Origin of the sequence: Chthoniobacter flavus Ellin428, from assembly GCF_000173075.1 — a bacterium.
In the GTDB taxonomy this organism is placed as follows: Bacteria; Verrucomicrobiota; Verrucomicrobiia; order Chthoniobacterales; family Chthoniobacteraceae; genus Chthoniobacter; species Chthoniobacter flavus.
This window is the reverse complement of record NZ_ABVL01000001.1, coordinates 457,919-515,589: the sequence shown is the minus strand read 5'-3', so window position 1 is coordinate 515,589 and position 57,671 is coordinate 457,919. Positions and strand designations below refer to the sequence as shown.

45 protein-coding genes, 1 tRNA gene and 1 other RNA gene (2 of these 47 running past the window's edge) are annotated in these 57,671 nt (G+C 60.8%); 24 read left to right on the top strand and 23 right to left on the bottom strand.

The annotated features are described in order from the left end of the window. From CFE428DRAFT_RS02095 to CFE428DRAFT_RS02080, 4 genes are all read right to left on the bottom strand, one after another. On the bottom strand, nt 1-652 hold the 5' portion of the coding sequence (locus CFE428DRAFT_RS02095; protein ID WP_006977772.1) for a hypothetical protein. 308 nt of this gene lie to the left of the window's left edge; only the first 652 of its 960 coding nucleotides appear in the window; it begins with the start codon at nt 650-652; its stop codon lies beyond the left edge, outside the window. Further along, nucleotides 649-1,209, bottom strand: a complete 561-nt coding sequence (locus CFE428DRAFT_RS02090) for a sigma-70 family RNA polymerase sigma factor (protein WP_006977771.1) — start codon at nt 1,207-1,209, stop codon at nt 649-651. Before CFE428DRAFT_RS02090 ends, CFE428DRAFT_RS02095 begins: the two co-directional genes overlap by 4 nt. Before the next feature lie 47 nt (nt 1,210-1,256). Next, nucleotides 1,257-3,050: an LTA synthase family protein gene (locus CFE428DRAFT_RS02085; RefSeq protein WP_006977770.1), complete on the bottom strand. Its 1,794-nt coding sequence runs from the start codon at nt 3,048-3,050 to the stop codon at nt 1,257-1,259. A 331-nt stretch (nt 3,051-3,381) separates the two neighbouring features. Further along, entirely contained in the window at nt 3,382-4,314 is a 933-nt protein-coding gene (locus CFE428DRAFT_RS02080) for a hypothetical protein (protein ID WP_157447405.1), read from the bottom strand. 232 nt (nt 4,315-4,546) lie between these two features. Here CFE428DRAFT_RS02080 and CFE428DRAFT_RS02075 point away from each other — a divergent pair, with 232 nt between their 5' ends. Next, on the top strand, nt 4,547-5,098 hold the full coding sequence (locus tag CFE428DRAFT_RS02075; RefSeq protein WP_006977768.1) for a hypothetical protein: 552 nt from the start codon (nt 4,547-4,549) through the stop codon (nt 5,096-5,098). Nucleotides 5,099-5,184: 86 nt separating this feature from the next. Here the strand turns inward: CFE428DRAFT_RS02075 and CFE428DRAFT_RS32805 are convergent, their stop codons facing one another. The 4 genes from CFE428DRAFT_RS32805 to CFE428DRAFT_RS02055 all read right to left on the bottom strand — a co-directional run bounded on the left by CFE428DRAFT_RS32805 (nt 5,185) and on the right by CFE428DRAFT_RS02055 (nt 21,136). Next, a complete protein-coding gene (locus tag CFE428DRAFT_RS32805; RefSeq protein WP_237705417.1) occupies nt 5,185-10,833 on the bottom strand; it encodes a Kelch repeat-containing protein in 5,649 nt (1,882 codons plus the stop codon). Further along, on the bottom strand, nt 10,802-11,350 hold the full coding sequence (locus tag CFE428DRAFT_RS02065; protein ID WP_042724214.1) for a hypothetical protein: 549 nt from the start codon (nt 11,348-11,350) through the stop codon (nt 10,802-10,804). Before CFE428DRAFT_RS02065 ends, CFE428DRAFT_RS32805 begins: the two co-directional genes overlap by 32 nt. Then, on the bottom strand, nt 11,265-19,418 hold the full coding sequence (locus CFE428DRAFT_RS02060; protein ID WP_042724213.1) for a M36 family metallopeptidase: 8,154 nt from the start codon (nt 19,416-19,418) through the stop codon (nt 11,265-11,267). Before CFE428DRAFT_RS02060 ends, CFE428DRAFT_RS02065 begins: the two co-directional genes overlap by 86 nt. Before the next feature lie 533 nt (nt 19,419-19,951). Next, the gene (locus CFE428DRAFT_RS02055; protein WP_006977764.1) at nt 19,952-21,136 is read right to left on the bottom strand and encodes an FAD-binding domain; all 1,185 of its coding nucleotides are present in this window, start codon (nt 21,134-21,136) and stop codon (nt 19,952-19,954) included. Nucleotides 21,137-21,340: 204 nt separating this feature from the next. On the opposite strand from CFE428DRAFT_RS02055, the gene CFE428DRAFT_RS02050 reads away from it, so the two are divergent. From CFE428DRAFT_RS02050 to CFE428DRAFT_RS02040, 3 genes are read left to right on the top strand one after another with little or no spacing between them, the layout of a single operon-like run. After that, a complete protein-coding gene (locus CFE428DRAFT_RS02050) occupies nt 21,341-21,727 on the top strand; it encodes a hypothetical protein (protein WP_006977763.1) in 387 nt (128 codons plus the stop codon). Beyond that, nucleotides 21,724-21,984, top strand: coding sequence for a DUF5985 family protein (locus CFE428DRAFT_RS02045; protein WP_006977762.1), 261 nt, complete (start codon nt 21,724-21,726; stop codon nt 21,982-21,984). The genes CFE428DRAFT_RS02050 and CFE428DRAFT_RS02045 overlap by 4 nt, the downstream gene beginning before the upstream one ends. Before the next feature lie 2 nt (nt 21,985-21,986). Then, complete coding sequence (locus CFE428DRAFT_RS02040; protein ID WP_006977761.1) at nt 21,987-22,244, top strand: DUF5985 family protein; 258 nt, start codon at nt 21,987-21,989, stop codon at nt 22,242-22,244. 97 nt (nt 22,245-22,341) lie between these two features. Here the strand turns inward: CFE428DRAFT_RS02040 and CFE428DRAFT_RS02035 are convergent, their stop codons facing one another. Then, complete coding sequence (locus CFE428DRAFT_RS02035; protein ID WP_006977760.1) at nt 22,342-23,013, bottom strand: YkgJ family cysteine cluster protein; 672 nt, start codon at nt 23,011-23,013, stop codon at nt 22,342-22,344. Between the two features lie 96 nt (nt 23,014-23,109). On the opposite strand from CFE428DRAFT_RS02035, the gene CFE428DRAFT_RS02030 reads away from it, so the two are divergent. The 6 genes from CFE428DRAFT_RS02030 (at nt 23,110) to CFE428DRAFT_RS02005 (ending at nt 27,037) form a co-directional block, all read left to right on the top strand. Next, on the top strand, nt 23,110-23,613 hold the full coding sequence (locus CFE428DRAFT_RS02030; RefSeq protein WP_131989168.1) for a hypothetical protein: 504 nt from the start codon (nt 23,110-23,112) through the stop codon (nt 23,611-23,613). 165 nt (nt 23,614-23,778) lie between these two features. After that, nucleotides 23,779-24,087: an ankyrin repeat domain-containing protein gene (locus CFE428DRAFT_RS02025; RefSeq protein ID WP_042724212.1), complete on the top strand. Its 309-nt coding sequence runs from the start codon at nt 23,779-23,781 to the stop codon at nt 24,085-24,087. 272 nt (nt 24,088-24,359) lie between these two features. After that, nucleotides 24,360-24,451: transfer RNA gene (locus tag CFE428DRAFT_RS02020), tRNA-Ser, on the top strand. A gap of 346 nt (nt 24,452-24,797) precedes the next feature. Next, complete coding sequence (locus tag CFE428DRAFT_RS02015) at nt 24,798-25,382, top strand: DUF4303 domain-containing protein (protein WP_006977757.1); 585 nt, start codon at nt 24,798-24,800, stop codon at nt 25,380-25,382. A gap of 371 nt (nt 25,383-25,753) precedes the next feature. Further along, complete coding sequence (locus CFE428DRAFT_RS02010) at nt 25,754-26,221, top strand: hypothetical protein (protein ID WP_006977756.1); 468 nt, start codon at nt 25,754-25,756, stop codon at nt 26,219-26,221. Between the two features lie 309 nt (nt 26,222-26,530). Further along, entirely contained in the window at nt 26,531-27,037 is a 507-nt protein-coding gene (locus tag CFE428DRAFT_RS02005) for a (2Fe-2S) ferredoxin domain-containing protein (protein ID WP_006977755.1), read from the top strand. A gap of 27 nt (nt 27,038-27,064) precedes the next feature. Here the strand turns inward: CFE428DRAFT_RS02005 and CFE428DRAFT_RS02000 are convergent, their stop codons facing one another. From CFE428DRAFT_RS02000 to CFE428DRAFT_RS01975, 6 genes are all read right to left on the bottom strand, one after another. Further along, nucleotides 27,065-29,032 (bottom strand): CehA/McbA family metallohydrolase, encoded by a 1,968-nt coding sequence (locus CFE428DRAFT_RS02000; RefSeq protein ID WP_006977754.1) that lies wholly within the window; start codon nt 29,030-29,032, stop codon nt 27,065-27,067. Continuing rightward, on the bottom strand, nt 29,029-30,393 hold the full coding sequence (locus tag CFE428DRAFT_RS01995) for a carboxypeptidase regulatory-like domain-containing protein (RefSeq protein ID WP_006977753.1): 1,365 nt from the start codon (nt 30,391-30,393) through the stop codon (nt 29,029-29,031). Before CFE428DRAFT_RS01995 ends, CFE428DRAFT_RS02000 begins: the two co-directional genes overlap by 4 nt. 38 nt (nt 30,394-30,431) lie before the next feature. Beyond that, nucleotides 30,432-31,415 carry a gas vesicle protein GvpC gene (gene gvpC, locus CFE428DRAFT_RS01990; protein ID WP_006977752.1) on the bottom strand — a complete coding sequence of 328 codons (984 nt, stop codon included), beginning with the start codon at nt 31,413-31,415 and terminating at the stop codon, nt 30,432-30,434. Between the two features lie 55 nt (nt 31,416-31,470). Beyond that, on the bottom strand, nt 31,471-32,055 hold the full coding sequence (locus tag CFE428DRAFT_RS01985) for a tetratricopeptide repeat protein (protein ID WP_006977751.1): 585 nt from the start codon (nt 32,053-32,055) through the stop codon (nt 31,471-31,473). Beyond that, nucleotides 32,055-33,398, bottom strand: coding sequence for an O-antigen ligase family protein (locus CFE428DRAFT_RS01980; RefSeq protein ID WP_006977750.1), 1,344 nt, complete (start codon nt 33,396-33,398; stop codon nt 32,055-32,057). Before CFE428DRAFT_RS01980 ends, CFE428DRAFT_RS01985 begins: the two co-directional genes overlap by 1 nt. Before the next feature lie 83 nt (nt 33,399-33,481). Further along, nucleotides 33,482-33,697: a hypothetical protein gene (locus CFE428DRAFT_RS01975; protein WP_006977749.1), complete on the bottom strand. Its 216-nt coding sequence runs from the start codon at nt 33,695-33,697 to the stop codon at nt 33,482-33,484. An 859-nt stretch (nt 33,698-34,556) separates the two neighbouring features. On the opposite strand from CFE428DRAFT_RS01975, the gene fusA reads away from it, so the two are divergent. From fusA to CFE428DRAFT_RS01955, 3 genes are all read left to right on the top strand, one after another. Next, on the top strand, nt 34,557-36,701 hold the full coding sequence (fusA, locus tag CFE428DRAFT_RS01965) for an elongation factor G (protein ID WP_006977748.1): 2,145 nt from the start codon (nt 34,557-34,559) through the stop codon (nt 36,699-36,701). Between the two features lie 185 nt (nt 36,702-36,886). After that, complete coding sequence (locus CFE428DRAFT_RS01960; protein ID WP_006977747.1) at nt 36,887-37,219, top strand: hypothetical protein; 333 nt, start codon at nt 36,887-36,889, stop codon at nt 37,217-37,219. Between the two features lie 188 nt (nt 37,220-37,407). Continuing rightward, nucleotides 37,408-38,445 (top strand): phytoene/squalene synthase family protein, encoded by a 1,038-nt coding sequence (locus CFE428DRAFT_RS01955; protein ID WP_006977746.1) that lies wholly within the window; start codon nt 37,408-37,410, stop codon nt 38,443-38,445. Here the strand turns inward: CFE428DRAFT_RS01955 and CFE428DRAFT_RS01950 are convergent. The 4 genes from CFE428DRAFT_RS01950 to CFE428DRAFT_RS01935 form a co-directional block, all read right to left on the bottom strand. Further along, nucleotides 38,434-39,342 (bottom strand): uracil-DNA glycosylase, encoded by a 909-nt coding sequence (locus tag CFE428DRAFT_RS01950; protein WP_006977745.1) that lies wholly within the window; start codon nt 39,340-39,342, stop codon nt 38,434-38,436. The genes CFE428DRAFT_RS01955 and CFE428DRAFT_RS01950 overlap by 12 nt on opposite strands. Next, a complete protein-coding gene (locus CFE428DRAFT_RS01945) occupies nt 39,339-40,247 on the bottom strand; it encodes an RluA family pseudouridine synthase (RefSeq protein WP_006977744.1) in 909 nt (302 codons plus the stop codon). Before CFE428DRAFT_RS01945 ends, CFE428DRAFT_RS01950 begins: the two co-directional genes overlap by 4 nt. 121 nt (nt 40,248-40,368) lie before the next feature. Beyond that, complete coding sequence (locus CFE428DRAFT_RS01940) at nt 40,369-41,328, bottom strand: 3-keto-disaccharide hydrolase (protein ID WP_006977743.1); 960 nt, start codon at nt 41,326-41,328, stop codon at nt 40,369-40,371. Nucleotides 41,329-41,689: 361 nt separating this feature from the next. After that, entirely contained in the window at nt 41,690-43,042 is a 1,353-nt protein-coding gene (locus CFE428DRAFT_RS01935; protein WP_042724208.1) for a replication-associated recombination protein A, read from the bottom strand. Nucleotides 43,043-43,157: 115 nt separating this feature from the next. Here CFE428DRAFT_RS01935 and CFE428DRAFT_RS01930 point away from each other — a divergent pair, with 115 nt between their 5' ends. Continuing rightward, nucleotides 43,158-43,601 carry a universal stress protein gene (locus CFE428DRAFT_RS01930; protein ID WP_006977741.1) on the top strand — a complete coding sequence of 148 codons (444 nt, stop codon included), beginning with the start codon at nt 43,158-43,160 and terminating at the stop codon, nt 43,599-43,601. On the opposite strand, the gene CFE428DRAFT_RS36875 is transcribed toward CFE428DRAFT_RS01930, so the two are convergent. Continuing rightward, nucleotides 43,588-43,764: a hypothetical protein gene (locus CFE428DRAFT_RS36875; RefSeq protein WP_006977740.1), complete on the bottom strand. Its 177-nt coding sequence runs from the start codon at nt 43,762-43,764 to the stop codon at nt 43,588-43,590. The genes CFE428DRAFT_RS01930 and CFE428DRAFT_RS36875 overlap by 14 nt on opposite strands. Before the next feature lie 236 nt (nt 43,765-44,000). Here CFE428DRAFT_RS36875 and ssrA point away from each other — a divergent pair. From ssrA to CFE428DRAFT_RS01900, 5 genes are all read left to right on the top strand, one after another. After that, nucleotides 44,001-44,381, top strand: a transfer-messenger RNA (tmRNA) gene (gene ssrA, locus CFE428DRAFT_RS34930). Nucleotides 44,382-44,473: 92 nt separating this feature from the next. Then, nucleotides 44,474-44,722, top strand: coding sequence for a GIY-YIG nuclease family protein (locus CFE428DRAFT_RS01920; RefSeq protein WP_006977739.1), 249 nt, complete (start codon nt 44,474-44,476; stop codon nt 44,720-44,722). 1,012 nt (nt 44,723-45,734) lie between these two features. Next, complete coding sequence (locus CFE428DRAFT_RS01910; protein ID WP_042724206.1) at nt 45,735-46,010, top strand: hypothetical protein; 276 nt, start codon at nt 45,735-45,737, stop codon at nt 46,008-46,010. A 224-nt stretch (nt 46,011-46,234) separates the two neighbouring features. Further along, nucleotides 46,235-46,390: a hypothetical protein gene (locus tag CFE428DRAFT_RS38375; protein ID WP_006977735.1), complete on the top strand. Its 156-nt coding sequence runs from the start codon at nt 46,235-46,237 to the stop codon at nt 46,388-46,390. A 242-nt stretch (nt 46,391-46,632) separates the two neighbouring features. Beyond that, complete coding sequence (locus tag CFE428DRAFT_RS01900) at nt 46,633-47,004, top strand: hypothetical protein (protein WP_131989170.1); 372 nt, start codon at nt 46,633-46,635, stop codon at nt 47,002-47,004. Between the two features lie 195 nt (nt 47,005-47,199). Here the strand turns inward: CFE428DRAFT_RS01900 and CFE428DRAFT_RS01895 are convergent, their stop codons facing one another. Both CFE428DRAFT_RS01895 and CFE428DRAFT_RS01890 read right to left on the bottom strand, forming a co-directional pair. Further along, nucleotides 47,200-47,760, bottom strand: a complete 561-nt coding sequence (locus CFE428DRAFT_RS01895) for a lipid-binding SYLF domain-containing protein (protein ID WP_006977732.1) — start codon at nt 47,758-47,760, stop codon at nt 47,200-47,202. 104 nt (nt 47,761-47,864) lie between these two features. Further along, nucleotides 47,865-48,059: a hypothetical protein gene (locus CFE428DRAFT_RS01890; protein WP_006977731.1), complete on the bottom strand. Its 195-nt coding sequence runs from the start codon at nt 48,057-48,059 to the stop codon at nt 47,865-47,867. Between the two features lie 158 nt (nt 48,060-48,217). Between CFE428DRAFT_RS01890 and CFE428DRAFT_RS32800 the strand changes: the two genes are divergently transcribed. From CFE428DRAFT_RS32800 to CFE428DRAFT_RS01865, 5 genes are all read left to right on the top strand, one after another. Continuing rightward, a complete protein-coding gene (locus CFE428DRAFT_RS32800; RefSeq protein ID WP_006977729.1) occupies nt 48,218-48,553 on the top strand; it encodes a hypothetical protein in 336 nt (111 codons plus the stop codon). A gap of 329 nt (nt 48,554-48,882) precedes the next feature. Further along, on the top strand, nt 48,883-49,176 hold the full coding sequence (locus CFE428DRAFT_RS01880) for a hypothetical protein (protein WP_006977728.1): 294 nt from the start codon (nt 48,883-48,885) through the stop codon (nt 49,174-49,176). A gap of 297 nt (nt 49,177-49,473) precedes the next feature. Beyond that, the gene (locus CFE428DRAFT_RS01875; protein WP_006977727.1) at nt 49,474-50,346 is read left to right on the top strand and encodes an alpha/beta hydrolase; all 873 of its coding nucleotides are present in this window, start codon (nt 49,474-49,476) and stop codon (nt 50,344-50,346) included. A gap of 189 nt (nt 50,347-50,535) precedes the next feature. Next, nucleotides 50,536-50,808, top strand: coding sequence for a hypothetical protein (locus CFE428DRAFT_RS01870; RefSeq protein ID WP_006977726.1), 273 nt, complete (start codon nt 50,536-50,538; stop codon nt 50,806-50,808). 44 nt (nt 50,809-50,852) lie between these two features. Then, nucleotides 50,853-51,413 carry a DUF488 domain-containing protein gene (locus CFE428DRAFT_RS01865; RefSeq protein WP_006977725.1) on the top strand — a complete coding sequence of 187 codons (561 nt, stop codon included), beginning with the start codon at nt 50,853-50,855 and terminating at the stop codon, nt 51,411-51,413. 390 nt (nt 51,414-51,803) lie between these two features. On the opposite strand, the gene CFE428DRAFT_RS01860 is transcribed toward CFE428DRAFT_RS01865, so the two are convergent. Further along, a protein-coding gene (locus CFE428DRAFT_RS01860; protein ID WP_049975514.1) for a PA14 domain-containing protein crosses the window boundary here: on the bottom strand, nt 51,804-57,671 show its 3' portion. The gene runs 246 nt beyond the window's last position; only the last 5,868 of its 6,114 coding nucleotides appear in the window; its start codon lies off the right edge, out of view — the gene reads right to left on this strand; its stop codon occupies nt 51,804-51,806.

Genomic DNA, 57,671 nt, shown 5'->3' with positions numbered 1-57,671 from the left:
CGCTCTCAGGAAAATGAAACGCGTTGAACGAACCGGAAAGCTGCACCACCGCGCCGCCATCGCCATAGGTCGCACGATAAGGGCGGAGATCGATGAGCCGGTAGACATCGCTGAAGTAGCTGCCTTCCGGTTGCGCTTTGCCCTCATAGTCGGCGCGCAGAAAATGCAACATCCGCCGGCCGCTGGCCGGCTTCACGCCCTGCGGCGTTTGCTCACCGACGACGGCGGTATAGTCGCCACTTCTAGACGCTCTGCTTGCAGGGGCACGCCGGTGACCAAAGGCGCGGGTCCGGATTCGAAATCCTCCTCGCAGCAAGGTCACCGTCTTTTCCTGCGAAGACATCGCGTAACTGGCGAGGACCGTCGCGCTGAAGAGTCCGATGACCAATCCCGCCGCCGCCGCGGCCAGCGGACGCCATTGAAACCAGCGGCTCGACGCCTTGGCCTCCGCGGTTCCCTGCGGGATCAACTCTGCCGGCGAGGGCAGCTCGGCCAGGCCCGCTTCATTGTCGTGATAGAGAAACCAAAGTTGCCGGGCTTCGCTGCTCGATTGCAAAAGCGCGGCGAGCCGTTCGCTGTCCACTTCGGTGAGTTCTCCATTGAGCGCGGCATTGAAGAGCGCGTGCCATCCGCGGGGATACTCCGTTTTCATAAGTGGGTTTCCGTCAGGCTGCGCTGGACACATTCGGCCAGCGCGCGGCGGATGAAGTTGAGTTTGTTGTAAATGGTTTGTACGGCCCGCCCTTCCTGCCGGGCCAGTTCCGCCGCCTCCACGCCTCGCGTGTAAATCTCCTCGACCAGATTGCGCTGCATGGGCTCCAGCTTCTCCACGCAGGCCTGCAGGGCGGTCACGCGCGCCGGCCACTGCCGCACGTGTTGCGCGCGCTCGGCGGCGAGCGTCTTCATTAAGTCATCATCGAACTTCAGGCGACAATGCCCGGCCACACGCTGGAAATTGCGCGCCTCGTAAAACACGACCGTCGTCGCCCACGCCACGAAATCCGTCCCCGGTTCGAATTCTCCGAACCGCCGCCACATGATCACACTGGCTCGCTGCAAAACGTCCTCTCCATCATGGCGATTGCCCACGAGCGACATCGCATAGCGCAGGAGCAGAGCATGCGCCGCATTCAACTCCCGGACGAAAAGCTCCTGCTGGGCAGGCGAAAGAGCCGGCGGAGGCGTGTCGGGGGAAAAAGCGTTGGGCATCGCTTCGGTATGTAACCGGACTCGCCCGGTTTACCGAAGATTTTGCATCAATCGGCGGCCTCGCGTCCTTCTTTGATGGGATGGCGCTGATCGTACTCGACCCACGCCGCCAGGCGCTGGCGCAAGGCCTGGGCAAGTTCCGGACGGGAGGCGGAGAGATTGGTGTGCTCGTCGGGATCGTGGATGACATCGAAAAGCTCCCCGCGCCCCTGCGAGGCATTGAAGATGTATTTAAACGCGCCCTCGCGAACACCGTAGATGTAGTCGTTCCGCATGCCGAAGAAATAGGCGTGCCGTCCCTGCGGATTACCCAATGGGCTGTGGCCCTGCCATCCCGCCGGTGCGGGAATTCCCAGCAGATCCAGGACCATCGGTGAGAGGTCGATCTGCGAACCGACAACATCCGACTCCGCGGCCTGCGAAAAGAGGGCCGGACTCCACAGCACCATCGGCACGTGCACGTCCTCCTCATAGACATTCCCGCTGTGATAGTAGCCCTTGTGCGGCGCGCCGAAGGCCTGGCCATGATCGCCCGTGACGATGACCGCGGTATCGCGATCGAGGCCGCGCTCGCGAAGCGCGCCGAAGAGGCGGCCGAGCTGGCGGTCGAATTCGGCGAGTGAATTCAGATACTTGTTCAGGTCCACAGGAATGTCGCCATACGAGCGATCGCCATGGAGGAAATCCGTCTTCGGAATATTTGGCGGCAAGTAGTACGGATGATGCGTCCCCTGATTCCAGGCGAAGATATAGAAAGGCTTCGCACGGTCGTGATCCTGGTCGATGTAGCGCAGCATCATATCGACCATCGCCTTGTCCTGCACGCCCCAGGAAAAGGCCATCGGCGCATTCGCGTCGTGGCAATCCCAGACGGTGTCGTACCCGCGATCGCCGATGAATTTGTCCTGGTCCGCGAAGGTGTTGTCGCCGGCGGAAATGAAGGCGGTCCGGTAATGGCACTCATGCAGCACTTGCGCGACGGTCGTGCCCGGCGCCCGCGGAATGTCATCGGTCGCCTCCGTCCAGGTCAGCGGCGGATAATGGGAGAGCGTCATCGCAAAGAGCGCGTCGGAAGTATTCGCGATGTGCGCGTAGAAATTGCGGAACTTGAGACAGTGCGCCGCTTCCGCCTCCATGTGCGGCCAGGTATTCAGTTGGCTGCCGTAGAGGCTAAGGTATTTCGCGCCAACGGATTCGCCCACGACGACGATGACATTCCGAGGACCGCGTCGAATCCCGGGCGTAGCCGCCATCTCGTGATCGGCAGGCGCGAAGTCGGCCAGGTCATGGGGCGGGATTTTCGCGCCAAAGGACGGCGACGAATGCCCGAGCATCGCCCGCACCGTCGAACTGATGAGAACATAGTGCGGATTGCTCCACAGCCTGGACATATCGGTAAGCCGGCCCCAATCGCTCTCCACGAGATCGTGCGCCACCACACCATAAGCGGCGATCCCCGCGAGTCCGAACGCCTGGCCCGTCCGCACCGGCCACCGACGTTGAAAGCGGAGGAACCGCTCGCTGAACATCACCATCGCCACGTAGCCGAGCGGCAGGAGGATCAACGTCAGCACAAACCCGAGGGTGAGATATTCCCCCACCGACGAGCGCATGTTGCCCAGATTCGCCCCGAGCGAGAGAAGCGTGAAGGTCAACGGCATGTGCAGGATATCGTAAAGCCGCACGCTCAGGATTCCGAAAAAGACGTTGAGCGCGCCGAAGCCTACCCAAGTGCGCCAGAGCGCCCGCTGCAGGCCGGGCTTTCTCCCGACCGCGGAGAGCAGCGCCTGCCCGACCAACCCGAAGACGAGCGCGTAGACCAGATCCGCCGCCGTAACCATGGTGAGCTCGGAAAAAGTAGCGGCTCAATTCCCAACGATCGAAATACGACGGCACCCAGACGCGAGGCACCTTGGTACCAAACAGTACCGCCCCCAGCCAAAACGCGGGCCAGAAAGTAGAAGCACCTGCCTTTCATCTGCGACCGCCAACATCCACGGCGGAGTATTCGAAGGGAGTAAAATTCATCTGATTGTCACGCGATTGTAACAATAAACCCGGGAGCAGCACGCACGTTATGCGGAAGTTGCGTTTTTAAACGCAACAGAACGCGTCTTACATCAGGCAGAACCGGTATTTTTGCCGCAAGGGCAGAGGCGCTCGGAGATTGGATCAGTTTCCGTCGCTCGTCCCCCAAACGAAGCGTTGATCGACGATGACGTTTAAAATATTGAGCAGAGACGGTTCGGCACCGGTCTTCTCCAAAATGCGGCGCAGGATTGCCTGACCATTTTCGAACGGGATGACTTCCGATTGTGCGCCGGTATAGAAAACCAGCTTGTCGACCCTGGCCAGGCGAGCGGCGAGGAGTTGGAGCAGAGCCATGAGAGGACGGTTGCCGCCGAAGGCTCCGCATCCCCAAAATCCGGTGTGGATGGTTACCTTGGCGCCGGGCGAAATATGCGAGGACTCCAGGACGGCGGCGCGCATTCCAGTGAAGGCGGTTTCCAAAACGTCATGGATTTGCGCTTCGGTGTAGGCACCGCTCCCCGTGGGCGCAGCGATACAGATGAGATTGGTCATGATGGCTGGGGAAAGGACGGTGAGAGCAGACTGTACGGCTGCCCACTCAGCCCGCTGGAATTGATTCCCATAGAGACCGCGCGGGCGGCCTTGATCAGGATCGGGGAACGTGTCCAACGCGCATTGCCTCTGCACATTGGCGATGAGAACTGGCGTGGATCGGTCATTCTCGCGGGTGCGCGCGCTGTATCCCGCGGCCAAAAGCGCCTCGCGAACGGAGCCCAGCACCGGATGCTCCAGAACCTGGAGTTCGTCCTGAGCGAGAAGGCCTGAACCATAAGCGACGAAAAGGTTTGGGTCCGCGAAATTGACATGCCACGTGGCGCCCGGTGATGGAGGATAACTGTAGACATCTGCGTCAACCTCTACCTTCACCGAGTGCGTGTGCAGCACTGGAGGCAAGTCGGCGACCTTCCATCGCGAATAGCGCAAGACACCAGTGGGTGCCGCCCCATTCACCTGCATGTAATCATGAATCTGTTGCTTTAGAACGTGCTTCCAAATGGGTGGATGTGAAACCACCAATTGGGCAGCATCAAACTCCCTGGATTCGAGGCACTGAGGTTCACCCATCATCGAGTCTGCTCTCCACGACTTCGTTTCAGCAAGCTTCTGCGGTCAATCCGTGCATTGAAATGCTAAACTTACTAGTGGTACAAGTGATGGCCACAGGGCAGACTGCGCCGCCTCCGTTCCGTGTCGAAGACGTCGGCCTTCAGCGCCGTACCCTCCCCTTGACCGAACCATCCATTTCATGAAATCCCTGCTCGTCTCTCTGCTCTCGCTGTCCACCTTGATCGCTGTGTCGCATGGGCAGGACCGGCAACTGAATGGATTCATGGAAATTCCTTGGGGAGCCTCACCCGACCAGGCGCGAGCCGCACTGGAAGCGCGCTCCCAAGCGACCTACGATTCCGGGGCGAGCAGCCCAGCAAAGCGCTGGTGGAATGGGGGCACGTTTGCCGGATATCCGGCGACGGCGGAGCATTCTTTTGCCCTGGAGTTTTACGACAACAAATTGTGCAAGGCGGTGGTGTTTCTGAAGTCGGCTTCGCCGAAACACAAAGAGGAATTCAAGACGATGAAGAAGCTGCTCACGGAGAAATATGGCACGTGCAACAGCGAACACCTCCAGGGTGAGGAATGGCGGGCGGAATGGCGACTGACGGTCATGGGCAAACAGCAGGCGACCATCACGCTCGAAAACGCGCCCGGGTCGCAAGGTTGCAAAATCACTTATGCGCTCCATACGCTGAATGGGCCGGCGTCTTCACCGGCCCGGAGTGGACCGAGCAAGGATTTGTGAATTCACTTTCGAAAACTGCCCTGGAAGATCGGGCTCGCCGAAGGTGTCATCGAAAAAGTAGGCTCTGATCCGGCTGCGAAGCAGGATTACGGCGTGGTTACCTTCAAGCGCATGAAGCTCGAAGGTTTGTTATCGATGGTGATGCTGAAGATGTGAGTGGTTCCCGAGCCGGTGTCCGGAACGGGCGACCATGAACTCGGATTCATGCCGGAGCACCATTCCGCGCCGTAGGTGATGCCAGTCACACCGGTGGGCTCGGTGAAGGAGATGGTCATGGTGTTGCCGTTGAGCATCGGTTGCGGGAGGGTGCAGGAAGCGGCTGAGGAGGGATCCAGACCGAAGGCGTATTCCACGATGTTCGGGAGGCCGTCGTTGTCGTAATCGGCCATGTCTGCACGATTGCCGGTGTTGTCGGGCGTCCCGAAGTGAGTGAGGCGCCAGGTTTGCACGTTGGTCAGGCGGTTTACGGTCAGCGAATAGGTCAGCGTCGTGGTGCCGTCCTGAGCCGTGACGACGGCGGTGACGGTGTTCGGGCCGGTATTGAGGCTGATCGAATTACTCGGAGAACCGGAGGCGACCGCCGCACCATTGACGGTGACCGTTGCCGTGGAATCGGCCACGGTCGGCGTCAGCGTAATAGCCCCCGTGGTGTCTGAAACATTGGCGGTGTAAGTCGTCGTGGTGCCGGCAAAGGCGGGCGTCAGCACGCCGGAGCTCGGGACGAGGTTGGCCAGGGTGGCGTTGGAGGAAGGCGCCCTGGTGACGACGAGCGAATACGTTTTCACCGTGTACCCATCCTGGGCCGTAACGACGACATTGATGGTATTCGCGCCCACGTTGAGATTGATGGACGAGCTGGGGTTATTATTGATGGTCGGAATGCCATTCACTTTCACCGACGCGTTACCGTCGCCCAGCGTAGGCGTCAGCGTCATCGATGCGGCGGCATTGGCCACCGAATCCGTATAGCTGATGGTGCCGCTCGAGAAGACGGGGCTGAGCGTACCCGCGCTCACGACCAGATTGCTGAGGTTGGCATTACTTGCCGGCGCGTAATCGACCAGCGCCGAGGTGCCGGGAATGCCATTGGTAATCAACGTGGCCATGGCGAAGCCGTAGGGGAAATTCGAAATCGAACCCGACAGGAAGGAAGTGGTCGTCCACGTGGTGCCGGAAAAAGGCAGCACATAAACGGTCTGCCCATTTTCCAGCGAGCGCAATTGGAACACCGGCCCATTGGACGCAGCATCCTGGGAACTACCGCTCGAGGCGCCGCTGATGCCGCGAAGATTCGAGCCACTGAACCCGAGGAGACTGTTCGGCAGAATTTGCGTCGACTGAGCGGAGAACACAGGCTGCCAACTGCCGCTGGCACCAAGCCCGGGATCGAACAGTTCGAAGCTGGAGACGTACGAACCGTTGTAACCGCCGTGGACAAAAACCTTTCCATTCGCCAGCAAAGTGGCTCCCGCGGTGGCGCGCGCAGTAGCGAGGCTGGCCGCGGAGGTCCAGACGCCAGTCAGCGGATCATAAAGCTCCGCGCTGTTGAGATAGCCCGCAGTGCCGATACCGCCGGTGACGAGGACTTTTCCGTTGGGCAGCAAGGTGGCGGTGTGGCCGGAGCGGGCCGTCGCCAGAGAGCCGGTGGGCACCAATTGCGAGTTCGAGGGGTTGTAAAGCTCCACGCTGGCCAGCGGTGTCCCGGTGGAGTCCGCGCCACCCACAATGAGCACTTTGCCATTGGGCAGCAGAGTCATCGTGTGGGAACTGCGCGCGGTAATTAGGCTGCCTACCGTGGTCCAACTGCCGCCCGCCGGATTATAGGTTTCCAAACTGGCCAAGGTCCCATTCGCATTTAGGCCACCAGAGACGAACACGCTCCGGCCGTTCGGCACCTGGATCGCAGCGTGAGCACTGCGCGCCGTGACCATGCTGCCGGTGCTGCTCCAGGTATTCGTGACGGGATTCAAAACCTCACTGGTCGCGGTGTAGACGGAACCGGTGGTTGTGCCCCCGGCCACCAGGACGCTGCCGTCGGCCAGGAGGGTCGCAGTGTGGCTCATGCGCGCCGTGGCCAGGGAACCGATGGTGGCCCACGTGCCGCCAGTGGAATTGTAAATCTCCGCGCTGGCGAGCGGAATGCCGGCATTCACGCCGCCGACCGCGAGCACATTCCCGCTGGTCAACAGCACGGAGGCCGCGTTGGACCGGGCCGTGGCCATACTGCCGGTGCTCGACCAGGCGAGGGTGGGAGGATAGAGCAGCGAGCAGGTATTGAGGCTGCCGCCGATGTTCCCACCAGCCACGAGGACGGTTCCGTTGGGCAGCAATTTGACCATCTCATTGGCTGCAGCACGCGACGAGGTGTAACTCGTCCAGGCACTGGCACCAAAGTCATAGGTTTCGGCGACAAGATTGGCTCCGCCGGCAACCAAGACTTTGCCATTGGGCATGACGGTGGCGCCATGCGCGGAACGCGAGGCGGTCGGCGCACCGGTGGCGCTCCAGCTCGAGGCGTTGTAATCGAAGATTTCCGCGCTGGTCGACCCGCCACCCACGACCAGGAGTTTGCCGTTGGGCAGCAACGACGCGGTGTGAGCTTGCCGCGTGAAAGTCATCGACCCGACGCTGCTCCAGGTCAGTGCGGTGGGATCAAACCACTCCGCACTGTTCAGTGCAGTCGTGCCGAATCCACCGGCGGCCAGCACTTTGCCATTGGGCAGAACCGTGAGGGTGTGATTGTAGCGGCCGGTGGCCATGGAACCGGTGGTGGCCGTCCACGTGCCGGCCACCGGATCGTAGATTTCCGCTACGGGAATGGCTGCGTTGGTGACGCTTTCACCGCCGGCGACGAGGACCTTGCCGCTGGGCAGCAAAGCCGCCGCAGCCGAGTAACGGGCCGTGTTCATCGAATTGATCACCGTCCACTGGCCGGTGGATGGGTCATACAATTCCGCGCTATTGAGCGCGGTGGAATTGTAACCGCCGGCCAGCAGGACTTTGCCCGTATTGAGGAGCACGGCATTATGGAGAGAACGCGCGGCATGCAGGGAGCCGGTGGGGGTCCATGAACCCGTGGCGGGGTTATAGAGTTCCGCAGTGGCGAGGGACCCGGAGGAGTTCGAGCCGCCGGCCACCAGTATTTTGCCGTTCGGGAGCACCGTCGCAATGGCCTGGGCGCGCGGGGTGGTCATCCCCCCCGTCCCCGACCAGATACCGGTGGTTGGATCATAGAGTTCGGCGGCGGCGGTCGCGTTTCCGGATACGTTTCCACCCGCGACCAGCACCTTCCCATTCCCGAGCAGGGCCATGGCGGCACTGGACCGCGGGGCGAGCATCGAACTGGTATTGGCAAATGCCCCGGCCAACCGGGTGACGGTGACGTTGTAACGAGCCGTGGTGACTCCATCCTGGGCGGTAACGACCACTGCGATGGTGTTACTCCCGGGACTGAGATAGATGGGGGCGCTGGCGGTGCCGGAAGCGACCGCCGTTCCATTGACGGTCACGCTGGCGTTGCTGTCCGCCACGGTCGGGGTGAAGCGGATGGCGGAAGTCGTATAGGGCAGCGAGGGCGCGAGCGTATAGCTATAGGTGGTGCTGGCAAAGCTCGGCGATAAGCCCCCCGTACTGGGCACCAGGCTGGAGAGATTCGCGTTGTTATTCAGCGTGGTGAATGTGAGGTCACTACCGGCGCTGGTGCCGCCACCGTTGGTTCCCGAGACGCAGAAGTGGTAGGTCGTCAATGGGCTCAAGCCGGTCACCGTGGCGCTGACCGCCGTGGAAGTGGAGCCGGTCACAGTCGAAGGAGTGGCCGTCGCACTGCTGCCGTAGGCGGACGTGGCGCCATAATTGAAGCTGACGGCGCTGCTCGAGCCATTGGCATTCACCGTTCCATTCAAAGTGGCATAAGTACCACGGATGCTGGTTGCGGCCAGCGTGGTGACGGTCGGCGGCACCGGGTTGAGCAAAAGCGACGAGCTGTTGTTGGCCAGGTTGGAATCGAAAGTCGAAGAGGTGACGTTGGCGGTATTGGTCTGGTTGGAGAAAGTACCAGCCGTGGCGGTGATCGTTACCGTGGCCGTGCCGCCGCTGGGGAGGACGCCCAAACTGGCAGACACAATCCCGCCGGATTGAAAACAACTCCCCTGCGTCGAAGTGGCGGATCCGAACGTGAGCCCCGCAGGCATCATGTCGGAAACGGAAACGTCGTTCGCCGTATTGGGACCATTGTTCGTGACAACCAACGTCATCGTCTCGGTGCCGCCGGCGGTAACTGGATTGGGCGAGGCAGTCTGAGTAATGGCCAGATCGGTCGGCGGCAAGGTGGCGAAAGAATAGGTGCGAAGGACGCCATCCGTTCCGGCAAGATAAAGGACCCGACCGGCCAGACTCGGCGCACCGCCGTTGGGAAGCGTCTGCATCAGCGCCGCGGTCTGCAAATTGAAGATGTAAGTCTTCGAGGAAGACGCGACAATCAAGGCGTCATTGGTGACGATGGGCTGTCCGGCGAGTGCGTTGTCCTCGGTGCTGTAGGTTGCCACATGCGCGCCGGTCTGGGTATCAAAAGCCTGGACGTTGTTTCCCTCGATACAATAGACGACGTTATAGGCGACGGCCGGCGTTCCCGTGAAGGTCCCGGAAACAGACCAAGGCGACGTGTGGGTGGTCAGATCGACAGCGAATAAATTGGGCCTGCCGACGACGAAAGCCCGGCCCGCGGCAATCACGGGAGCGGTATTCATGTCATACGTGTAATAGCTGCCGCCCAAATAGGCCGTCCACAGGATCGCGCCGGTCGCTGGATCGTGAGCGCGGAAGTTCCCGGCAATCCAGGTATAAACCACGCCGTTAGCATAAGCGGGCGTCCATTCGTCGAATTGCTCGAGCGACGAGTTGAAAAAGAGCTGGCTCCCATTGCTGGCGTTGAATCCGTACAGTCCGCCATAGGTGCCACCATCCATCCAAAGTGTGCCGTTGAAGACCGTCGGCGCGAGGTAGCTTTCCCATTGCGAACCGAATGGGGCGCTCCAGTTAGTCGCCCCCGTGGCCGCATTGATGGACCACAAATTGGTATCTCCGGAATTGTTGCTCCGCTGGACGAAGATACTTCCGGAGTCGTAGGTGGGCGGATTGACCGAGTTTGCGCTGGTAAACTGATGCCGCCACAATTCCCCGCCGGAGAATTGATCGAACGCCACGAGATAGGGGCTTCCACTCAGGATCAGCGGATCGACGAAGACTTTTCCATTGGCGATTGCCGCCTGATTCAAGGAGGTGGTGTTGCCTTCGGATGCCGTCGTCCATCCGGCTTGGAAAGCGGTATTTCCCAAGGTGACGGCCTGGAAGCCGGTATGCGCCGGGCCGTTGCCGAAAGTGGGCCAGTTTCCAGCACCGGTATTGCCGTTGTCGAGGACGCTGACCGTGGCGGAACCATCGGTCCAACCCGCGACATGCGCGGTGAGCGAAGCCGTCTGCGTCCCATTGGGCATCCCGTTGTCGAACGCCGCGACATTGAAGGTGACGGTGTTGTGTCCAGCCGGGATGACCACCGTAGCCGGCGCGCTCAGCACGCTCGCATTGCTGGAAGTGAGCGAAACCGTGACATCGTTCAGCAGCGCCGGACCGACGTTCACAGTGACGGCGAAGGCCGTCCCTTCGCTAACCGTAGCCGGAGCGGATAGTGCGATGGTTGTGGTCTCATCATCGATGACGCCAATGACCGCGCTCCTCACCTTGCAGCGCATTGTTCGTCACGGCGGCGGCCACGGTGACGTTTTCCGGGCCTTCGAGATAGGTGTCGTCGGCAATCGAAAGCGGGAAGGTGATACTGGTCTGATTGGCCGGAACGGTGACACTGGTGGGCAGGATCACTCGCAAGCTGTCGCTCGAGCCCAGATTGACGACCGTATCGGTCACTTGGGCTTGAGAAAGCGTCAGCGTACCGGTGACAGCGGTTCCACCTTCGGTCACCGACGCGGGCAAAGATACGGCAATCGAAGCCAGGCCGGAGGGAGTATAAGTGCGAACGACACGATCACTGCCGGCGATGTAGAGAACATTGTTGGCCAGGGTGACATTACCGCCCTTCGGAATGGTCTGCCGGAGCGAGAAATTGGCCAGATTGAAGATATAAGTCGCCGTGCTGGAGGCGACGATCAGTGTGTCATTCGTGACGATCGGTTGCCGGCAATATTCGTGTCGCTGGAAGCATAGGTGCCGAGTAATGCCCCAGTTTGCGTGTGTAGGCATAGACTTTGTCGGCGCTCAACGCATAGACGACGCCGTTGGCCACCGCCGGCGTTCCCTTGAAGGTACCAGCCACGTTCCAGGGCGAGACATGTGTCGTGAGGTCAACCGCGTAGAGATTGGGGCTGCCGACGACGAATGCACGTCCTTGATAGACCACCGGCGCAGTGTTCATGGACGTTGTGTTCCAGGTTCCGCCGAGGTTCAATGACCAGAGGATCGAGCCCATTTGCGGATCGTGGGCGCGGAAGTTTCCGGCGACCCAAGTATAAACGACACCGTTATAGTAGGCGGGCGTCCATTGGTCGTATTGTCCTATCGACGAATTGAAAAAGCGCTGGGTACCGTCACTAGTATTGAAGCCGTAGAGACCGCCACCGCCGCCTCCGTCGACCCAAACACCACCATTAATCACCAAAGGAGCAAAATAGCGTTCCCACTGTGCAGAGAACGGCGCATCCCAATTGGGGCTGCCGGTAGCCGCGTCAAAACACCACAACTGCGAGTCGTTATAACTATCGCCACGCTGCACGTAAATCTTGCCGCCATAAACCGTCGGCGGATTCACCGAAAAGGCCGGCACCGCGAAGGTGTGCCGCCAAATTTCGGTGCCCGTAACCGCGTCAAGAGCGCTGACGTAACTATCGCTGGAATAGGTGTAGGGCGTAACATAAACCACTCCGCCCGAGACGGCCACCTGGTTCAAACCGAAGACGTTGGAGCTGGCGGTGGAAGTGGTGGACCAGCCTGCCCCAAAGGATGCGGTGCCGAGCATCACCGGCTGATAGCCAGTATGTCCCGCTCCATTGCCGAAGTTGGGCCAGTTAGCGGGATTGACGCCGTCGACAATGTTAAAGGTCGACGTGCCGTCCGTCCAGTTATCGACGTGGGCCGTGACACTGACGCTCTGCGAACCGATGACCTGTCCCGCATCGAGGACCGTCGCGGTGAAGACGCCATAGGTTTGTCCCGCCAGGATGGTAACGGTGGCGGGCACTTGCAGCCAGGGCGAGTTGGAGGAGAGCGAAACGACGATGTCATTCGCCGGTGGAGCGCTGATCGTGACGATGCCCCGGAAGGTGCCGCCCTGAAGGGCAGACGAAGGCAGCGTGACCGAGAAGCTCGCCGTCTCGTTGTCGTTGACCTGAATGCTCGCGGTGGTCGTAGCCAGACCGGTGGCCGCGGCGGAAATGACGACCTTCTGCGGACCATCGAGAATCGTATTGTCGAGGACAGTGAGAGCGAAGGCAGTGGAAAGCTGTCCGGCGGGAATGACGACACTCTGCGGCACCGTAATCTTCGAGGTATTGCTGGAGGTGAGATTCACCGTGATGTCCGAGCTCTGCGGCTCGGAGACCGAAACGGTTCCCGCTGGCAAAAGCTGGCCGGCGCCTTCGACCGTCACCGCCGGCACCGAGAGCTTGAGAATGGATGGGACGAGCGTGGCGTCGCGCACGATGAAGACCTGGCCGCCCGAGGTGCAGAAGGCCAGGCGCTGCCCTCCGCAACGGATCAACCGAGCCGCACTACCCGAAAGTCCCGAGACCGTGCTGGTCGCGACCTGGGCGTAGGTCGTGGCATCGAAGGCCTTCAGCGTGGCGGTCGAACCATTCTGGGTGAGGAAATAGACGCGGTTGCGGACCACCTCCGGGCAAACGAGACCGCTGGCCGGAAGGGTGGTCACCAGCATTTTGGTTTGCGGATTCACCACCGCACCATTCGAGCCGTAAACGAAACCGCCATCGGCAGCGATACCGGTGGAGAAACCGCCGAGAAGATTGGACGTCGAATCGAGCAGAGAAATGCCATTCGGCGAAAGGTTGAAGCGGAAAAAGTTGAAGCCCGTATCTTCGCCGTTGTAGCCGTAGAGCGTATTTGCCGAGGACCCAAAGACGATGTCCGTCGCCGAACTGGAGACTGAAGCCGGTCGCTGAACGGCATCGTCGAAGATCACGACCCCATCGTTGTAGTTGCTGTAACCGTAGCGGGAAACCGCGAGGGAATGGCCCTGACCCGGCAGGACTGCCAGATCCTCGGTACTGAGGAAGCCGTCGTATTGATCCGTGCCAAGGTTCATTTGCAAATCGACGGTCTTGCTCGCCAGGTTCAAACGGCTGATCGAACTAGCGCTCCGCAATCCGACATAAAGGAACTGGCCATCGTCGGAGCAGACCACCCGGTCGGGATTCGAACCGACGGCCCACAAGGAGGTGACGCCGCCGAAGGTGGGATCGATAGCGGCAACGGCGTTGGCCAGCAATCCGCCGGAGGAGGAAGTCGCGGCATACAACTGGCCACCGATTGCATCATACGCCAGGTCGCTGACTGGCAATGCGATGACGGAGATCTGCGGACCGCTGTTGCTGGGCGGATTGACGGTCACCGCCTGGGAGGTGGTGTTGTTGGTGGTGATCGGATCCGCCGTCGAGGAGGTCACGGAAGCGGTGCTGGTCAGCGATCCGGCAGCGCTGGGCAGGACAGTCACGGCCACCGTGGCGGTGGCGCCGGCGGCCAGCGTTCCCAAATTGGCGGTCACCACACCCTGATTCGTCGAGACGGTTCCTTGCGTGCTGGTGGTGGAAACCACGCTAACCCCACCCGGCAAGGTGCTGCTGAGGCTCGCATTGGCCGCGGCCGCAGGTCCGGCGTTCGTGACGCAGTAACTGAAGGTCAACGGCTGGCCGGCCACCGCCGGCGAAGGCGAGGCGATTTGGGTCACCACGAGATCCGCCGTGTTGGCAGGCACGGTGGCCAACGCGGTATTGATAATGAAGATTTGATTCCCGCTGGTGCGGAAGGCCAGGCCGCCCGGCCAGCGAATGAGGCTGCCCGGAGTGCCACTGACTCCGCTGATCGTCAGCGAGCCGATTTCCGCAAATGTCGTCGTATTGAAAACGTGCAGCACGAGATGCGTGGAATCGCTTCCGTTGGCGAGGTAGTAGGCGCGTCCGTTGGGAACGTCCGCCTGCACCGGACCGTAGACCGGCAACCGCGCGACGAGGTTGCGGTTGACCGGATCGATGACCGTTCCGTCGGAACCGAAGAGCAGGTTCCCGCTCGCCCGGAGCTTCGTGCCATACTGTTGGAAAGCATCGCTGAGCGAGTCCTGCTGCACGATGCCTGAGCTGGAGATAGTGAAACGCCGGAATTCAAATCCGCTGTCATCACCATTCGCGCCATAGACGGTGTTGGGCGAAGATCCGAAGGCGATGGAGGAGGCAATGTAATAGCCGTCGACGGTCGTCGTCCGCTGCACCGCGTCATCAAAGATCGCGACGCCGTAGTTGCTCGAACCTGTATCGCGCGAGACGACGATGGCGTGAGGATTGCCGGGAACCACCTGGATATCCTCGGCATAAAGAGAGCTGCCGGAGGCGCTGCCCAAATTGATCTGCAGATTGATGGATTGCGAGGCGAGAGCGATCCGGCTGACGGTGGAGGCACCGCGCAGGCCGACGAAGAGGAATTGGTTATCGTCGGAAACGGCCAACTTGGAGGGATTGGTGCCCACCGGGATTGGCGTACCGAAAGCCTGAGTCACCGGATCCAGCGGCGTGATGGTATTCGCCCGACCGGAGGTATCGGTGCTGGGCACGCTGACATAAATCCTGCTCGTGCCCGGATCGTAAACGAGATCGTTGCTGGCCAAAGAGACTGAGCTGACCACGGGCACGGTGGTGGTGAAGGTATTGCTCTGGCCGGTGGCGCCGGCGGAATTGGTCGCGATGAGGCTGGTGGTGCCGGCGGCGCCGGTCACCGAAACATTGCCCGTCCATTGGCCGCCGACGAAATTCGTGGAAGTGCCCGGCGAAACCGTGACTCCGGCGGTGGCTGAGAAAGTCACCGTTCCGGTGAATCCGGCAACGACGGCATTGTTCACATCCAGAGCGGTGACGGTCACCCCAAAGGGAGTGCTGAGCGGCTGCGGAGAGCCAATGGTCGCGAAGACAAAGTGGTCTACTTCATTGTCGAGGACTTGGATCGTCCGAATGCCATTGGTAAATCCAGAGGCCGTGGCGGTGATCGTCACATTGGCGGTGCCGTCCAGGACCGAATTATCCGGCGCATTGAGACTGAGCGTGGCCGAGGTCGAACCAGCCGGAATGGTGACTTGGGCGGGTGATGCCAAACGATTGGTATTGTTCGAGGAAAACGAAACCGTCAGCGGCGTGGTCAATGTTCCGGAAATGGAAACCGTTCCGGAGACCGTTTGTCCTTCGCTCATCGACGCAGGAATGCTCAAGGTAAGAGCCACGCTTTCATTATCCTGGATGGCGACCGTGGCAGCGCCATCGGTCCAGTTGGCCACATGCGCGGTGACCGTCGCGTTGTGAGTTCCGTTGATCTTGTGATCGTCGATGATCGTGATCGGGAAATTCGCCGAGGTTTGCCCGGCGGGAATCGTCACCGTGGCCGGAGGCGTGAGGGCGCTGGTGTCGCTGCTGGAAAGCGTCACGGAAATATCCGCAGCCGGAGCGGAGTTGATGCTGACTGTTCCCTGCACTGTTCCCGCGCCCTCGCTGACTACCGAAGGTGCGCCAACGGAAAGAACCGCCGTCTCGTTATCCTGCACGGCGATCACCTTCGTGTCCGCGTAACCACCGGCAGTGGTCGCTGAGATCACCGAAGTCTGCGTGCCATCGAGAATGGCATTGTCGATGACGGTGAGATCAAATGTCGCCGAGGTTTGCCCGGCCGGAATCGTGACACTGGCTGGAACCGTGACTTTGGAGGTGTTACTGGAAACGAGCGAGACCGTGGTGGCCGTGGCCTGGGCCGCGGAGAAGTTGACCATCCCCTGCCCCGCGAGCACACCCGCTCCCTCGATCGTCGTGCTGGGAATCGCCAGTTGAAATTGCACGCTGGTATAGGTGTCAAAATCACTGGCCAGGTAATCCGCGGGAATGCCCAGACCTTGAGATAGACCAATGAGACCGGTCGAAGCGGCAATGTTCAGGCACGTGATGCGCAGCCGGCCATCGAAATAGAGCTCGATCTGGAAGCTGTTCGAGTTGCTGGTTCCAAATTCCGGGACGTTTTGCCAGGTCACCGCCACGTGGTCCGACAACTGTTTCCAGGAAACCGTGCCGCCGGTTCCAGGATTCAAATCCCGGAAGAGTGCCGAGATCCGCGGCCGATTGAAATGCGCGGACAGAGATTCACTGTAGGTACTGTCGCCGGAATTGAAGGTGATGTAGCCATTGCTGCCCACGTAGAACGACGAGTAAGTCGTCCCGTACAGGCTGACCTGGGCGCCCGTCAGCGTCACGAGCGCATAACTATCATCGCTGAGGGGCAGATTGGTGCCCCCGGTGGGATCGGTGGGAAAAGCAGTGGTCGGCGTGCGCCGTACGGAGTAGAAATTGTTCGACGCGTTCGGGGTGAAGAGCCAACTCTGGTTGTCGGTGTCGTTTCCCGAGGTGAATTGCTCGGTGAAATAGTCCTTCTGGCCGACGCGCAATGATACACTCCGGTTCTGGCTGAGGCTCGTGGTGATGTCCGAGAAAGTGATGGAATCGGAATAACTTCCGTTGGCCAGGTTGGTGGCCGCACTGTTGAGCGTGGCGATCACCTGGGCAGAGGCGCCATTGGCCAGCGTGCCGCCGGTGGCGGAGAGGGTCAGCCAGGGCTGGGCATTCGCAGCGCTCCAGGAGATCGGTGAAGTCCCGTTATTGGTCAGCGTATAGACTTGAGCCGGGGGAGTGAACGGACCGCCTGCCTGCCCCAGGGCGAGGTAGGTGCTGGCCGGAGAAACATTCAGACTGTCGGGCAGATCGTAGGCCTCGATCACCCCTGTCGTGGTGTTCGATGCAGGAACCGTCGCGCTGGCGCCCATGCCGCGTTTGGCGAAAGCGTTCCACAGTTCGTTCTTGTTCGCGCCGCCGTTGTCCACGAGATCCGCTTGAATGATGGCATCGCGCGCTTGCAGAAAGGTCGGATTGGCGGGCGACAGCTTCATGCCGTCGGTCACCAGTTGCAGCACCATTTGATTGCCCGCAACGGCACCGAGTTTGTTGACCAGATTGGCCCGCACATCCCAGAGAGTGACGCACCACACTTCACCCTGATTGTGCACCTCGGAGGAATTGACATTCGGCGGACTGAAAATCGGGCTGCAAGGAACGGTCGCATGCGCGCTGGCGTGCGTCGGATCGATGTCCTTCAAGGTCAGCGGATTCCTGGTCATGTCCGTCGTGTAAGGATAGCGACGGATGCCGTAGTAATAGTTCGAAGTCAGCCCGCTCAGTTGGTAAGTGACATAGGCGCCGGCGGGATAAGTGCCATTGACGTCATCCGCGGGCTTGCTCAAGAGACACAGCGCGTAGAAATCCGACCATCCTTCGCCCATGCCCTGGGTTTGCAACTGGCTGATCCCCACCCCGCCGCCGACGAGGCGGTTGCTCACCCCGTGAGTGTGTTCGTGAAACACCACCTGCATGTCGAGGTCGCCGTCCCGATGCGGGGACGGCCCCGTGAAAATATACATCTGCATGCGGCCGGGCGAGCCGTCCGCCGGCGTGGAGAAATTGGCATTGTTCGTCCCGCTGCCGTCCTGGGCATCGGCCAGCACGGCATCGTTGCCGGCACCGCCGCGACCGAAGTTATTCTGCTGGAAGTTACCGGCGCTTTCCGTGAACCCCAACTCGTACAACTTATCGTGATAGTAGTTGCAGGCGTAGAAGAGTTCAGTGAGGACGGCGTTCTGGTAGGTGGTGGGGTCCTGGGTTAGATCGAGGGTGAAATCGAAATTCCGGGTCAAGGAGACCGCGTGCGTGCCGGCGCCGTAAGCGGGATTGGTATTGCCGGTGTCGAGATGGGCATCGACGTTGTTGCCGTAGGTGGCGGTGCCGCTGTCGTCGATCCAGCCATTCGGCGATGCGGTGGTGTCAAAGGCCTGGGTGGTAATGACGTTGCGGCTGACCGCCGTCGGCTGCGTGCTGCCCGGTGCGGGAAGGCCGGGCGACATCGGTGAGGGACTATCGAATGGCTGCAAGCTCGTGCCATCGGCGTAAACGCGATAGCTGGCATTGCTAATGTCTGCGGTGAGCGAGCGGCGCAGGAGAACTTCGCCGGTCTGCACGTCGACCAGCATTTGATACATCGCCTTTTGCTTGGTGCTCATCAACGTCACGTCCCAAGCCAGCCGTACCTTGTTGGCGTCCATGGGCAGCCAGGAAAGAAGCGTAACGACGTCGGAGAGGTTCGGAGCGGCCAGGTTTTGCCGGCGCTCGGCGCCGGTGGGTGACGAGGCCGCGGCGACTTGTTCCGCGGCGACTTGCTCGCCGATATTCGCGGCCGCCAGGGAAACGGCATTACCGGCATCCACCGGTGGTTGAGCGATCAGGGCGGCCCGTTGCGTGGCGTCCATTTGCGTCCCCGCCGTCGGGTCGGCCATGAACTGGCTTCCCACGGCCACCACCGCGCCAGTACCGGTCAGGTTGGCCTTGAAAATGGTGTTGTAGAGCGGGATCCCATCCACCTGCTGCTGCCATACGACGGTGTGCATGCCACTGTGCGCGGTGACGTCGTCGCGGGTCACCCGGCTGGCGGCCAGGGCGCTCGCGTCGTGGGAAAACAGCGCGGAGTTGTCATTCACGAACTGCCGAAGCTGGGCCAGCGGATCGCCGCCCGGGGCGACGGCGGGAGTGAGAAACCGGCCGACGCTGGTGATGGAGCTGGGCGCGCCGGTGATCGGATCGAATTGAACGGCGACTTGAGGGACTCGCGCCTGCAACGCCTCAACCGCAGCCTGGCGCGCGGCGTCGGGTTCGCCGTTGCCCGACTTTTGGCTGGTGAAGTAGCCCAGTCGTTTACCTTGGAGCAGCGGATTCGCCGGTGCCGGTTGAGGAGTCGCCGCCGCGGAGGCAGGCGTCGGAGCGCTGGGAACGGAGGCAGCCGCGGTCGTCGCCGGATCGGGCTTCGCCGAAGGAGTCGAGGAGGCGACGTGCGCTCGAGGACTCGCCTTCTGTGAAGCCGACTGGCCGGAAGGAGACTGATGATTGACGCGCCAGCGCCAGATCATCACTCCGCCGATCGTGAGGATGAAAAGGATTAAGACACTGCCGACCAAATACCGACTTGCGAGATCACGCCCTGGGAACATTCGGCGATTTCAGCACAATTACCTATGGCGGGACAATCCGAAACCCCAAGCTGACTGTAAATATAATGTAACACAATTAAGCATGCGGCTTGCCGTCCCGCAAAGAAGAGGGCAGCTAACAGATACAGCTCATGATTTTGGTCGCCGGGGGCCAACTAAGAGGCGGGAGCAGTGGCCACTCTAAACCTCGGGTCAGGAGTCGCCCCCCAGCCTCTGTTTTCATTCCGTTATCGTACGAACCGAGAGGACCTTCATCGACCTCCCGTTTTTTGCCAGGCCACAGACAAGCAACTCGTCAGATCGCTTCCACCCAACAGGCAAAACCGAGAACCGCAACACGAAAGCGCACACGGCAAAGCGTCCAGATCACCTCCTCATCGACATCACCGTTCGCGGCGGCCAAAGTTTACCAGCTGCGCCATCGGTTACCCTCAAGGTGCGCAAGTGCCGACTGACCTCCAAAGCCGATGCTGCGAACCGCGTGACAGCGGCGTCCCCTCTCAAAATCCGTAATCGGGCAGCGTGAAGTCATCGTGGACCACCTGACCGATAAAGCGATCAGCGACCGCCGGAATTCCCAGCAGGCGAGTAACGACATTGCGGAAGCAGATGCCTAGGGAAGTTTTGGGCACAAAGGATGAGACGAATCGGACTGCGGAATGCTGTTTGCGGTTGAGGAACGGCATCAGTCGTTCCTCATAACGCCGGAAGGCCGTGGCGATGTCGTTTCCGCTGTGGTGCAGTTCGCCGGCGAGAATGTAGGCCTCGGTCATGGCCAGGCCGATGCCTTCTCCGGCCATTAGCGAGACGCAGGCAGCGGCGTCGCCGACCAAAGCAGTGCGACCTCTCGTCCAATGGGGCAGACGAATCTGGCTGACGCGATCGAAATACAGGTCGGCCACCGAGGGCAGCATTTCCCGGATGCGCGGCCATTCCCACCCGGCGTCGGAAAAGACGCGGGTCAGCGCTGCTTTCTGCTCCGTGTCGGACTGGGGATCCATGCCGTCGAGGAACTCATCGCGAAACAAGAGTAGAAACATAGCCCTGTCTTCGCGCAGCGAAAAACGCGAAACCTGCCGGCCCGGGACATTGTGACTGACATAGACGAGTTCATCGCGCGGACGGTATCCTTCGGTCTCGAATGCCGCGACATGGCAGCCGAGAGAGAACTCGACGTCCGATTCCGGCCCAAAGACAACGCGGCGGACGCGGGAATGGAGCCCGTCCGCGCCGATGACCATATCGAAGCGGCGCGGAGCAGAGCGGTCGAACCCTACCTCCAGGCCATGCTGATCTTCGCGGATCGTAGCGATCGAATCGCCGAACAGAGTTTCGACTCGCGGCTCGATAGCGTGGTAGATGGAGGCGGCCAGATCGGACCGTCGCAGGGTGGTAAAACGGCCATGAGTGAAGGCAGCAAGATCGGCCACCGGAAATCCACCGCATTTCCGGCCGCGGCGGTTCACGTAACGCACCTCTTCGACCTGATACCCTGCGGCAAGTATCTCCGGCAGAATCCCCATCTTTTCCGCGAGATCGTAGCCCAAGCCCCAAAAATCAATGACGTAGCCTCCACGGCGCAGTTGCGGCGCCTGCTCTACGAGGAGGACGTCATGGCCGGATTTGGAGAGCCAGAAAGCCAGCGCAGGACCGGCAATGCCCGCACCATTGATCGCAATTTTCACGGTCCATCACCTTCCGCGGGCAGAGTTCAACCGTCAACCCCACCGCACGGCAAGATTGCCGCGAACAGCCTCCCGCACAGAATAACTGCGTGCCAACGCAAGCACGAACCTGCTGCCAACCGCGGCGTGTTCTTGCGCTTCGAATTTTGAGTGCGCGGTTTCCTGCTTTGCACTCCGCGATAGAGCCTGCTTTCCTCGCGACAAATGCCCGGCGAAATTATTCCGATCGAACTTCGGCGATTCATCTCGGCACATTTCCGTTCCGTCGAACAACTGGAAATCCTGCTCCTGCTCCACGGAAAACACGATGCGCCCTGGTCGATTCAAGCAGTCTACGACGTGATTCTGAGTTCGAAACCCTCCGTGGAGCGCTGGCTGGAGGATTTCGTCAGGCTGGGCTTTCTGCAAAAGACTTCCGAGACCCCACCGCGCTACTTGTTTGCCGCCAGCGGCGAAACCGCCTCGCTGATCGCGTCGCTCGATCAGCTTTACAAGTCAAAACCCGTCCGCATTATCGAAGCAATTTTCCAGAGGGATCGGGATCCAGCGCAGAGCTTTGCCGACGCATTCAAAATCAAAAAGCAGCCATGATCGCCGCCGTCGTTTATCTACTCTGTATCGTCACCAGCCTGCTATGTAGCTTTCTATTATGGCGAGCCTATCGGCAAAATCGATTACCCCTCCTGCGGTGGAGCGCGCTGTGTTTCGCCATCCTCGCCCTCGCTAACGCACTTCTTTTCGTTGATCTGATCATCTTCCCACAAATCGACCTGCTTGCTTTGCGTAGTGTCGTAACGCTGTGCGCCCTGCTCGTCTTGCTTTACGGATTGGTCCTTGAATCCAATTGATTATGCTGAATGCCTTTCTCGCTGGCGCCATTTCGATGGGATATCTGACCGCCGCACTTTTTTTCCTGCGGTTTTGGAAGTCGACGCGCGACCGGCTCTTCTTTTTCTTTTCGGCCGCGTTTGTCATCTTGATGGTCGAACGAATCATCTGCGAAGTCCTCGCCATCAAGACGGAATGGGTCCCGCTTATTTATTCGCTTCGGTTGGGCGCGTTCATTCTGATTCTGGCGGCGATCGTGGATAAAAACCGCCGTCATTGATCCATCAAAAATTCGCGTTCATTGACGTCCATTCGCGGTTTTAGCGCTACCCGGGCGATTCCGCCCAGGTTGATCGACGCGGAGCGCCCCTTGCGGATTACTCCATCGGAGTCACCGATGCGTGGATAAATGCCTCCTCGTGGTTCCGCCAACTCAGCCAACTCGCCGGATCACTCAGGGCTTCATGGAGCGCCGTGCCCAGTTCGTAGACCGTGCAGTCAAATCCGAGTTCGAAATACACCTCGGCGTTGTGCTGCATCGCTCCCGTGAGGGCTTTAAAGAGATCGCGATCGTGGGCCGCAGGTGTTTCCAGATCATCGGGGTGATCAAAGGTGTATTGGCAGGCCGCCAGGTCCTGGGAGTGATGCCTTCGGCACGTGTGCGGACGAACGGCATAAACCGTGCACCGGCCATCTTGCAAAAGAGGGCAGACGATGTTCTGCGTGACGTGCTCAAAAGGCGTCAGCGGCCCTACCTTTGCAACATGAGCCTCCAGGCGAACCATCAGATCCGCCGTCTCCTCCGCGGTGAAATGATTGCGGATGTGGTGGGCGATCAGGAAGACCTCATGAGCGAACACATCGATCCGGAGCGAACAGCAAATCCCGCAGCCCTCACAGCAAGCCAACTTCACCCCTCGCTGCTGGATGATCTCATGGTTGAGTCCATCGACAAACTCCAGCGCCATTTGGGCAGCGCCATCAAACTCCTCCGGGGTGAGAGAGTGCGCGATGTCATCGGCAAGTTCGTGGATCGGGTATTCGGGCATGTCGGGTCATCGTTAGCGCGTTCCTCACAATCCGCCAGGAGTTAAAAAGGGTTGTTCTTCACTTTACTCCCGCCATTGGTAGCGTCGAATTGAACGATGCGTATCCTCACGTCAGAACAGTGGCAAGCATGGTGCGTAGAACGGCAGGTTCCGCTGCGAGAAGTTGGTTGGATTCGTCCAAACGTTGGTGCCGACCACTTCCACATTGCTGACCTGCCATATCCAATGGACTCCGGCAAAAAGGTGAACCTAGCAAAACGCCTTGTCTCTTTCGTAGCTTCCGAATCCGAAACGCTGATCTTGGTCGATGATTGGGCGGTATGGCCTTCCAGTCAGCATTTGCCGCTATTCACTCGATTCCGCGAGTCTCTCGGAGAACGTCGTCCCCTCACCGAAGCACCCGCACACATCATCACCGGAACCGACAGGGACGACGCCATTTCCATCGTCGCCACATCGCTGCTCTTCATCTGGGACTGCTACGGCATTTCAGCTACGGGCCGTGATGCATTTTACATTTCGCACGACGAATTTTGCTACTTCGCCAGCCGTGATGCTTCTATTGCCGAGCGCGTCGCCTCCCAATTTGCCGCAAAATAAACAGCAATTCGTTCGCCTAGCGTGAAATCAAACCAACACGTTGCGCTCGCCGCAGTCATCCTTTGCATTCCCGGTTGCTTTCTCATCTCACGCCGTCCGATGAACGAGACTTCCAACCCCGCGTCCAAGCCTACCCTTTTCAGTCCCGGAGTAGGAAAGCGAGGCATGACACAACTTCACTATGATGCCTGTTGCGGCAACTTGGAGGGACTCGTCTGGTGCCTTGACCACGGCTTCGATGTCAACGCTACCGACAATTACCGAGGTTATACGGCGACGCATTGGTTGGCCGACATGGCTGCGGCGGGTGGCCCCCGAGTCGATATGCTCAAGGCATTGGTAGCGCATGGTGCTGACCTGAACATCAAATCTGCGGACGGTCAGACTGCGTTGATGCTTGCGCACGCAGCGGGCAGCAAAGGCGGCGACGACCTCGCCGCAGAGCTTCTTAAACTTGGTGCAAATCCCGAATGATGACGATGCTGAGGCGGCAATAAGCGTTTCAACGAACGCTGCATCCTCTTCGGAGAATTGGGAGATGGTCACTTGTGGCGCGCCGCCGCGTGACGCAGTCGAACTGAAAGCTCTCATCCCCCTCACCATGACGCCAAGGCCCCCAAACTGAATGGCACGGCGTCCGACCGGTGCCTTCACGTTTTTTACTCTGAATTTCGACGATTTTGTCGGCGGCGAAAAATTCCGCTGGCATCCTTGCGGGAGCGGTGTTACCTCTCCCGCCCCATCACGGAAGGGTGGCTGAGTCCGGTCTAAGGCACTCGACTCGAAATCGAGCGTGCTGTAAAAGGCACCGTGGGTTCGAATCCCACCCCTTCCGCCATTTGTCACGGCGCTCGTGGCAAAAAGGGGGCCGTGGCAAATGGCGGACATGGTCAGATTCGAACTTTCAGTTCGACTGCGAAACGCGGTGCGTCACTCCAAACCGCCGGAGGCGCAAAACGCAGGCGGTCGTGGCAAAGTGGCCGCAATCCCACCCCTTTCACTCTTCCGGTTTCCACGCCTATTAAACACGTAAAAATCCCTGAGTCTCAGGCGCTACGGTAGTGACATGTCACACCTGAGTACTCAGAAAGCGTGTCTCGCCAGCAAGACTTGTTGCGTCGCGGCAAAGACGGCTCCGCACAATCCGCTTGAGGACTTTTGGGATGCCAAGCTATCGAAGATAAATGCCCTCGATTCAACCAGACCGCCTCGCGGATCAAGTCTATGTTGCTTTGCGAGCCGCGTTCTCCGACCTAATCAACGTAAATGCGCATCAGCGCTTTTACGCTTTCGCATTATTCACTGACGATTCGTTGCAGTTTCTGCACCCAGCCGCCAATACGGAGGAGGCCCTGACCTCGACCTTGAAGCGCTACCGAGAGAAGGTCGACCCCAAGTATGGATGCACATCGACTCGTGCTGGCCTGCGGTGGTCTTACGGAGACTGGGGGTTCTTCGTTCCAGATGCCGGTGAAAAGCACTTCAAGGAGATCAACGGAACTCTGCGGACACACTTTGATCGCATGGGCGCAGAGGAAGATTCCGAGGAGGAATTCGAATCGCTTTGGAGCGCAATTCTGAACGGTTTTCAGAGGCTCGAGCAAGAGGGCTTTTTCGGGTCGGGAGCCGAACGTTCCAAAATCACGTTGCTCTTGGTTGGAGACCTACCACCGGAACTGGTTGAGAGTTGGGTATCAGCGTTAAATCCGCCGGACGTTGCGAACCGCTTTATCAACTGGAACTGTAACGCCCCCGACGACAGCGAGTAATTACACGTCTGCGATGACGAGTTGCTGAACGTCAGTGTATTTTAGGAACGTGTGAGTTTCTTACACCCCTTCCTCCATTCCTTCTTAAAGAGTTCGGAAATCAGGCGAATTTCTCAATATCAACGGCGGCAGCCCCGCTATGGCACTCCCGGCTGAATCCGCCGGCCCCCATCGCATGACTCATCGCCTCGACCGTAGCTCCACCGTTGAGCCTTAGGCAACAGGCGGAGCTTGACGTTCTGATTCGGTAGCGCTTTCCTTCACAACGGTGGTATAACAACCGTCAACCCCCCCCCCACCCCACACACACCACCCATACCAACATCTGGAATCCAATGAACACTATGAAGCTTCCAATACTCGCTGCTGTCATGAGCCTGCTTGTCTTCGTCTCCGGAGCCGCCTTTGCGGACCCTGCCGGATGGACAACCTATAAGGCCAACGATTACGGATTTTCCATGCTGGTTCCCGAGGGAGCCAAGGTGCAGACAAAGGAATGGGGTGGCGGCTGGGGCGGACTCTACTCGGAACACGACGGGGTGACTCTCTACGCCGTTGCCAAGCTGGGGGAACCGGAAAGCGCGGAAGACATCGAAGCGTTTGGAGTGAAATTGACGATGATTCCCGACGACGGGTGGACCCAAATCGACAAAGGCACTGGGAAAGGTTGGAAGTGGTACCGAACCGTGAAGGCAACGAAAGGCTCGAAGCTGGCTTTTGGGGGGTACGGAGTTGGCCCCAAAGGAAGTTATCTCCTGATTCTCGTAACCACAGCGGCTGATTTCAAGGAGCATCAAGCTGACTATGAGAAGTGGTACGAGAGTATTCGCCTTAACTAACTAAGGTATCTTCGATTTTGCGGCTTTGGGCTTTCCGAATGGAAAGGAAGCACACGCACCTAAACCGGCGGCGAGTTTGCGCGTCGTTGCGACCGCAATTTCAAACAGCATGGGGATGCTCCGGTTGAGGGCGGACATCCCATCACCGAGGCAGCCGCGATCCGGGCGTTTGCCTAAACCGTGGGCACTTTGCAGGAGCTTCCCGCACGCGGGGAAGCCGGTCTCCGTTGCATAGCGCCGCCAGCCACGCGTCACGCTTCGATTTGCATTCGTTCCGCGAAGGATAACACTATTCGCCGCTCCCCTGTTATGTCCTCACACCCTGCGATCCCTTTCGAACTGCGCGGCCGGTTTTGCGGCTTCATTCGCACGCTGCTCGGCAAGCGGCGCATGGTCTTGCGGGTGGACAAGGAGGAACACTTTCTCAAGGTGGAAAAGGAGCTGCGGCATCGGCTGAAGACGGCTTTGGCTCCGGGCGCGGAGGTTCTGGTGCTGGGACACGAACGAGCGGGCGACAGGAAGCGCGTGATCGACGAGGTAAAGCTCGTAACGGCCGACGGGCTCGTGGCTTGCGCGGTCTGCCCGATCCGGGTGTGCAACAAGAAGAACTGCTGGCGCAATGGTGGGAAGGAACTTTGGGATGCGCTGGAAGACACGCTGGCCCGCCAAGGCCTCACCGGAACCATTCCACTGGAAGGAGCTCATTGCCTGGATCACTGCAAACGCGGTCCGAATGCGGAGTGGCGGGGGCACGATTTTCACCACTGCACACCTCGGGACGCGGAACGGATCGTGGGGAAGGCGACGGAAAGTTGATGGTGGATAGTGGATAGCCATGTGCGGCTACGGCTGGCGCTTCGCCGTCAGCGCGGTGACCTGCGCAGCGACGGCGGCGTCGTAGCCTTTGAGGCTCTCCGCCACTTTCGCGGGGTCACCGGATGCGCGATTGAGAATCGCCTGCGCATAGCCGCGCGCGGAGGTGAATTTTCCGTCGCCATCCACATCGAGCCACACGGGATTGGTCGCCCCGATGACTTTGGGATTCCGGAGACGATCGGTGGGCTGATAGGGAAATGGAATGGCCCAATAGGGCGCGGTCACGCCGGGGCCGCTGGCAATGGCGACGAGATAAGTATCGTGCGCCGGACGCGGAATGCGCCACTCGATGCGCGCCTTTTCTCCCGGAGCCTTCGGCGTCGCGATGACCTGCTCGCGAATTTGGATGCCATTCGCGTAAAGCTCGACCCGATCGACCTGCGCCCAGTCCGGCCCAAGGACGCTCACGTTCACTTTGATCTCGTTGCCCAGCGAAGTCGCCAGGTCGCCGGCCTCGAAGCGGTCATTCACGGTGAGGCGTGCAAGCAGGCCGAGGCTCACATAGGCGTGCCCGGCCTTGAGATTGCGGCAGGCTTCGTCGACGTCGATGTGGCCGGGGTGCGTGTCGTCGCACGTGACGTAAGTGCGCCCCTGTCCAACGATGAAACGCGAGACATCATGCGAATCGCTGGAGCCGATGGCGGTCACGCGATAGCCGTGATTGAGCAGGGCGAACCAGTCGCGAAAGCTGCGCATGAAATCCGACTGCAGCGTGCCCGAATTGCAGACTTCCACGGCATCGAAGGTGAAGTCCGGCCCGCGCAAGTTATCGCCGCTCACGGCGTCGAAATTCTCCAGTGCGAAGGGAATGAAGGAGTTATGCGTGTCGCGCGGATGATTGAGGATCACGACCTGCACACCCGGCACGCTGCGGATGGATTGCATCAGCGCCGGCCAATCCGTAAGCTTCGCATCCGGCAGCGGCGCCTGGGTGCTGGCGATGGGGAAAGCAATGAAATGACCGACGGTGGTGGTGGCTTCATCCCCGAGGACCAGCGTGAAGGCGTCGGCCACTTTCAAGCGCCGGGCCACGTCGGAATAGTCGGCGTAGACGTTGTGATCGGAGGCGATGGCGAGTTCGATGCCTTCGCCGGCCAGCGTGAGCACCCGGTCCTCCGTCGAGGCATCTCCGTGCTTGCTGTAGGTGAAGGTGTGGATGTGGGTGTCGCACGCGGCGAGGTGCGGCGTGGCTACTTCGCGCGCGATGGCGAGGTCGATGTCCTCCGCACTGCCCGCGTGCACGGAGATCTTCTTTTCGGCGACGCCATACTCCGGACCACGGGTGGCGTAGAGCGTGTAGTCTCCCGCAGGGAGGCCGATGGTGGCCTGCCCATCGCCCGTGTAGGCGACGCCCGCGCGCGCGGCGACGGTTTGTCCGGGCGTCGCAGACAACGGCGCGAGGGCGCCGTGGGCGTCGGCGATGGTGAGACGGCAGGGCAACGCGGCCCGTGAATCCTGGTCGATCACGCGCACGTGAATCGTTCCATCCCGGCGCGCCTCGTCCGGCGCGCGGGTATCCAGGGCAATCTCGTCGATGAAAACGTCGTCCGGCATTTCGGGGGAGAGGATCGAGAGATTGTTCGGCCCTTCGTGCAACACACCCGGCGGCACGGCGATCGTCGCCACCTCGGGATATTCCATGAGATCGAGCGCGCCGAGCTTGCGGCCATTCAACAGCACCGCCCATTTGAGCTTCACGTCCCGCTGGCGAATGAACAGCGTCGCGGGTTGAGCATTGGCGTGCGCGTCGAAAGTGATTTGCAGGGAGCGCCCTTCCGGCGTCGTGCCATCCAGATCTTTCCATTCGCGCTCTCCTTCCAAACCAAGGTGATGGCTATGGCTGTCGAGGACGCGTCGCGTTTCCGCAGCCGCCAGCGGACCTGAAAGAAACAAAGCGGTCCCCAGGAGAATGAAGGCCGATCGCAGGGAACTCATGGCACCAGCGTCAGGGCCACATTTCTGACCGCGGAAGAAGCCGCTCCTTCGGAATAGACGAGCACCTGGGCAAAGCCACCCTCGGCCGGAAATTCGAGCTCCGTTTGTCCCGGCCGCAGCGGTGGCAACTCCTCCGGTAATTGGGAAAAATCCGCGCTCTTGCGCAAGCGCACTACGACGCGTCCGGTCGACTTCTCCGGCCACGACACATTCACTCGATAGGTTCTTCCCTTTTGCAGCGGCAGCATCTCCCCCTCCCAGTAGGGGCTATCGATCCGCGATTTTACCCGATACCACATATCCGGCACGGAAGGCGCCAGCCAGACCGCCGCCAGCGAGCTATTGCGAATCAAATTACCCGGCACCGCATCGGCAGGGAGCGCGATATCATGAGTGACCGTCTGATCCGCCGACAGCACGATATCCGCCGTGGCGACCGCACTACCCGGCTGGAGCACGGCGGCGTGATAAGTCGCGGGAGGCAAATGCCGAAACTCATATTCTCCCTTGGCATCCGCCAGAGTGGAGAAATCCGTGCCGACCAACACCACTTTGGCCGGCATCTTTTCGAGTCCCGGAGCCGCCGCGCCGGTAATCGTCCCATGCACCGTTCCGGTAGCCGTCGGCGATTTCTCCGCCAACTGCCCGAGGGTGAACAACATGTCCGCCACCACGCGACTGCACTCCAGCGCACTCTCCAGCACGATCGGTTCGGTCGAAGCGCGATCGTCGCCCAGCACGAAAGGCTTCGCCCGCTCCGCGCGTTCCTTTGAAAAGGCGATCAAGCCATTCATGCGCTGCAAAAATCCCGCCACGGCCTCGTCATCCGTGGCACCGAGCGAGCGCGGATGATAGCCGGCGATGGTGACGGCCTTGGCGTCGACCCAATTCTCCATCTTGCTGTGCACGGGGCCCCGGATCTCTGCGGCGTGCGGAGGCGAACCGGTATCCTCGGTGAAATGAATGATGGAGCCGATCCAGCGCGCGGCATTTACCGGCGTCTCAGTGCGCAGCGCTTGCAAGGCCCGGCGGAAATACGGCTCGTAGGTCTGCTTTACTTCGGGACACAGATGATCCTTGTGCGTGGTCATCTTCGGGAAGAGCAGATAGTCGTCGCTGTAAAACCAACCGGCGGCACCCTCCTGGCGCAATTGCCGGCGCTGATCGGCCATCCAGCAATAGTCACGCAGCCGGCCCAACGCCGGGCCGAGTTCGCGCACGATCGCATCATCAGTGCTCAGCGTATCGACCGCCGCCTGGGTAATCTCCGAATGCGGCCCCCAGGCGAGGAGGTGGCCCGAGGATACCCCGAGCAAAGTACAAACGAGTAACGCGCGGAAGAGGGGGAGAACGGACTTCATGATGCCTGCTCTCCGTTCATCCACGGACGCGGTCGCGCTTAGATGATTTCCACCGCGCCCTGCGGGGATTTCGTGAAGGCGTGCAACTGGCCTCCTTCCGCGCCGATGTGCCGCACGACCAGGCGCTGGTCAGTGATCTCCAGGTGGGTGAAGCCATGGATCCTGCCATTGAAGCGATTCTGTGCGGAAGACTCCGTCTTCTCGTTCGGCCGCAGCGTGGTGCCACCGCCGCCCGAGACCACGAACGAAGTGGGGTGGCCATCGAACTCGAGGTGCTCGAGATCGTGAATGTGGCCGCAGAAATAGAGGTGCGCGGCCTGCTCACGGAAGAGCGCATCCCATTCGCCGATGAGCTTCACGCTGTCGCCGGCATTGGAATACAGCGGGTGATGTCCGCAGATAATGAGATACTTCGTGGTCCGCGGCTTCGCGAGTTCGGCCTTGAGCCACTGCGCCTGCGCGGACCGCTCTTCCTCGGTGAGCGAGAGTTTTTCCGCCGTGGCTTTTTGGTAATTGCTATCGAGCATCAGGAAAGTGACCAGAGGACGCTCCTGCGGAAATTCAAAGCGATACCATTTCGCCGGCATGGTCCAGCGAGTGCCGGGATGCGCGGCGGCGTAGGCGAGCTGAGCCTCGGCCTTTCCGGCGGGCTCGACGCTGTAGTCATGATTGCCGAGCAACGCGTAGCACGGGCCGCTGAATTGCGACTTCGGATAGGTGTCCTCAAATTGCGTCTTCCAGCGCGGGCAATCCACGCCACCGTCCATTTGGCCGTAGAAATTATCGCCGAGCGAGAGCAGCGCAGCCGGCCGAATCCCCTGCCCTTCCATGTAGCTCGCCATGGTGCGCGCGACCTGAAGTTGCGGATCGGGCAGCACCGCGCCCCAATCTCCGAAGAGGAAGAGGTGCTGCGCCTTTGGATCGACCGAAGCGGCGCGCAGGTCGAAGCGTCCGGCGAGCAAAGCGGCCGCGCTGAAACCGAAGGTCTGGAGAAACTGACGGCGGGAATGGAGGGATGCCATGGAGCCATGAACCCACAATCGCGACGGAAGTTCCAGCGTTCCGGGAGAGACGCAGCTAGGGCGCCGTGGCCCCGACTGGTAAACCGGATGATGTCACACCCAGCCCCCCGGCCTTTTTATCTTCCGCGAGGATCTCCAGCCAGTACTGCGCACCTTCACTGCCCAATTGCCGCGCTTTCTGGTACTCGGCTTCCGCCTGGGAGAACTTTTTCTCCGCGTACAGATGGCTGCCGCAGGCATGGAGGACATAAATCGAATTGGGATCCAACTCTCGCGCCTGATCTAAAACGGTTCCGGCTTCATCGAATCGCCGCAGAGCATCCAGCGAAATCGCTTCGCACAAATACAGGCGGACGTCGCGCGGGGCGATCTGCCGGGCTTGCCGATACGCGGCCACGGCTTTCTCGTGGTGCCGTTGCGATTCGGCGGGGGATGAGGCGGTGCGGGCGAGCGCGAAATGCGCTTCTCCGAGACAATAGTACAACTCGGTATTCCGCGCATCGTAGCGCAGCCCGCGCTCGGAGAATTCGACAATCTGCCCGGCGACCTCCGCAGACTCGAGGTAACGCGAATCGGCGAGCAATGCTCTCGCCCGTTCAACCTCATATTCCGCAGGTAACGTCCGCAGAACGGCGGCCATCAGCCAAAGCCCCAACGCAGGGCAAACACCGCCCGCCAACCAGGCATCCACGCAGGATCGAACCGGCGCTGTTCTCCACCGGGATTCGCGAGCATGCCAAAGACAAAGGCCACGAAAAGCGTATTGGCTGGAATGTGCAGATTGAAATCGACGCAGGAATGCACCGCGATGGCGACGGTGCCGCACAGAGCGCCGATCGTCAGCGCCACCGAACCGCCCTGCCCTCCTCCTCCGGCCTCCCCGTAGAGGGAACTCTGCTGCCAAAAAGCCTTCCAACCGCTGACGAGATGGCATCCGAAAAAGAGCAAGAAACCCACCGCACCGACAATTCCGTATTCTCCAAGTAACTGGAGGTAATCACAGTGCGCATAAACGGGATCGGTCTGGATGGACGGATCGCGAAATTGCCGTCCGTAGTAAAGGTAAGTGCCGCTCCCCGTTCCGGCCACGGGGCTCAGGCCAGACTGCTGCAGCGCCGAGGACCAAAGCCGGGGCCGGCAATTCACGACAGCGGCTTCCAGCGAAACGACGGAATGGATCTTGTCGCGCACCGTGGATACGGCCGGAAGCACCGCCTGGATGCTCCACGCTCCTGCCGACAGCCCAACGGCCACGCTGGCCATCAGCGCGAGCGCAAGTGAAGGCCGGCCTCGTTGGTTGAGGAGCAGCGCGCTGAGACAGGCCAGAATCATCAACCCTGCCGCCAGCGCCATGTAGCCACCGCGGCTTCCGGTGAGCATTAAGCCGACGCCGCAGACCGCCGAAGCGTAACCAATGAGGATCCTCCCCCACCACGGCCAGGCACTCCAGAAAGCCACGCTCAGTCCCAGCATCACCACCACCTCGAGAAAGCCCGCCAAATGATTCGGACATCCAAAGAAGCCCCGCGCCCGCGCCCCATATCCCACCGCCGACAAAAATTCGAACGGCATGAAGCCATCTCCACGCTGGTACTGGAGCGCACCGATGGCCGTATCGACCACTCCCAGCACCAGCAGGACGCCGACCAACGAGAAACGCAATCGGGGCGAGATCACCTGCAACACGACCAGCAGGTAAACGATCAGCACCGCCAGTGCGAGATACAGGTCTCTCCTCGCCAGGTAATGGTCTTCCGAAAACAACGCGCGAATCACGATGCAACCGAAGAAGACGACGCTGGTCGCGATGCACACCAACGTGCGCCTGGAAATCGGCAGGCGCCGCAATGACCACACACTCAACACCGCTCCCAGCGCCAGTACGCCGTAACCGGGCAGACTGAAGGCCGGCTCTTTTCCACCGAGCAACAACTGAGTCCCAACCATGGCGATCGCCAACAGGATAAGCAGCAAAATCGTCATCTCGAGCGTCGGAGGAAAAAGGCCCTGAGCGGATTCTCACCCAGGGCCTTGGTAACTTCGATGACTGTCTGGACGCGAAGGATCTACGGGCTCGTGGCGCAGGCGCCCACAGTGGCCCCCGAGCGGAGGTAATCCTTCACCTCGCCATTATCGACGACAAGGGTGTGACACCGGTAACAGATGGTCGTCTTGCCACGAATAGAGTTGTCCGCTCGCGAAGAGGCGACAAAGCAGAAGGCCAGCATACCGACCACCACCGCTGCCGCATAACCCGTGTATCTTTTGATCTTGCGGTTCATGTTTAGGTATTCTTACGAGGAGTTAGAATTTCGCTTTTTGGGCAATCGAAGCAGAAGTGCTTTCGATCGCTCGACAATGAGCAGATCGCGCCAGCCCGGTGCAAGATAAATCAGTGTATCTATAACTCGGAGAAACCGCTGTTACAAAGTGTTCGGAGTTATAACATTTTACGAACATGCACCTTCGGTAACTATGCGTCCGAATTGTCGAGCAATGGAGTGACTTCTCTTCCGTGAAAACCGTTATCCCGGCACTCCGACCGATCGGCAAAATGCGAACCCGCCTTGCATCGGACCAACAAGGGCAGAACTAACTGCGTAGAAACTGCCACGAAGATCAGGGTAACACTCGGACACAGCGGCTATCCGCAGGCGTCTCCACCGTGTTCGTGAAAACCGTCCCAATGCAAGGCGTGGAAAGACGCATCGCCAACCAAGTCGGAACGCGCCAAACTCCGCTCGACAAAACGTTCGTAAAAGAGCGAACGCCAAATCCCCCGAATCATTGGCCACGACGCGCCACTTTTGAACCGGCGGACGGTGCGAAATTTGACGAAAGGCCAAAAATAATTTAACCTCAACGCCACATGACATCCGTCCGCTTCATTCTGAATCGCGCAGAGCGCACGAGCCACTCGGCTCGTTCGTTCCGGATGGGTTTTGCCCCGGCGAGCCGGATTCTGAAATTTATTTCCTCATCGAGGAGCAGCGCGAGCACCGTCTAGGAGACGGAGCTTTCTTCCTTTCGCCCCGCTGCCTCCTCGAAGTGAGCCAGCGGGGTTTTTCATGCCCTGATCTGTTTCCCTTCGCGGGGGGACGCGTGGCGACTTCACCACCACAACCCAACCAAGGAGTCACCATGAACACCACCAAGACCAACACCACCGTGAGACGCAACGTTCCGATCGAACAGACCCGGAACATTGGCATCGCTGCGCACATCGACGCCGGCAAGACGACGCTCACCGAGCGCATCCTCTTCTACGCCGGCGCGATCCATCACGCCGGCGAGGTGCATGATGGCGATACCACCATGGACTTCGACGAAATCGAGCGCCGCAAGGGCATCACCATTGCCGCCGCCGCGATCTCGTGCGCGTGGACGCCGCAAGCCGAGGACGGGCTGCTCAAGCCCTTCCGCGGCGTGCGCCATCGCATCCATATCATCGACACACCCGGTCACGTGGACTTCACCGCCGAGGTCGAGCGCTCGATGCGCGTGCTCGACGGCGCCGTCGCCGTGTTCTCCGGAGTGGAAGGCGTGCAACCGCAATCCGAGCGCGTCTGGCGCCAGGCCACGCGTTACGGCGTGCCGCGACTGGCATTCATCAACAAAATGGATCGGCTCGGCGCGGACTTCGAGCGCGTAGTCGGCGAAATGCGCACCAAGCTGAATGCCAACGCGTGGCCCGTGCTCATTCCCATCGGGCGTGAGGACGACTTGCGCGGCCAGATCGATGTCATCCATGGCCGGGCGATCGTCTATGATGTCGCCCAGGAATACGGCCTGACTTATCACATCACGGAGTTACCCGCGGCGGAACGCGAATGTGCCACCGAAGCGCGCCATGCGCTCATCGAAGTCCTCGCGGAAATCGACGAACCGATCGCCGACGCCTTCCTGGCGGAACGCGAAATCGACGCGCTGGAATTGAAGGCGGCCATCCGCCGGCAAACCATCGCGAATCGTTTCGTGCCCGTCGTCGGCGGCTCGGCGTTCAAATACGTCGGTGTCCAGGCGCTGCTCGATGCGGTGGTGGATTATCTGCCCAGCCCCATCGATCTGCCGCCGGCCATCGGCACCGACCCCGACAGCGGCGAAAGCATCGCCGTGCCTGCGGGCGACGAGGAACCCTTCCGCGCGCTGGTCTTCAAGCTCAGCACGGATGAATTCTCGCGCCGCCGCGTGTTCGTCCGGGTCTATTCGGGCGTCCTGCGCCCGGGCGACACCGTGCTCAATACCGTGACCGGGCGTCGCGAACGCATCAGCCGCGTCTCGGAAGTGCGCGCCGACAAAGAGACCGCGCTCGAAGCCGCCTTTGCCGGCGACATCGCCGTCGTCGCCGGGCTGAAGGACGTGGTCACTGGCCACACCTTGTGCGCGGAACGCGCGCCCGTGTTGCTGGCGCCGCCAACCTTCCCGCCGCCGGTGGTGTCGATGGCCATCGAGCCGGAGACGCGCGCCGACCAGGAACGCCTCGGCTTCGTCCTGCAACGACTCGCCGAAGACGATCCTACCTTCCGCGTGAGCTCCGACCCGGAAACGGGCCAGACGCTCATCGCCGGCATGGGTGAACTGCACCTCGAAGTCATTCGTGAACGCATGCTCGAGCACTTCAAGGTCGCCACCCGCGCCGGCGCGCCGGAGATCGCTTACAAAGAAACCATCACCGCTTCCGCGTCAGGCGAAGGCCGGCACATCAAGCAAAACGGCGGTGTCGGCCAGCACGGCCACGTGTTCGTGGAGATCACTCCGCTGGAACGTGGTAGCGGGCTGGTCGTCAACGACCGGATCGTCGGTGGCGCCATTCCGCGGCAATTCATCGGGGCGGTCCGCAAGGGCATCCTCGAAGCCGCACAGAGCGGCGGCCTCGGCGGCTATCCCGTCGTGGACCTAGCGGTCGATATCGTCGACGGCTCTTTCCACAGCAAGGACTCGAGCGACCTGGCCTTCCAGATCGCCGGCAGCCTGGCTTTCCAGGATGCCGTGGCGAAGGCGAAGCCCGTGCTGCTCGAGCCGATCATGTCGGTGGAATGCACCACGCCGCCCGAATACCAGGGCGACATCGTCGGCGACCTGAATCGTCGCCGCGGCCTCGTGCGCGAACTCGAGACCAAGGCCGGCATCGCCGTGGTCACCGCGGAAGTGCCGCTGGCGGAAATGTTCGGCTACGCGAATGCGATCCGTTCCCTGTCCAAGGGACGCGCGGAGTATTCGATGGTGCCCGCGCGCTTCGAGATCGTGCCGGCTGAGCTGGCGGCCAGGGTGCTAGCCCGCAGGTAAGCGAAGGGAACGGGCCGGAGGAAACGCCTCCGGCCCGTTAGGGTGGAAAGTGTCCGAGACCGCGTAATGGAGTAATCTTAGAGCACTTCTGTTTGCTCGTTCCTCGCAACCCTGGGCTGGATGATGTAACGCCTTCGGCGTATAAAATTGCGCTGAGCGCTCCCCCCTCTCGAAATCGCTGCGCCATGTCTGCTGCCGATTTTCATCACAACGTCTACGTCATCCTGCTCGATGACGCGGTCGCGGAGCATCCTTCGGTGTTACGGCTCAATCCGCAGCGCGATCCGACGAAGCCGTGTGTCTATGTGGGCATGACCGGCTTGCCGGTGGAGCACCGTTTCGAGAATCACAAGAACGGTTACAAGTCTGCCTGGACGGTACGGAAGTATGGCCTCCGGCTCATGCCCGAGTTGTTCGCCCATCTCAATCCGATGCCTTATGAAGCGGCGGCGCAGATGGAAAAAGATTTGGCCGAGGACCTGCGGGCACAGGGCTATACGGTCACGGGTGGCACCTGATCGCGCGCCTCGATGTAGACAGTCAGCGAACGGCGCGAGCACGCTTCTTGCAATGATACACGCGACTTCGCCCAAGGTCATCCACGCACAAATACGCACCCTGTATGCACCTCGCCCCGAGTCTCCCAGAAGAGCCGCCATCAATCCCCTCCCCAACCGAGTCGGATTCGTGTAATCCCTCGCCTCACATGGCCTTCCAAACCAAAGATCTCGGCGGCCCCCTGCTCGCTTCGGTCTCCCGCTCATTTTACCTTTCGATCCGGCTACTGCCGTCGAAGTTGCGCGCCCCTGTGGGACTGGCCTACCTGCTCGCCCGGGCGAGCGATACGATTGCCGACAGCCCGGAGGTGCCGGAGGCCACGCGGCTCCATCATCTGGCCTCCTTTGCCCGGATGATCCGCACGGGCAAGACCGATGGCCTGGCGGAGTTGCAGCAGGACATTCACACGACGCACGCGGGTGAGACCATGCTGCTCTGCAATCTCGACCGCTGCCTGCAGTGGCTCGAGCACGTGGATAACAAGGACCGCAGCGAGATCGTGGACGTGCTGGAGAGGATCATTCGCGGACAAACACTCGACCTCGAGCGCTTCAGCGTCGGCGGCGTGCATGTGGTCGCGCTGCAGAGTGCGGAGGAACTCGACGAATACACGTATCTTGTCGCCGGATGCGTCGGGGAATTCTGGACGCGGGTTTGCCTGAATCATCTGCCGGGGTGCTCTTCGCTCGGGCTCGCGGATTTGCGCAAGCTCGGCGAGGAATACGGCAAGGGACTGCAGCTCGTGAATATCCTGCGCGATTTCACCGAAGACCTGCGCAACGGCCGCTGCTATCTGCCCGAACCGGAACTGCGCGCCGCCGGCACTTCCCCCACGCCCTTGCTCGATGCGCCGGTGAAAGCGCAACCCGTCTACGATCGCTGGCTGGAACGCGCGACCCAGCAACTCGACGCCGGATACGAATACATCTCCACGCTGCGTTCCGCCCGGCTGCGCATGGCGTGCTTTCTACCGTGGTACATCGGGCTGCGCACGCTGCGGCTGCTGGCCAAACCGGGCACACTCACCAAGCCCGGTAAAGTCAAGGTGTCGCGCATGACCGTGCGCTTCGCTTTCATCTATGCCCTCGCATCGGCGTTCTCGCCGAAAGCGCTGGCCTGGTCGTACAAACGAGCCACGGGCAAGACACGGCCCGTGGCACCAGGCGAAGAGAATCTACTTCGATAGGAAATAATTCCGCTGTTTCTCCGAAATCATTTTACCGAGACGCTCCAGGACCATGAGCATGTCTTCCCACACTTTGCGTTTCTCGCTCAGCGATTGGTTGCGAAGCAAATAAGCGGGGTGGTACGTGGCCATCAGCGGCGTGCCGTGGAAATCGTGCCAGCGTCCGCGCAGACGTGACATGGAATCGGTCGAGCCGGTGAGTCCCTCCATCGCCGTCGCCCCGAGCGCCACGAGGAGGCGGGGCCGGATAATATCGATCTGCTCCCGCAGATACGGCAGGCAAGTCTGCATCTCCTCGACCTTCGGCTTGCGATTACCGGGCATCCCCGGCGGCATGTCGGGGCGGCACTTGAGGACATTGGCGATGTAGACGTCTCCGCGGGCGAAGCCCATCGTCTCGATGATCTTGGTCAGCAACTGGCCCGCCTTGCCGACGAAAGGTTCGCCCTGCCGGTCTTCGTCTTCGCCGGGCGCTTCGCCGACGAACATCAACTCCGCCTCGGGATTGCCCACGCCGAAGACGACCTGGGTGCGCGACTTCACCAGGTGCGGGCACTTGGTGCAGGCCAGCACCGGGCCGCGCATCGCCGCCAGGCGCTCGGCCTTCGAACCCTCGAGCGGGGCCATGCGTGGGCCATCGTAATGCGAGACGGGCGCCGTTTCGCTCACCCGGGCGGCTGCTTTCACCGGTTCGGATGCCGGCTTCGGTGTCGGGGCCACCGGCGCCGCCACCGCGGCCGCTGGCGGGGCCGCCGTCGGCGTCGACACGGGTGCGACCGTGCGGGTATTGGCGAGGCGTTCCAGTGCATCCGCCGAGGCGCGCAACTCCACACCTTGCTCGCGCAATTCGCGCAGCGTGCTGTAGACGAGATCGAGGGCGTTGGGGAATTCACTCATGGCAGGGGATTCGGGACACCAGCTTCTACGAAATCGGGTGGAATCGGCGACTCGAAATTCAAATGTTTTCCCGTGCCGGGATGCACGAACCCCAGTCGCCAGGCATGCAGCATCTGCCGCGCAAAATCGCCCCGCCGCCCGTAGACCTCATCGCCGAGGATCGGATGGCCGAGATGCTTGAGGTGCACCCGGATCTGGTGGGTGCGCCCGGTGTGCAACGTGCACTCCACCAGCGTGCCCACCGGCAACTCCAGCAGCACGCGATAGCCGGTCTTCGCCGCGCGGCCCTTGTCTGCCGGCAGCACCGTCATCTTCTTCCGCTGCACGGGATGGCGGCCGATCGGCGCCTCGATCACTCCACTCTTCCGCGCCCACTTTCCCGCCGCGAGGGCGAGGTAAATCTTCGTCACTTCGCGCCCGGCAAATTGCTTCGCCAGAGATTGATGCGCCGCGTCGTTCTTGGCCACGACCAGGCATCCGCTCGTGTCCTTGTCCAGGCGATGCACGATGCCGGGCCGTTGCTCGCCGCCGATTCCGGACAAAGTCTGGCAGTGATGCAGCAAGGCATTCACCACCGTGCCCGACCAATTGCCGGCCGCCGGATGCACGACGAGGCCCGCCGGCTTGTTGATCACGATCAAGTCGTCATCCTCGAAAAGCACATCGAGCGCGATCTCCTCGGCCACCGTTTCGGTGGGCACGGGCGGTGGTTCGTGCAGCGTCACGGCATCGCCGGCGCGCAGTCGTGCGCTCGCCTTGGCGACGCCGCCGTTCAGCGTCACGTGGCCCTCTTTGATCAAATCCTGAATGCGCGCCCGCGAAAGGCCGGCCGCAGCGCTCGCGAGGAATTGATCGAGACGCGGCCCTGCCGCCGCGGCATCAACGCGGAATTCCGAGGTCTTCATGCGGCGATTTCACACGGCATGCGCCAACAAAGGCGAAGCCCAGCCGCGCTGTCAAACCTCCACATCGCGCGCGCCGCCGCGACCTCTTCACTAAGCACTGATCACTTCCGCCTCCGCCCCACTACTTCTTCTCCACGATCCAGACGTTGCGGAAGAAGACGGGGTTGCCGTGTCCTTGCAGTTGGATCGGACCGGGCTCCGGCTTTTCCGGTTGGCCGCCGCCCGTCGAACTGGGAATGTCGACGTGGTCCTGGATGAGGATGCCATTCTGTCGAACGGTGGCCACGGCGTCCTTCGTCTTCTTGCCGTCGGCATCGAAACGCGCGGCCTCAAAATCGATGTCATAGGTCTGCCAGGAGAGCGGAGGGAAGCAGGCGTTTAGCCGCGGCTTGATCTTCGAATAGATGCCGCCGCATTCGTTGTTCTCGCCCTTCAGTCCGAAAGAATCGAGCACCTGCACCTCGTAGCGGTCCTGCAGATATACGCCGCTGTTGCCCCGCGCCTGACCGCGTGCCGTGGGCTTGAAGGGAGTGCGGAATTCGACATGCAAAGTGAAGTCGCCGAACTTCTGTTTCGACTTCGTGCCGGCGAAAAGCAGCTTGCGATCGTCCATGTGTCCGCCCGCCCACGCGTCGGCCGAGGTGCCATCGAAAAGCACGAGCGCGCCAGTCGGCGGCTTGGCTCCGAGTGTTGGCGATTCGCGGACGATGTGGCGCAGTTCGAAAGTGCGGCCCTGGTCGTTCGTCCCCATCAATTGCCCCGCCTGGATCGCGCCCTTCCAACCACTGCCATCGAAAGTCACCTTGTCTCCCTCGCGCTGCGCGTCGACTTCGACCTTCTTCTCGGCCTCATCTGTCGTCCCGGGCAGCCCGTAGCTCCAGCCGACGATGTGGAATTTGCCCGCACCGAGGGCGATCACCTGCGCCGCGCATTTTTCGCCGGTGTATTCGCCTTGGACGGCGAAATCCGGCCCGGCCGCATCCGCTTCAAGGAAGGTCTCCTGGGGCGCTTTCTCTTCGGCGAATGCCGAAAGCGCCAAGGGTAGGGTGAGGAGAATGGGAAGGAGATAGCGGGGAGACATGGGCGGGAAGGGTGAGCGGTTCTTCCGACAACCCGCAAACCAGCGCGCCATTAGCGGCGTTGTCGCTCGGCTCATTGGGCGGAGCCTCATACGCAAGTAGCGATATCCAACCGCGGCTGGCTTGCGAGGCGCTCTCTCCCCGCGGTCATTCTGAGCGGAGTACCCGGCGGCAAGGCGGCGGGCACGCAGTCGAAGAACCCCGCCGAACAACCAGCGAGACGCTTTTGGAACCACGTGCAAACCCAACCAAACAACCAGCGAACATCGCTCGTAGAGCGGCGGGATCCTTCGACTGCACGCTCCCCACTGGCCCACGAGCGCTCCGCTCAGGATGACACCGATAATGGTACGCCATCCCCAATTATTTCGTCTTACCCTCCGCCTGCGCCTGCTCGAAAAGCGCCCGCCAGTATTCCAGCCGCTCCCGCACGCGCTTCTCATAGCCTTGATCGCTCGGTTCGTAATAACGCCGACCCTCCGGCAGATAAGCCTGCGGGACGTAGGCCCCTTCGAAATCGTGGCTGTATTGATACCCCTCGTGCCCAAACGCCTTCGCCGCGCGCTTGCTGCTCTTGTCGCGCAAGTGCCGCGGCACCGCGAGCGTCACACCTTCCTGCACTTCCTTCTTCGCCGCGAGAATGCCGGCATAAGCGCGATTCGATTTTGGCGCGGTGGCCAGATACACCGTGGCATGCGCCAGCGGAATCTGCGCCTCGGGCAGGCCGATGAATTCCACCGACTGCTGCGCCGCCACGGCGATGACGATCCCCTGCGGATCCGCCATGCCAATGTCTTCGCTGGCCAGGATCACCAACCGCCGCGCGAGAAAGCGAATGTCCTCCCCCGCATAGAGCATCTTGGCCAGCCAGTAGAGCGCGGCGTCCGGATCGCTCCCCCGCACGCTTTTGATAAATGCGCTGATCGTATCGTAGTGCTGATCGTCACCCGCATCGTAGACCACGGCCTTTTTCTGGATCGACTCCTCGGCGTTCGCGCGGTCGATATGGATCACGCCCGCCTTGTCCGGCTCCGTCGTCACCACTGCGATCTCCAGCGCATTCAGGCATTTTCGCGCGTCGCCATCCGCCACCGTGGCGAGATGCAGCAACGCTTCCTCGGCCACCTCGATCTTCATCTTCCCAAAGCCACGCTCTTCATCCGTCAGCGCGCGCTTCTGCAGCTTCACCAAATCCGCCGGCGTGAGCGGCTCGAGTTGGAACACCTGCGAACGCGAAACCAGCGGCGAATTGATATAGTAAAACGGATTGTGCGTCGTCGCACCGATGAGCCGCACCGTCCCCCGCTCCACATCCGGCAGCAGCACATCCTGCTGCGCTTTGTTCCAGCGATGAATCTCATCGATAAACAGGATCGTCTTCTCACCTTTGTTGGTCAGCCGATTTGCCGCCGTGGCAATCACCCGGCGCAGATCCGCCACATTACTCTCCACCCCGCTCAGCCGCTCGAAGCGCGATTGGGTGGCGCTGGCAATGATCTCCGCCAGCGTCGTTTTCCCCGTCCCCGGAGGGCCGAAGAGAATGATCGACGAAATGCGGTCCGCCTCGATCGCCCGGCGCAACAGCTTCCCCGGCGCCAGAATGTGCTCCTGACCGGCGTACTCCTCCAGCGAACGCGGACGCATCCGCTGGGCCAGCGGCGCATTCGTCGCTACCTGAGGTTCGGGAGGTGCTTCAGTGGAAAAGAGATCGGACACGGTAAAACGGTAGCCCCGGAACGGCCAATTGACGACCGGGGAAAGGCAAAGAATAGTGCGACAGCAGGGGCACGCAGGGCTACCCTACCGTGCGAAATTAACAAGGAGGCAATAAATGAAAAACATACTCGTTCCGGTTGATTTCTCCGATGTCACCCCCACCGTCGTCGAAACAGCGCGGAAATTCGCCGCGGCCTTCCAGGGCCGCCTTATCGTCCTCAACGTCGCCGAGCCCGAACCTGATTTCGTCGGCTTCGAAGCCGGCCCACCCACCGTGCGGATCACTGCCGCCCGCGATTACAAGGTCGAACGCCAGCACCTCGACGACATCAAGACGCGGCTCCTCGCCAGCGGTTGCGACGTCATCGCCCTGCACATCCAGGGGCCGATCGTCGACAAAATCGTGCACGAAGCCGGCGAACAGCAGGCTGACCTCATCGTCATCGGCTCCCACGGTCACGGCGCCTTTTACGATCTGCTCGTCGGCAGCGTTACCCACGGCGTCATCAAAGAAGCTCGCTGCCCGGTCGTCGTCGTCCCGGCGATCAATAAGGGTTGACCTCGCCACCCGCCGCTTCCGGCTTGTCGGTAAAGCGCAACGTCGGCGAATCCCCTTCGTAGATGTGCGCCGAAGACTTCGGCGCCTTCCTGTGGAACAAGGAGCAGCCGGAAAGCGACATCAAGGCAACAACGAGCAAAAGCGGGAGGAGGGGTTTGGGCATGGCGTGGGAGCGTAGCGGGGCGGGGGGCGGGGACAAGTGTTCAGTGATCAGTGATCAGTATTCAGTTCGGAATGCGGATATCGGATATCGGAGATCGGAGATCGGGAACTCCGGATGCCGAATGGCACGCCGATTCCCGAACTCCGATCTCCGATCTCCCATCTCCGATATCCGCCCCCTCCCGCGATCCCCCTTGCATCCCTTCCTCCTCCCCGCTACATTCTCCTTACCCAAAAGGGGGCGTACTGGTTTCGACTGTTGGTTCGAGACACAGGCCGCATGCCGAGGAAGCCTGGTTGGCCTCGTTAAAACACCTGGGCAAAACATAACTGCGAACAACGTAGTTGAAGCCGACTTCTCTTCGGAGGAGCTGGCCCTCGCGGCTTAATTGACCGTGACGTCCCCGCTGTGACGCCTGCTGGCGGCGGGGGCGACGACAGCAGGCTGGCCCGAGGGCGGAATGACCGCGCCCAAAGGTAAGAAAATTTCGTGGTCGACCGGGAGAGGGCAGTTTGCCCGCCAATCGTTTCTCTCCTCAAATTAAGGACGGGCTAAGCATGTAGAAACTTGTGATGAGAGTCATCAGGACAGGGGTTCAACTCCCCTCGCCTCCACTTTTTTCGACTCAGAGAGACGAAAAAAGTGCCACGGCATAGCGAAGCGAAGCCGGGCTTCTCGCACCGGCCTTGGCCAACACAATCCCCATCCGATGGCGAAGTTCACCTACGTCTACATCCTGGTGAGCGAAGCGGACCCCACGCGATATTACGTCGGCCGCACGGACGATCTGGAAGACCGGTTGCGCCGGCACAACGCTGGCGAAGTCTCTTACACCTCAGATCATCGACCATGGAAAATCAATGTCGCGATTGCTTTCCATGACCGGACGAAGGCAATCGACTTCGAAAAATACCTCAAGACCCACTCCGGCCGCGCCTTCGCAAACCGGCATTTCTGAGATTCAATCAGCCATGGCCACGATTCGCGGACACTTCCACGGCCCCCGGTCTTTTTTCAAAGAGGGCACCCACAATGGCCAGCATCTGTTTTTGTGCCTCTTCACCCTCGGGCTGTGGACTCCGATCTGGTTCCTTTCCGCCGTGTTCAACGCGTTCCAGCCCTTTCACTGCCACGGGTGCGGCCGACGGAAATGGCGATAGCCTGTGCCGGAACCCATTCGCAAAGCCCGGCCGGTGATCGGGAAGGCGGGCTCGGGCGGAAGCGGAACGGATGCCGGAAAGCCGCGGGGCAATTGGGAGCCGCCGGGAGGAGAAAATGAGTTCATCCGCGGGTGCCAAATCAATCCGCTGCTCCATGGAGATCCGATTCCGTGATTGACGGTCGGCGAGTTGAAAGTGTCAGCGGCGGAATCCGCTTAAATTCCCCCGCCTCTCGCCGATACGTCATCTACCAGGAATGGGTGACCCATGAAACCACTGAGCCCGAACACCACCTGCGGACGCGGAGGCCAACGTGAGTTGGAACCAGCCTCCGAACTTCGCTCCGTCACCACGAGTGGGCATGGCGAATCGCCGACCCATTCTGGAATCATTTTGGGAACGTTGAAATCGGGGGCGATGGCTCTGCTCTGCCTGGGGCTACTGGATGTTCCTCAAATCCGAGCGGCGGTCCCGCAGCACGACGAACCCGGAGCGTTGGAACATTATCACCACGAATTCTACAGCCACTCGTATGTGGACCCAAACTATCGGGAGGATCTGGACCACCCGCCAAGCGGTGAGTTGTCAAAATCGAAGACGCGAAAGCCCATTAATCGGAATACGAACGTATCCATCGGCTTTGGCGGTCACCGCCGACACCATCACCAGCGATAGCTTAATTTCGGACCCCGTGGAAGAGGATCTGAGGTAGGAAAGCCGCAGGGCAATTGGGATACGATTCAGTAGTTGATGCATTGCTGCACTCCTCCTGTTCCCAGAACGACCAGCACTCAATTCAAAATCGGACTGGTGGCGTTTAGAAAGCCAGTCGAGCACTACGGCGTGATGGCGAGGGCGACCGCCCTGGTCGAATTCGATGAAGCGCTACCCGCGCACTCTCTCGAGACCAACTTGAGAGTATTTGCAGCCGCGGAGAAAGTATTCCGTGCGCGTTGTCACCTGCCAGAAAGTGAGATCGGCGTGAGGGAGTCCGATCTCGTGCAAGCGATCAACGAGCCGGCCTTCGACGGCACGGTTCCGGATGGAAAATCGCCGGGTGCCCGGGTTTGGCTATCGCTCGCGTGATTCCACTGAATCCGTGTTGGGAACCACCTCCTTTGCCCAAATTCTTGTGGCGTTGGATCGACCTGTCAAAAGAATGTCGCCTGGCCCGAATGACCCCTATTTCTGACAGCTGTTTGCTCGCGCCGCCAACCACGAGGTGAGCGGAGAATGAAGACGGCGCCTGCCCATCCGGGCTGTTTGAATATCGGTCAAGTGGTGATACCTTATCGACAAGAGGGACCGCCATGAAACTTCCCAAGAATCTCGGCACGACGCTGCTCGGCCTTTACCTCGTCCTCATTGGAGTCGTCGGGCTTTTCGGAATCAGTCTTGGGACGCTCAGCTTCGTGCTGCCACTTCTCGCTCTCGTCACTGGCGTCTGCCTACTGCTGGGAAAATAGAGCTTCATCGGGGAGCGCTTCTTTATGCGACCGGCACACTAGAATCCGGCGTTCTGGCCGGTGTGCAAGGGACGCGTGCATTCTTGTTGAAGACGCGAGCGGCGGAGTTGATGTTCCGCTATGAACTCTCAAACCATGGGATTGCGAGTGGCGGGGTTCGTATTCGGTGTGATGTCGCTGGCCCAATTGGCGCGTCTGCTCATCCGGCCTGAAGTCGTGGTGGCTGCCCATTTGATCCCACTGTGGCCAAGCGTGCTGGCATTCTTGCTTCTGATCGGCTTGTCTCTCTGGCTTCTGAATCTCGCTCGTCCTCGCTCCTGATGCATACCTACTACAAACCGGCGCCGGAAATTCGCGACATCGGGCGATTGGTGAAGGGAACCACCTTCACCGAGCTGACTGATGGACTTTGCGACGGCGAAGTCCTCTTTGAGTTACTGGAACGACCGGACCATGTCTTTTACGCGGTTCTCATCGACAGTCAGGAAACCTTTGACGAATTCGCGAGATTGGCCTCCACGCATCCCTATACCAGAGACGGCTACTTCGCCGTGGCGTGGAGTGATGCCGAAGAAGGCACGGATGAACTTCACGAGAATTGGTTGAACCCGTAATGTTGAATTTTCTGATATGAAATTGCGCCTTTTGGCCGCAGCCATGGTCGGCGTGTTCCTTCCATCTCCCATCGGTCGGGGTGGAACCGGTGAAGCTGACGCAACCGCGAATCGCCGATGGGGCCAAATGTGCCTCTTCGCTGTTTGAGTGGGTGGATTTCCGTGGGAGGGCGCATCGCGGAGCGATAGGGAGCGTCAATGCTCCACCGGCAATTCCGTGATCTTTGTTCCGCGCAATTTGAGGCCACTCACCAACCCGCGTTCATTGAAGGCAAACACATAAATACCCGCCTGCGGCTTCGTCGTGCGGAGCGACTCGGCGAAGGATTTGTCGACGATGATCACGCCGGGTTTGCGACCGAGTTCCCAGCCGCCTTTCTGGTGCAGAAGCGACAGCGGTTTCACCTGCACAAAGAAGAGGACGTAGCCCATTTTTCCCCTGGCATCGTCGAAACCGTAACTATCGGCCACGGTCTTGTAGTGCCCCAGCGTAGCGGTGTGTTGATTGATGAGCGTCCCCTCCGCCTCATGTTTGTCGAAGATGCCGCCCGTGGAGACAAGATGGGGAAAAACCAGGGCGGCAACCGAGTGGCTCCAGACGGCGCGAGCACCCGCGTTGGTCGCCGCCAGTTCGCGCACCGCCATGCGCGATTCACGGGCCAGTTCCACGCCGTTGTCCGAATGCCCGTGGACCGGAGCAACCAGGAGAAAACCGAGCAGTAGTGAGGTCAGGGGGTAGACGAAAGAATGTTTCATGAATGGCGAACCCCCATTCTTCCCGAAGCACCAAGGCGACGCGTATCAGACCTTGGTCCTACATTGGCCGGATCCGCGGTGACTCGCCCACGGTGCGTTCATGGTCATTTCCAGGTCTCGTTCTGCGCATACCCGATCTGGACATAGACAAACGGTGGCTCGCTATTCTGCCGTTCGTAGATCTCCTTGAAGCCACCCTCGACCCGCACCTCGAGATAGTCAGGCGCGGCCGTGGCTTCACGGATCTCTCCATCCCGGCTGCCACCGATGAACTCAATTGGGAATGTGATTTCAGACATGGCACTCTATTGGACGCATTCCACCACCGGATTGTTCACCCGGCAGCGTCACGATTTGGACGGCCACGTTCGAGAACGCTTCCTGCCACCGAATCGCCTGGAGCTGGCCAAGGCCTTCAGGGTTGATCACCGCGAGAGAAGCCCACAACATCCCGAAAATGAAACTTTCCCTCGTTTCCCTCGCTCTGTCCCTCCTGGCCCTGGCTTCCGTTCACGCGGCCGACCTCACGCCGGCCGAGGCCAAGAATCACGTGGGAGAAACGGCGACGGTGAAAGGCACCGTGGATCAGATCAGCAAGGGACCCAAAGCGGTCTTCCTCAATTTCGGCGGAAAATATCCCAATCACGTGTTCTCGGCGGTCTCGTTCACCCTGCCGTTTGCCATGCTCTCGAAGTTTGACGGCAAGTCCGTAGCGGTGACTGGACTGATCAAGGACGTCGAAGGCAAACCCGAGATCGTCGTGACCACGCTGACCCAGATCACTGTGCCCTAAGCCTAAAAGCGGAACTGGGAATAGCCACAAAAAGGCTCAAGAGGCACAAAGAGAAGGCAACGATTCAGCCAGTGACGCTCGGTGAGGCGAAGTGTTAGCGGAGGAATCCGCTCAAACTCCCCCGCCCCTCGCCGAGGCGCCAGGCATCTTTCCTCGAGGCACGCTGGGCCAGGCCGCTCAGCGGAATTCCATGGACCAACGCCGGTGCTCCGAGGACGCCGGCCGGTCCATCGAGATAGTCCGGTCCGAGGTGTCGGGAAGCCAACCCAGCCCGGCCAATCGGGCGTGCTTTCACATCCGTAGGCCGCCCAGCCAGCGATTCTCTGGCTATGAAAACGAAACTGATTCTGCTATGCCTTGCCGCCGGCCTGACTACGGCCCCGCTGCTCAAGGCGGAACCTCATATCACCGTCACCACCGGAGTGTGGACGAATGTGCCGGACGATTACGACGGCGACTACTACTTCTACAACAAACACTACTACCACGGCGGGAAACACGAAGCCGGTGACTTCGAGTGGGAAGGCCACCACTACAAGGATCGTTACGAGCACGAGGGGAAATGGATTTACGGCGGTGAATGGAAACACCACGACCGGAAACACGGGGACCACGACAAGTAACCCGCGTTTTTTAAGGGGGGGCGGGATTCCCTTGCCCGCCTCCCTTGACGGCTCGAGATGTCGCTCCTCGCTCCATCTCAAAAGGGGAAAGGATCTCACCGATCCGTTTCAGGCTCTGTTCGGCCAGGTTTGCCCCGCAGTCCCATAGGCGTCCCGAAGACTCGACTTTCGACTGTGCTCCGGTCGTTACCCTCCCTCCACTCCAAGAATGACACACGGGGAGAGACGTCGCCGCCACTACAACCACTCCGCGGCAAGGCTTTCCATCGGCGCGAAGGCGTGAGAAAACCCTCTTGCATGAAGCCCTTGTCGTTCCTCCTCGCATTCCTCTTCTTTGTCTCTGCTGCGTCTTTGACCCGGGCAGACGAACCGCTCGTCATTCATCTCTGGGAAAACGGCGCGCCGGGGTTTGAGTCGCTGAAGAATGAACCGGAGGTGGTCAAGGGAACGTCCGTGACGCATATCAACAATCCGTCGATCACGGTGTTTCCCGCGCCCAAGGAAAAAGCCAATGGCGCGGCGGTGCTGATCATTCCCGGCGGTGGACACCGTCAGCTCGGGTTTGGCGGCGAAGGAGTCGAACCGGCAAAGCTGATGAACGATCTCGGTGTGACCGCGTTTGTGCTCAAGCATCGGCTGCCGCGGGAGGAAGGATCCCCCTACTCTCTCGACATTCATCCACGGCAGGATGTGCAGCGGGCCATGCGGGTGATTCGCAGCCGCGCGGCGGAATGGAACCTCGATCAGAAACGCATCGGGGTGATGGGCTTCTCGGCCGGTGGCGAGGTGGTGGCCATGCTGGTCTACAGTCCGACGGAGGGAAACGCGCAGGCGGCCGATCCGATCGATCGCCTGAATTGCCGGGCCGATTTTCAGATCTCGATTTATCCGGGGCCGCTGGGAATTCCTTCCGGTCCGATCGCGAACGATGTGCCGCCGGCTTTCTTCGTGGTGGCGAATGACGATCTCAGCCACGTCACTCCGATCCTCGATCAACTCGCCAAATACGAGCAGGCCAAGCGGCCAGTGGAGGTTCACCTCTATGCGCGGGGCGGACACGGATTCGGGTTGGGCGGCCGTTCGAAATTCGAATCGATCCACTCGTGGCCACAACGCCTGGTCGAGTGGATGCATGACAGCGGCTTCGCGGCGCCGGCGGCGGCCAAATAAAGTTGATAGTTGAGAGTTGATAGTTGAGAGCCGGTTTTCGGCCTGCAAGGTCACCGGCCATGAGGTAGTCTCACCCGCGGGGTGTCGATGAGCGCCACCTACTTGGCCGAGGAACATTCTCTTTTTGTGCCTCTTGGCCTTTTTGTGGCCATCCCATTCCCGCTTTTAGGATAAAGCACTCACAGCCCCATGATCGACGTTGAACCCCTCTCGCAGAATGAATGGCTGGTAACGGTCAAAGGACAGACCACGACCGAGCATCGGGTGCGGGTCACGCCGGAGGAGGTTCGACGACTGGCTGGGGAGAAAAGCTCGACGCCACAATTGCTCGAGGCGAGCTTTCGGTTTCTTTTGGAACGGGAGTCGAATACTTCCATTTTGTCCTCTTTCGATCTGCTGGTGATCGGTCGCTATTTTCCGGAATATGAAACGGAGATTCGTCGCTATCTGACGGGCGGCTGAATGGGAGGCGTTCGTGGGGTGATCCGGCTGCGAAGTACCTTGCAATGCAGAAACACGAACCACGCACTATTTTCACCGTCGGCCACTCGACCAGACCCATCGAGGAGTTTATCGGGTTGTTGCAGGCTCATGGCGTCGCATTGCTCGTGGACGTGCGGACGGTGCCACGCTCGCGGCATAATCCCCAGTTTGAGCGGGACGCGTTGGCGAAATCGCTGGATGAAGCCGGGATCGAATATCGCCATGTGAAGGATCTCGGCGGGCTGCGGAAGCCGAAGCAGGAATCGGTCAATTCAGGTTGGAGGAACCAGTCGTTCCGCGGCTATGCGGATTACATGCAAACGGAGGATTTTACTGCGGCGATCGAGAAGCTGATCGAGGCTGCCCAGACAAAACAGGTGGCGGTGATGTGCGCGGAAGCGGTGCCGTGGCGGTGTCATCGCTCGCTGATTGCGGATGCGCTGGTGATCCGGGGAATCCCCGTGGAGCACATCATGAGTGCCACCCGGCGGGACCCGCATCATCTCACGCCATTTGCGAAACGGACGGGATTGCGGATTACTTATCCACCGGAGGCGGCGGATAAGTTGATAGTTGAGAGTTGAGAGCCGGTTTTCGATTTGCCTTCTCGCTGGCCAAATCTGCTTTCTCTGTTCCCGAAAAGCGACGCAACAGGTTATAGCGTTACTCATGTTTTTCCGGATTGGATAAGACGGTATGGGCGACAGCCCCGTGGGAGGGGACGACTTTCCAGGTCGCCCTGCGTCGCGGAGCGACGCCCAAAAAAGAGAGGCGCTTCGCGCAACGGTTTTTCGGTCGGCGACTAGGAAGTCGCCGCTCCCAGCACCATCCAGTTTCGGCGCATAGATACCGGCCAAGATCTGGGCAATGCGCAGGCCGCAGCGCCTGCTTTTTCAAGAACAGAGAAAGCAAGTTGGGTCCGCGACAAGGCAGGCCGAAAACCGGCTCTCAACTCTCAACTCTCAACTCTCCCCCTACGGCGTGCTCACTCGTAGCCGGATGAAGAGCTTCGCGTTGCTGCCGATGGGGACGCTGAAGATGTGCGTGGTGCCGGTGCCGGTGTCGGTGATGGGGAGCCAACTGCCCGTCTTGAGATCGGAGCGCCAATCGGCGGCGTAGGTCACGCCGCTCACGCCGGCGGGTTCGGTGAAGCTGCAGACGAAGTTGCCGCCGTTCTTCTGGACTTGCGGCAGCAGTGAGACATTGGCTGTGGTGGCGCTTTGCGTGGGCCCGAACATGGAGAAGGTCACCAGGTTGGGCAGACCCCGGCCATACGGGTCGACCGCCGGACCGGCGATGGCCGGGTTGTTCCAGTTCGTACCGAAGTTGGCGGCCTGCCATTGCTGGAAGGGCGGCGCGGGCGTCCAGACGACATTCACCGCGGTGCTGGTCTGCTGGAGCGAAAAGGCGCCGTAACCGGAGACCGCGCGACCCGCGCTATCCGCGCTCACGGTGCCGAGCTTGAAGGTGCCGCTGATGGAGGTGGCATTGAGCGCGGTCCAAGTGTGCGTTTGCGCCCAGAAGGGATCGGTGAGGCTCACGTTGCCGCCTGTGGGGTTCAGCACCACGTCCACGACGGCGTTGGTCGTGACGGTGACACCCGCGGCGTTGATGTTATCGAAATTCACGCCCGGGTTGGTGTTGGCATTGGCCGCCAATTCCCAGGCGACGTGCGAGGCCGCGCCATAGCTGAGCGAACCGGTGAAAGTCTGCACGCCAGCGCCGACTCCAGGCGAATGCGTGCCGCTAATCGTCGTATTCGGCGCAATGGTCCCGTTGCCGCCGAGCGTGCCACTGCCAGCCACCGTGAGGGCGCTCGGGCCGCTGACACTGCCGTTCAAATTCAGCCGGCCGGTGTTGACCACGATCGTGCCGGTGTGGGTGATTGCGCCGCTCAAGGTCCATGTGCCGGGATCGGACTTCGTGATGCTGACCAAGGTATTCGGCGCAGTGCCGTCGCTGATATTGCCGCTGATCGTGCCGCTGGCCGCGCCGGCCAGTTGCAAGTTTCGACTGGTGATGTTCGGCGCAAAGTTACCCGTGAACGTGAGCGCACCGGCGGCGGCGATGAGCCGGGTATCCCCGTTTCCACTCGTGATCGTGACATTGCCGCGAATGATGTTATTGCCGGCTTCGTTGTAAAACGCGCCGTTCGTGGTCGCGCTGTTGCTCACCGTGTAAGAGATCGTCGCGGGCAGATCGATGGCGCCGCCGCTACCGTCGAGACGGAGATACGGATTGCCACCGTTGCCGTTGGCCATGGTCAAGGTCTTCGTGCCGCTGCCCAGGGCGCTCGCATTGCTGATGCGGATGCCGCCGGAATTGCCGGTGACATTGCCGGTGAAAGTATTCGCGCCGCTCAAGGTGACGATCGACGTCGTGCTCCCACCGCTGGTGATTCCCACCTGCACGCTTCCCGTGCCGCCGATGACGTTGGATACATTGAGCACCGTATCGCCGCGGTAGAAACGCAAGGTGGCGTTATTCGTCACCGTGCCGGCGGCGAGCGTCCCGGTGCTGCCGCCGTTGCCGATTTGCAAGGTGCCGTTGCTGATCGTAGTGCCGCCCGCGTAGGTATTCGTGCCGGCGAGGATGAGCGTGCTCGAACCGGCCTTCGTCAGCGAACCCGCGCCTGAGGTGTCGCCATTGAAACGGAAGGCGGCGCTGCCGGAACCTTGGGCGGTCGTAGCCACGGCGAGGGTCAGCGGCGTATTGATGTCGTAACTCAGCCCTGAGCCGGTAGGGGCGTTCAAATTGATGACGGCATTGGCCGAGCCGTTGTTGGTCAACGTGAGTCCGCTGCCCGCGATCGTCGCGTCCGCAACGGCACTGGCGGTGCCGTTGAGTGTGAAGACGTTCATGGCGAATGAACCCGTGTCGTTCGTCGCGGTGACATTCGCAGCCAGCGTGCTGCCGGTGAAAAACTCGATGGTATTGCCCCGGCTGCTCGCCGGCGCGACCGCGGAAGCCCAATTGGCGCCATTGCTCCACACACCATTCGCCGCGGCGTTCCAGACCTGGGTGCCAGTCACCGCACTGACAGTGATCGTTCCGGTCGAGCTCAGTCCGCCGCTGTCCGTCGCCGTGTAGGTAAAGCTCGGAATGCCGACATAGCCGGCATTCGGGGTAAAGACCGCGGTGTGCCCATCGGCCAGCAACGTGACGGTGCCGCTGAGCGCATTGCCAACGGAGAAGGTCATCGCATTCGGATACGTCGCGTCGTCGGTCACATAGTTGCGGAGGTCGACCGTGACCGCGCCGTCCCCGACTGTCGTCACCGCTCCGCCCGCGGTCACCGGCGGATCGTTCGTGGCGGCGATATTCCAGGTGCTCAGGGGGGTGATCGCCGGCAGTGCCGTCGGCGGTATATCTCCGGGCGAGAGCGGCACCATCCACACCGCCAGCGTCGTGCTGGTGACGTTGGTGAGATTGATGGCCAGCTTTTGATAGCCCGTGTTCGCATTCTGGCCCGAGGGATTCGGCGACGTCGGCAACGGCGTGGCATTCATGACCTGGAACGTGCCGCCACCGCTGACGATCTTGCACCACAGACGGTCGCTGCCTTGCGTGAGCGTCACCGCCGTCCCATCGGGATCGATGGCCACGCTCGTGGACGGAATCGCGAAATGAGCGAACCACCATACGGTATGGGGCGTCGACGAGACGATCTCATCCTGCACGAGCACCTGGTTGCGATCGCCCATGAGTTGAAAGCCACGCCACAGACGGGAGACGCCCGCCGTGCTCGGCGTGAGCGAGAGAATGGTCATCGAGCGCCGGCCGGTCGGCGAGCTCTGATACGCGACCATCGGCGCGACGGTATCGTAAGTCATGTCCGGCCCGGAGCCGGGATCGAGGATGATCGTGTTCTGACCTTCGCCGCGCGTACGGTAGTAGTTCCAGCGATTCGGGTTGGTCGCCGGTGAGTTCGTGAAGTAGCCGGGCAGACCGTAGTCATCCGGACCGAGGTCCTGGAACCAGCGATGGCCGAGGGCATCGAGGACAAAATCGCCCGCGTCCAGGTTGCCGTGATCCGCGCCCATCCAGCCGCCCTTGGTGCCGAGGAAGGTCGTGCGCGGATCAGTCCAATTTCCGCGTAGGGTCACCGCATCGAGGTGATAGTAAGGCGTCCCGTTTTGCCCATGATACGCCATGTCCCTGGCGAAACCGGTCGAGGCTGGGGTGGCGTTGGTGGCGTTGTACCACAGCGCGGCAAGCGGGCCGCCGCCGTAGGTATTTTCGTACCAGGCAAGGAGCGGCTGATTGAATCGCCGGGCATGCCATTCCAGCGTTTCCTCGGAGACCGGCAGGCCGCCCTGGGTCGTGCCACCGTCGGAAAAATTGAAGGACTGGCCGGTGGGGCCATTCATGCACATGGCGTGAAAACCGGTTTCCGAAAACATCGGTGTCGCGCTCAAGCCGAAATCGCTACCCAGCGCCCATTCCAGTGCGCCCAACATGCGGGTGCCATAGATTGTTTCGTAATTCCAGTAACCCGGCCCTTCATACCACGCGCCATCGTCGGCCGTGAAATGGGACATCACCGGTCGCAGCGAATTGAGCGCGCGATTCAGAACGTCCTCGCTCTGCGTTACATTTTCATCAGCAATCGCCAGCGCGCCCAGCGCCAGGCCGCCATTGCAGACCAGGTTCCAGTTGTTACCCGTGCTCCGCGACCACCAGGCATCGCTCGTGTATTGGGTCTGACCTGCGGCGAGTCCTTTGTTGATGATCGCGGTGCGGATGGTGTCGCGCTGCGCTTGCGTCCAGTAGTTGTAAAACCAGTCGTAGCCGAGCGCGCAGGCATGCGTCATTTCCGCGGTATCGAGAAAGTGCGGCGGGTTCCAGTCGGGGAAGGCGGTATTATCGGCGACGGCATTCAGCTCGGTCCAGGCGCGGTCGGCATAGGCGTTGTTGCCTGTCACCCACCACGCGACACCGAGATTGTTGATGCGGTCTTTTACCGTGCGGGCCACATTCAGGAGATCGCCCGTGGCGTCCAGCGTATAAGTGACCGGCGGCTGTCCGAGAATGGTATTGGCCGTATTGACCGCATTCGTGGCCCACGTCTTGGGGATGCTGGCCGTACTGCTCTGGTATACCGACTGAAGCCACAGGAAGCGTTCTGTCGTCGCCAGCAATCGCGGATGCGCGGTGGCCAGCGTATCGAGGAGATTGGCCTGCGCGGGCTGGGCGCGATCGAGCCCCGCCTGCACCAGCGCACTGCCGGGAATCACCGAAAACGCGGAGTCGCCAGGCTTCATCCAGCCCACGCTCCAGTGGTCGGTACCGGTATCTTCTTTGTGCAGCATCTCGACGTAGTAGCGCTGCCCTTGCACGAGCGAAACCGGCGCCGATTGCTGGCTGGGCTGCGCGTTCCATTGCCGGAATCCCGTCGCGCTTGCGACACTCGCGATGAGCACCTCGTTCGCCGAAGTCGAATCGGTGCTCAGAAAGAGCTGACACGTGTCATCGCCGCTCACGGCGAAGGTGTAGTTTCCCGTGGCCGGCGGCACGATGTAGCCGGTCACCCGAGTGCCGTAGCTGTCCGCCCAATTCTGCGCGAGACACTCGAAGGAACTGTTCAGCTCGCGCCCGCTCGGTTTGCTCGGAAAGTTCGCATTCGACGTGAGGGAGCTGATGGCGCTGCCCGGGATTCCCAGCCAGTGCTCCACCAGGATCGAGCCTCCGGCCTTGGCGACCGACGGCTGCGACAGCCGCGCCTGCGGCACTACCTGGCGGGGCTGCGAGGGCGAGGACCACTCCAGCGTCACGTTCGAGCCGGGGTACGTATCAAGCGATTCCAGGCGCAGGTTCACGCTCTGGCCCGCGGTCAAGGCCACCTCGCCGCGCATCTCGCCGCTTTGCGGAAAGCTGCGCGCAACCACCATCCGGTCATCGATCCACAGCCGCGCACCATTCGGCGAGGTCACGTAAAACGTATAGGTTTCCGAAAACTGCGGGGTGATCTGCCCAGTCCACACCTGGAGGCTGTCCACGATCGTGGCCGTGGCGCTGCCGGTCTGCACGATCGCGCCCGTAGGCTGGCCGAGCGTCACCGTCACCGTCTTGCTGGTCTCGATGAAATAGGCGGCGATCGGCGTGATGGTGATCGTTGCGCTCGTCTGCCCATTCGCGAAACTCACCGTCCCGCTCAGCGTCTGGTAATCCGTGCCATTCACCGCGGTGCCGCTCAGCGTGTAGGGCACAGTCAAAGCACCCGAACCATTGCTCCGTGTCACGGTGAGGACTGCGGGCGCCTCCGAGGTCGCGGTGGGCGTGGTCGCGGTGATGTTCAATACACTCAGCGCAGTGGACGTGATCACCACGTTGTCCATCAGGATCGTCGGCCGATAGCCGGTGCCACCGAAGCCGTAGGCAAACTCGTCAAACGTGTAGGTGAGCACGGAAGCGGCCGGATGGGTGCCTGAAGCCGCGGCGAGGTTATCCACCTGTGCCAGCACGTAGAGGTCGCCGTTCGTCAGACGAGTGATTTGCAACAGCGCCGAATGTTTCGTCGTCCCGCTAGCCACCGAGGCCCCGCCCGTGCCGAAGCCGAACCGCGTTCCCGCCCCGCTTCCGCCGAGGATGTCGTCGCCCGCATCCTCGTATTTCACGCCGGTCCCCGTGCTGCTGGCGCCGCCCACGTTGGTATTGAAGCCGTAATTCTTATCGTCGGTGCGCGTGCTGCTGCCGGAGCCGGAAGTGTCGCTCGACTGTTTGGTGCCGTTCGAGTTGCCGAGGCCGATGCGGAATCCATCCCCGGCGCTCGTCGGCGCGGTCGGGAATCGATAGTCGAACGTGGCCTTGATGGTGTCACCGGGGTTCGCCAGCGTCGTGCC

Bases quoted from the DNA above. Each gene is read 5' to 3' on its own strand.
- CFE428DRAFT_RS02090 (WP_006977771.1), bottom strand. From the start codon at position 1,209: ATGCCCAACGCTTTTTCCCCCGACACGCCTCCGCCGGCTCTTTCGCCT.
- CFE428DRAFT_RS02085 (WP_006977770.1), bottom strand. From the start codon at position 3,050: ATGGTTACGGCGGCGGATCTGGTCTACGCGCTCGTCTTCGGGTTGGTC.
- CFE428DRAFT_RS02075 (WP_006977768.1), top strand. From the start codon at position 4,547: ATGAAATCCCTGCTCGTCTCTCTGCTCTCGCTGTCCACCTTGATCGCT.
- CFE428DRAFT_RS02065 (WP_042724214.1), bottom strand. From the start codon at position 11,350: ATGCCTACACACGCAAACTGGGGCATTACTCGGCACCTATGCTTCCAG.
- CFE428DRAFT_RS02050 (WP_006977763.1), top strand. From the start codon at position 21,341: ATGCCCGGCGAAATTATTCCGATCGAACTTCGGCGATTCATCTCGGCA.
- CFE428DRAFT_RS02045 (WP_006977762.1), top strand. From the start codon at position 21,724: ATGATCGCCGCCGTCGTTTATCTACTCTGTATCGTCACCAGCCTGCTA.
- CFE428DRAFT_RS02040 (WP_006977761.1), top strand. From the start codon at position 21,987: ATGCTGAATGCCTTTCTCGCTGGCGCCATTTCGATGGGATATCTGACC.
- CFE428DRAFT_RS02035 (WP_006977760.1), bottom strand. From the start codon at position 23,013: ATGCCCGAATACCCGATCCACGAACTTGCCGATGACATCGCGCACTCT.
- CFE428DRAFT_RS02030 (WP_131989168.1), top strand. From the start codon at position 23,110: ATGCGTATCCTCACGTCAGAACAGTGGCAAGCATGGTGCGTAGAACGG.
- CFE428DRAFT_RS02025 (WP_042724212.1), top strand. From the start codon at position 23,779: ATGACACAACTTCACTATGATGCCTGTTGCGGCAACTTGGAGGGACTC.
- CFE428DRAFT_RS02015 (WP_006977757.1), top strand. From the start codon at position 24,798: ATGCCCTCGATTCAACCAGACCGCCTCGCGGATCAAGTCTATGTTGCT.
- CFE428DRAFT_RS02010 (WP_006977756.1), top strand. From the start codon at position 25,754: ATGAGCCTGCTTGTCTTCGTCTCCGGAGCCGCCTTTGCGGACCCTGCC.
- CFE428DRAFT_RS02005 (WP_006977755.1), top strand. From the start codon at position 26,531: ATGTCCTCACACCCTGCGATCCCTTTCGAACTGCGCGGCCGGTTTTGC.
- CFE428DRAFT_RS02000 (WP_006977754.1), bottom strand. From the start codon at position 29,032: ATGAGTTCCCTGCGATCGGCCTTCATTCTCCTGGGGACCGCTTTGTTT.
- CFE428DRAFT_RS01995 (WP_006977753.1), bottom strand. From the start codon at position 30,393: ATGAAGTCCGTTCTCCCCCTCTTCCGCGCGTTACTCGTTTGTACTTTG.
- gvpC (WP_006977752.1), bottom strand. From the start codon at position 31,415: ATGGCATCCCTCCATTCCCGCCGTCAGTTTCTCCAGACCTTCGGTTTC.
- CFE428DRAFT_RS01985 (WP_006977751.1), bottom strand. From the start codon at position 32,055: ATGGCCGCCGTTCTGCGGACGTTACCTGCGGAATATGAGGTTGAACGG.
- CFE428DRAFT_RS01980 (WP_006977750.1), bottom strand. From the start codon at position 33,398: ATGACGATTTTGCTGCTTATCCTGTTGGCGATCGCCATGGTTGGGACT.
- CFE428DRAFT_RS01975 (WP_006977749.1), bottom strand. From the start codon at position 33,697: ATGAACCGCAAGATCAAAAGATACACGGGTTATGCGGCAGCGGTGGTG.
- fusA (WP_006977748.1), top strand. From the start codon at position 34,557: ATGAACACCACCAAGACCAACACCACCGTGAGACGCAACGTTCCGATC.
- CFE428DRAFT_RS01960 (WP_006977747.1), top strand. From the start codon at position 36,887: ATGTCTGCTGCCGATTTTCATCACAACGTCTACGTCATCCTGCTCGAT.
- CFE428DRAFT_RS01955 (WP_006977746.1), top strand. From the start codon at position 37,408: ATGGCCTTCCAAACCAAAGATCTCGGCGGCCCCCTGCTCGCTTCGGTC.
- CFE428DRAFT_RS01950 (WP_006977745.1), bottom strand. From the start codon at position 39,342: ATGAGTGAATTCCCCAACGCCCTCGATCTCGTCTACAGCACGCTGCGC.
- CFE428DRAFT_RS01945 (WP_006977744.1), bottom strand. From the start codon at position 40,247: ATGAAGACCTCGGAATTCCGCGTTGATGCCGCGGCGGCAGGGCCGCGT.
- CFE428DRAFT_RS01940 (WP_006977743.1), bottom strand. From the start codon at position 41,328: ATGTCTCCCCGCTATCTCCTTCCCATTCTCCTCACCCTACCCTTGGCG.
- CFE428DRAFT_RS01930 (WP_006977741.1), top strand. From the start codon at position 43,158: ATGAAAAACATACTCGTTCCGGTTGATTTCTCCGATGTCACCCCCACC.
- CFE428DRAFT_RS36875 (WP_006977740.1), bottom strand. From the start codon at position 43,764: ATGCCCAAACCCCTCCTCCCGCTTTTGCTCGTTGTTGCCTTGATGTCG.
- CFE428DRAFT_RS01920 (WP_006977739.1), top strand. From the start codon at position 44,474: ATGGCGAAGTTCACCTACGTCTACATCCTGGTGAGCGAAGCGGACCCC.
- CFE428DRAFT_RS38375 (WP_006977735.1), top strand. From the start codon at position 46,235: ATGAAACTTCCCAAGAATCTCGGCACGACGCTGCTCGGCCTTTACCTC.
- CFE428DRAFT_RS01895 (WP_006977732.1), bottom strand. From the start codon at position 47,760: ATGAAACATTCTTTCGTCTACCCCCTGACCTCACTACTGCTCGGTTTT.
- CFE428DRAFT_RS01890 (WP_006977731.1), bottom strand. From the start codon at position 48,059: ATGTCTGAAATCACATTCCCAATTGAGTTCATCGGTGGCAGCCGGGAT.
- CFE428DRAFT_RS32800 (WP_006977729.1), top strand. From the start codon at position 48,218: ATGAAACTTTCCCTCGTTTCCCTCGCTCTGTCCCTCCTGGCCCTGGCT.
- CFE428DRAFT_RS01880 (WP_006977728.1), top strand. From the start codon at position 48,883: ATGAAAACGAAACTGATTCTGCTATGCCTTGCCGCCGGCCTGACTACG.
- CFE428DRAFT_RS01875 (WP_006977727.1), top strand. From the start codon at position 49,474: ATGAAGCCCTTGTCGTTCCTCCTCGCATTCCTCTTCTTTGTCTCTGCT.
- CFE428DRAFT_RS01870 (WP_006977726.1), top strand. From the start codon at position 50,536: ATGATCGACGTTGAACCCCTCTCGCAGAATGAATGGCTGGTAACGGTC.
- CFE428DRAFT_RS01865 (WP_006977725.1), top strand. From the start codon at position 50,853: ATGCAGAAACACGAACCACGCACTATTTTCACCGTCGGCCACTCGACC.